This is a genomic window from Massilia sp. S19_KUP03_FR1 (genome assembly GCF_036688685.1).
GTDB lineage: Bacteria > Pseudomonadota > Gammaproteobacteria > Burkholderiales > Burkholderiaceae_D > JALYUM01.
Genome location: NZ_JAQQPS010000002.1, coordinates 1 through 55102 on the forward strand (window position 1 = coordinate 1; position 55102 = coordinate 55102).

General features: G+C 64.5%; 52 protein-coding genes, 1 tRNA gene and 3 pseudogenes. 30 read left to right on the forward strand and 26 right to left on the reverse strand.

Annotation, left to right across the window (positions count from 1 at the left end; all coding sequences use genetic code 11):
* Window positions 1-153, forward strand: a pseudogene (locus V6M87_RS01670) (IS481 family transposase); the annotation flags it as partial.
* A 19-nt stretch (window positions 154-172) separates the two neighbouring features.
* A complete protein-coding gene (locus V6M87_RS01675) occupies window positions 173-979 on the forward strand; it encodes a nucleotide-binding protein (RefSeq protein ID WP_332847992.1) in 807 nt (268 codons plus the stop codon).
* Between the two features lie 431 nt (window positions 980-1410).
* Here V6M87_RS01675 and V6M87_RS01680 read toward each other — a convergent pair whose 3' ends face one another.
* Window positions 1411-2070 carry a hypothetical protein gene (locus tag V6M87_RS01680; protein ID WP_332847993.1) on the reverse strand — a complete coding sequence of 220 codons (660 nt, stop codon included), beginning with the start codon at window positions 2068-2070 and terminating at the stop codon, window positions 1411-1413.
* 211 nt (window positions 2071-2281) lie between these two features.
* On the opposite strand from V6M87_RS01680, the gene V6M87_RS01685 reads away from it, so the two are divergent.
* A complete protein-coding gene (locus tag V6M87_RS01685; protein WP_332847994.1) occupies window positions 2282-2848 on the forward strand; it encodes a recombinase family protein in 567 nt (188 codons plus the stop codon).
* A 292-nt stretch (window positions 2849-3140) separates the two neighbouring features.
* Window positions 3141-3977, forward strand: a complete 837-nt coding sequence (locus V6M87_RS01690; protein WP_332847995.1) for a hypothetical protein — start codon at window positions 3141-3143, stop codon at window positions 3975-3977.
* A 231-nt stretch (window positions 3978-4208) separates the two neighbouring features.
* Here V6M87_RS01690 and V6M87_RS01695 read toward each other — a convergent pair.
* Window positions 4209-4298: transfer RNA gene (locus tag V6M87_RS01695), tRNA-Ser, on the reverse strand.
* 361 nt (window positions 4299-4659) lie between these two features.
* On the opposite strand from V6M87_RS01695, the gene V6M87_RS01700 reads away from it, so the two are divergent.
* The gene (locus tag V6M87_RS01700) at window positions 4660-4872 is read left to right on the forward strand and encodes a hypothetical protein (RefSeq protein WP_332847996.1); all 213 of its coding nucleotides are present in this window, start codon (window positions 4660-4662) and stop codon (window positions 4870-4872) included.
* On the opposite strand, the pseudogene V6M87_RS01705 reads toward V6M87_RS01700, so the two are convergent.
* Together V6M87_RS01705 and V6M87_RS01710 are read right to left on the reverse strand one after the other, a co-directional pair.
* A pseudogene (locus V6M87_RS01705) lies at window positions 4809-4952 on the reverse strand (MFS transporter); the annotation flags it as partial. The gene V6M87_RS01700 and the pseudogene V6M87_RS01705 sit on opposite strands and share 64 nt — an antisense overlap.
* A gap of 13 nt (window positions 4953-4965) precedes the next feature.
* A pseudogene (locus tag V6M87_RS01710) lies at window positions 4966-5168 on the reverse strand (serine--glyoxylate aminotransferase); the annotation flags it as partial.
* A 170-nt stretch (window positions 5169-5338) separates the two neighbouring features.
* On the opposite strand from V6M87_RS01710, the gene V6M87_RS01715 reads away from it, so the two are divergent.
* Window positions 5339-6034 carry an SDR family NAD(P)-dependent oxidoreductase gene (locus V6M87_RS01715; protein WP_332848315.1) on the forward strand — a complete coding sequence of 232 codons (696 nt, stop codon included), beginning with the start codon at window positions 5339-5341 and terminating at the stop codon, window positions 6032-6034.
* Between the two features lie 15 nt (window positions 6035-6049).
* On the opposite strand, the gene V6M87_RS01720 is transcribed toward V6M87_RS01715, so the two are convergent.
* Window positions 6050-7420 (reverse strand): glucoamylase family protein, encoded by a 1371-nt coding sequence (locus V6M87_RS01720; RefSeq protein ID WP_332847997.1) that lies wholly within the window; start codon window positions 7418-7420, stop codon window positions 6050-6052.
* A 64-nt stretch (window positions 7421-7484) separates the two neighbouring features.
* The gene (locus V6M87_RS01725) at window positions 7485-8180 is read right to left on the reverse strand and encodes a phytanoyl-CoA dioxygenase family protein (protein WP_332847998.1); all 696 of its coding nucleotides are present in this window, start codon (window positions 8178-8180) and stop codon (window positions 7485-7487) included.
* A 217-nt stretch (window positions 8181-8397) separates the two neighbouring features.
* On the opposite strand from V6M87_RS01725, the gene V6M87_RS01730 reads away from it, so the two are divergent.
* Window positions 8398-9246, forward strand: a complete 849-nt coding sequence (locus tag V6M87_RS01730; protein WP_332847999.1) for a PA4780 family RIO1-like protein kinase — start codon at window positions 8398-8400, stop codon at window positions 9244-9246.
* Here the strand turns inward: V6M87_RS01730 and V6M87_RS01735 are convergent.
* Window positions 9243-11030, reverse strand: coding sequence for a hypothetical protein (locus V6M87_RS01735; protein ID WP_332848000.1), 1788 nt, complete (start codon window positions 11028-11030; stop codon window positions 9243-9245). The two genes, V6M87_RS01730 and V6M87_RS01735, sit on opposite strands and share 4 nt — an antisense overlap.
* A 284-nt stretch (window positions 11031-11314) precedes the next feature.
* Here V6M87_RS01735 and V6M87_RS01740 point away from each other — a divergent pair, with 284 nt between their 5' ends.
* Entirely contained in the window at window positions 11315-12919 is a 1605-nt protein-coding gene (locus V6M87_RS01740) for a DUF3500 domain-containing protein (protein WP_332848001.1), read from the forward strand.
* A 4-nt stretch (window positions 12920-12923) separates the two neighbouring features.
* A complete protein-coding gene (locus tag V6M87_RS01745) occupies window positions 12924-14141 on the forward strand; it encodes a HupE/UreJ family protein (protein WP_332848002.1) in 1218 nt (405 codons plus the stop codon).
* A gap of 21 nt (window positions 14142-14162) precedes the next feature.
* Here V6M87_RS01745 and V6M87_RS01750 read toward each other — a convergent pair whose 3' ends face one another.
* Window positions 14163-14978, reverse strand: a complete 816-nt coding sequence (locus V6M87_RS01750) for an SDR family NAD(P)-dependent oxidoreductase (RefSeq protein ID WP_332848003.1) — start codon at window positions 14976-14978, stop codon at window positions 14163-14165.
* 95 nt (window positions 14979-15073) lie between these two features.
* Between V6M87_RS01750 and V6M87_RS01755 the strand changes: the two genes are divergently transcribed.
* Window positions 15074-15952 (forward strand): LysR family transcriptional regulator, encoded by an 879-nt coding sequence (locus V6M87_RS01755; RefSeq protein ID WP_332848004.1) that lies wholly within the window; start codon window positions 15074-15076, stop codon window positions 15950-15952.
* Between the two features lie 51 nt (window positions 15953-16003).
* Here the strand turns inward: V6M87_RS01755 and V6M87_RS01760 are convergent, their stop codons facing one another.
* Complete coding sequence (locus tag V6M87_RS01760) at window positions 16004-17320, reverse strand: amidohydrolase (RefSeq protein WP_332848005.1); 1317 nt, start codon at window positions 17318-17320, stop codon at window positions 16004-16006.
* On the opposite strand from V6M87_RS01760, the gene V6M87_RS01765 reads away from it, so the two are divergent.
* The 5 genes from V6M87_RS01765 (at window position 17315) to V6M87_RS01785 (ending at window position 20668) form a co-directional block, all read left to right on the forward strand.
* Window positions 17315-17542: a hypothetical protein gene (locus V6M87_RS01765; RefSeq protein ID WP_332848006.1), complete on the forward strand. Its 228-nt coding sequence runs from the start codon at window positions 17315-17317 to the stop codon at window positions 17540-17542. The two genes, V6M87_RS01760 and V6M87_RS01765, sit on opposite strands and share 6 nt — an antisense overlap.
* A 92-nt stretch (window positions 17543-17634) precedes the next feature.
* Window positions 17635-18624 (forward strand): alpha/beta fold hydrolase, encoded by a 990-nt coding sequence (locus tag V6M87_RS01770; RefSeq protein WP_332848007.1) that lies wholly within the window; start codon window positions 17635-17637, stop codon window positions 18622-18624.
* Window positions 18621-19022 (forward strand): hypothetical protein, encoded by a 402-nt coding sequence (locus tag V6M87_RS01775; RefSeq protein ID WP_332848008.1) that lies wholly within the window; start codon window positions 18621-18623, stop codon window positions 19020-19022. The genes V6M87_RS01770 and V6M87_RS01775 overlap by 4 nt, the downstream gene beginning before the upstream one ends.
* Window positions 19023-19191: 169 nt before the next feature.
* Complete coding sequence (locus tag V6M87_RS01780; protein ID WP_332848009.1) at window positions 19192-19884, forward strand: PEP-CTERM sorting domain-containing protein; 693 nt, start codon at window positions 19192-19194, stop codon at window positions 19882-19884.
* Window positions 19885-19993: 109 nt separating this feature from the next.
* On the forward strand, window positions 19994-20668 hold the full coding sequence (locus V6M87_RS01785; RefSeq protein WP_332848010.1) for a hypothetical protein: 675 nt from the start codon (window positions 19994-19996) through the stop codon (window positions 20666-20668).
* Here the strand turns inward: V6M87_RS01785 and V6M87_RS01790 are convergent.
* From V6M87_RS01790 to V6M87_RS01810, 5 genes are all read right to left on the reverse strand, one after another.
* Entirely contained in the window at window positions 20665-21387 is a 723-nt protein-coding gene (locus V6M87_RS01790; protein WP_332848011.1) for a glycosyltransferase, read from the reverse strand. The genes V6M87_RS01785 and V6M87_RS01790 overlap by 4 nt on opposite strands.
* Window positions 21388-21402: 15 nt before the next feature.
* On the reverse strand, window positions 21403-21987 hold the full coding sequence (locus V6M87_RS01795) for a class I SAM-dependent methyltransferase (RefSeq protein ID WP_332848012.1): 585 nt from the start codon (window positions 21985-21987) through the stop codon (window positions 21403-21405).
* Window positions 21984-22757, reverse strand: coding sequence for a PIG-L deacetylase family protein (locus tag V6M87_RS01800; RefSeq protein ID WP_332848013.1), 774 nt, complete (start codon window positions 22755-22757; stop codon window positions 21984-21986). Before V6M87_RS01800 ends, V6M87_RS01795 begins: the two co-directional genes overlap by 4 nt.
* Window positions 22745-23761 (reverse strand): acyl-CoA dehydrogenase family protein, encoded by a 1017-nt coding sequence (locus V6M87_RS01805; protein WP_332848014.1) that lies wholly within the window; start codon window positions 23759-23761, stop codon window positions 22745-22747. The genes V6M87_RS01800 and V6M87_RS01805 overlap by 13 nt, the downstream gene beginning before the upstream one ends.
* A gap of 87 nt (window positions 23762-23848) precedes the next feature.
* Window positions 23849-24304: a GNAT family N-acetyltransferase gene (locus V6M87_RS01810; RefSeq protein WP_332848015.1), complete on the reverse strand. Its 456-nt coding sequence runs from the start codon at window positions 24302-24304 to the stop codon at window positions 23849-23851.
* Between the two features lie 117 nt (window positions 24305-24421).
* Between V6M87_RS01810 and V6M87_RS01815 the strand changes: the two genes are divergently transcribed.
* On the forward strand, window positions 24422-26032 hold the full coding sequence (locus V6M87_RS01815; protein WP_332848016.1) for a sensor domain-containing diguanylate cyclase: 1611 nt from the start codon (window positions 24422-24424) through the stop codon (window positions 26030-26032).
* A gap of 72 nt (window positions 26033-26104) precedes the next feature.
* Window positions 26105-26446: a hypothetical protein gene (locus V6M87_RS01820; protein ID WP_332848017.1), complete on the forward strand. Its 342-nt coding sequence runs from the start codon at window positions 26105-26107 to the stop codon at window positions 26444-26446.
* Window positions 26447-26474: 28 nt separating this feature from the next.
* Here the strand turns inward: V6M87_RS01820 and V6M87_RS01825 are convergent, their stop codons facing one another.
* Window positions 26475-26993: a hypothetical protein gene (locus V6M87_RS01825; protein WP_332848018.1), complete on the reverse strand. Its 519-nt coding sequence runs from the start codon at window positions 26991-26993 to the stop codon at window positions 26475-26477.
* A gap of 112 nt (window positions 26994-27105) precedes the next feature.
* On the opposite strand from V6M87_RS01825, the gene V6M87_RS01830 reads away from it, so the two are divergent.
* The 3 genes from V6M87_RS01830 to V6M87_RS01840 all read left to right on the forward strand — a co-directional run bounded on the left by V6M87_RS01830 (window position 27106) and on the right by V6M87_RS01840 (window position 31456).
* Window positions 27106-28140, forward strand: a complete 1035-nt coding sequence (locus V6M87_RS01830) for a WD40/YVTN/BNR-like repeat-containing protein (protein WP_332848019.1) — start codon at window positions 27106-27108, stop codon at window positions 28138-28140.
* Between the two features lie 90 nt (window positions 28141-28230).
* Window positions 28231-29754, forward strand: a complete 1524-nt coding sequence (locus V6M87_RS01835) for an ATPase domain-containing protein (RefSeq protein WP_442920541.1) — start codon at window positions 28231-28233, stop codon at window positions 29752-29754.
* The gene (locus V6M87_RS01840; protein ID WP_332848021.1) at window positions 29741-31456 is read left to right on the forward strand and encodes an ATP-binding protein; all 1716 of its coding nucleotides are present in this window, start codon (window positions 29741-29743) and stop codon (window positions 31454-31456) included. Before V6M87_RS01835 ends, V6M87_RS01840 begins: the two co-directional genes overlap by 14 nt.
* 53 nt (window positions 31457-31509) lie before the next feature.
* On the opposite strand, the gene V6M87_RS01845 is transcribed toward V6M87_RS01840, so the two are convergent.
* Together V6M87_RS01845 and V6M87_RS01850 are read right to left on the reverse strand one after the other, a co-directional pair.
* A complete protein-coding gene (locus tag V6M87_RS01845) occupies window positions 31510-32100 on the reverse strand; it encodes a PEP-CTERM sorting domain-containing protein (RefSeq protein WP_332848022.1) in 591 nt (196 codons plus the stop codon).
* Between the two features lie 259 nt (window positions 32101-32359).
* Window positions 32360-32944 carry a PEP-CTERM sorting domain-containing protein gene (locus V6M87_RS01850; protein WP_332848023.1) on the reverse strand — a complete coding sequence of 195 codons (585 nt, stop codon included), beginning with the start codon at window positions 32942-32944 and terminating at the stop codon, window positions 32360-32362.
* A gap of 325 nt (window positions 32945-33269) precedes the next feature.
* Between V6M87_RS01850 and V6M87_RS01855 the strand changes: the two genes are divergently transcribed.
* From V6M87_RS01855 to V6M87_RS01870, 4 genes are all read left to right on the forward strand, one after another.
* The gene (locus V6M87_RS01855) at window positions 33270-33512 is read left to right on the forward strand and encodes a hypothetical protein (protein ID WP_332848024.1); all 243 of its coding nucleotides are present in this window, start codon (window positions 33270-33272) and stop codon (window positions 33510-33512) included.
* 72 nt (window positions 33513-33584) lie between these two features.
* Window positions 33585-34070 (forward strand): fumarylacetoacetate hydrolase family protein, encoded by a 486-nt coding sequence (locus tag V6M87_RS01860; protein ID WP_332848316.1) that lies wholly within the window; start codon window positions 33585-33587, stop codon window positions 34068-34070.
* A gap of 112 nt (window positions 34071-34182) precedes the next feature.
* Window positions 34183-34590, forward strand: coding sequence for a hypothetical protein (locus V6M87_RS01865; protein ID WP_332848025.1), 408 nt, complete (start codon window positions 34183-34185; stop codon window positions 34588-34590).
* Between the two features lie 87 nt (window positions 34591-34677).
* Window positions 34678-35496 (forward strand): hypothetical protein, encoded by an 819-nt coding sequence (locus V6M87_RS01870; RefSeq protein WP_332848026.1) that lies wholly within the window; start codon window positions 34678-34680, stop codon window positions 35494-35496.
* A gap of 7 nt (window positions 35497-35503) precedes the next feature.
* Here the strand turns inward: V6M87_RS01870 and V6M87_RS01875 are convergent, their stop codons facing one another.
* On the reverse strand, window positions 35504-36391 hold the full coding sequence (locus tag V6M87_RS01875; RefSeq protein WP_332848027.1) for a DJ-1/PfpI family protein: 888 nt from the start codon (window positions 36389-36391) through the stop codon (window positions 35504-35506).
* 148 nt (window positions 36392-36539) lie between these two features.
* Here V6M87_RS01875 and V6M87_RS01880 point away from each other — a divergent pair, with 148 nt between their 5' ends.
* Window positions 36540-37646 (forward strand): sensor histidine kinase, encoded by a 1107-nt coding sequence (locus tag V6M87_RS01880; protein ID WP_332848028.1) that lies wholly within the window; start codon window positions 36540-36542, stop codon window positions 37644-37646.
* Window positions 37634-38332, forward strand: coding sequence for a LytR/AlgR family response regulator transcription factor (locus tag V6M87_RS01885; RefSeq protein WP_332848029.1), 699 nt, complete (start codon window positions 37634-37636; stop codon window positions 38330-38332). The genes V6M87_RS01880 and V6M87_RS01885 overlap by 13 nt, the downstream gene beginning before the upstream one ends.
* Before the next feature lie 7 nt (window positions 38333-38339).
* Here V6M87_RS01885 and V6M87_RS01890 read toward each other — a convergent pair whose 3' ends face one another.
* The 5 genes from V6M87_RS01890 to V6M87_RS01910 form a co-directional block, all read right to left on the reverse strand.
* Window positions 38340-38843: a hypothetical protein gene (locus tag V6M87_RS01890; RefSeq protein WP_332848030.1), complete on the reverse strand. Its 504-nt coding sequence runs from the start codon at window positions 38841-38843 to the stop codon at window positions 38340-38342.
* Complete coding sequence (locus V6M87_RS01895; protein WP_332848031.1) at window positions 38840-42691, reverse strand: AMP-binding protein; 3852 nt, start codon at window positions 42689-42691, stop codon at window positions 38840-38842. Before V6M87_RS01895 ends, V6M87_RS01890 begins: the two co-directional genes overlap by 4 nt.
* The gene (locus tag V6M87_RS01900; protein WP_332848032.1) at window positions 42681-44096 is read right to left on the reverse strand and encodes an aminotransferase class I/II-fold pyridoxal phosphate-dependent enzyme; all 1416 of its coding nucleotides are present in this window, start codon (window positions 44094-44096) and stop codon (window positions 42681-42683) included. The genes V6M87_RS01895 and V6M87_RS01900 overlap by 11 nt, the downstream gene beginning before the upstream one ends.
* A 30-nt stretch (window positions 44097-44126) precedes the next feature.
* Entirely contained in the window at window positions 44127-46676 is a 2550-nt protein-coding gene (locus tag V6M87_RS01905) for a bifunctional diguanylate cyclase/phosphodiesterase (RefSeq protein ID WP_332848033.1), read from the reverse strand.
* Between the two features lie 594 nt (window positions 46677-47270).
* The gene (locus V6M87_RS01910; protein ID WP_332848034.1) at window positions 47271-48119 is read right to left on the reverse strand and encodes a pirin family protein; all 849 of its coding nucleotides are present in this window, start codon (window positions 48117-48119) and stop codon (window positions 47271-47273) included.
* A gap of 234 nt (window positions 48120-48353) precedes the next feature.
* Here V6M87_RS01910 and galT point away from each other — a divergent pair, with 234 nt between their 5' ends.
* Genes galT through V6M87_RS01930 form a run of 4 tightly spaced genes read left to right on the forward strand, consistent with a single transcriptional unit; the run spans window position 48354 to window position 53440 of the window.
* Window positions 48354-49406: a galactose-1-phosphate uridylyltransferase gene (gene galT / locus V6M87_RS01915; RefSeq protein WP_332848035.1), complete on the forward strand. Its 1053-nt coding sequence runs from the start codon at window positions 48354-48356 to the stop codon at window positions 49404-49406.
* Complete coding sequence (locus V6M87_RS01920) at window positions 49403-50515, forward strand: M24 family metallopeptidase (protein WP_332848036.1); 1113 nt, start codon at window positions 49403-49405, stop codon at window positions 50513-50515. The genes galT and V6M87_RS01920 overlap by 4 nt, the downstream gene beginning before the upstream one ends.
* Entirely contained in the window at window positions 50512-51615 is a 1104-nt protein-coding gene (gene galK / locus V6M87_RS01925; protein ID WP_332848037.1) for a galactokinase, read from the forward strand. The genes V6M87_RS01920 and galK overlap by 4 nt, the downstream gene beginning before the upstream one ends.
* Entirely contained in the window at window positions 51602-53440 is a 1839-nt protein-coding gene (locus tag V6M87_RS01930; RefSeq protein WP_332848038.1) for a glycoside hydrolase family 2 TIM barrel-domain containing protein, read from the forward strand. Before galK ends, V6M87_RS01930 begins: the two co-directional genes overlap by 14 nt.
* A 55-nt stretch (window positions 53441-53495) precedes the next feature.
* Here the strand turns inward: V6M87_RS01930 and V6M87_RS01935 are convergent, their stop codons facing one another.
* The 3 genes from V6M87_RS01935 to V6M87_RS01945 form a co-directional block, all read right to left on the reverse strand.
* Complete coding sequence (locus V6M87_RS01935; protein ID WP_332848039.1) at window positions 53496-54017, reverse strand: hypothetical protein; 522 nt, start codon at window positions 54015-54017, stop codon at window positions 53496-53498.
* A 141-nt stretch (window positions 54018-54158) separates the two neighbouring features.
* The gene (locus V6M87_RS01940; RefSeq protein ID WP_332848040.1) at window positions 54159-54554 is read right to left on the reverse strand and encodes a VanZ family protein; all 396 of its coding nucleotides are present in this window, start codon (window positions 54552-54554) and stop codon (window positions 54159-54161) included.
* Between the two features lie 83 nt (window positions 54555-54637).
* Window positions 54638-54952 carry a hypothetical protein gene (locus V6M87_RS01945; protein WP_332848041.1) on the reverse strand — a complete coding sequence of 105 codons (315 nt, stop codon included), beginning with the start codon at window positions 54950-54952 and terminating at the stop codon, window positions 54638-54640.
* Window positions 54953-55102 lie beyond the last annotated feature (150 nt).

Below are 55102 nucleotides of genomic sequence, written 5' to 3' on the forward strand. Positions count from 1 at the left end.
ACGTTGCGCAACTACCTAAAAATCTACAACAACAGCATCCCACAGCGCGCTCTCGATCACCAAACGCCTGTCCAGGCCCTGAAAAACTGGCACGATAAAAAGCCAGAATTATTCGTTAAACGCGTCTATAACCAAGCGGGTCTTGACATCTAACTAAGGTTATCGGAATGGTATGATCTATCAAGACGCGAAGCATGAGCTTGGCACACCCACAAATCAGCTTGTTAACCAATCATCGGACGGAACTTTGAACAATTCAAAAGTCTTTATAGCTTCTTCAACTGAAGGGTTAAACATAGCATATGATATACAGACCAATCTTGCGCATGATGCTGATTGTACAGCTTGGCCGCAGGGAATATTTGAGTTGTCGGTTCCGCCAATCGACTCGCTAATTAAGCAGTTAGACAACTCAGACTTTGCTATTTTTGTGTTTAGTCCTGACGACGAAATCAAGATGCGCGGTAATACTACCAATTCCGTGCGTGATAACGTCTTGTTTGAACTAGGGCTCTTTATTGGGCGTCTCGGAAAAAACCGTTGTTTCATCGTTGCCCCAGACGCCCATCCGATGCGTATCGCAAGTGATCTAGTAGGCGTTACACCCGCTACTTACTCCAGCAAACGGGACCCGGCTGAGATGGCAGCTAATTTGGGTCCTGCATGTCAATCAATCAGACGTGCAATCAGGACATTAGGACGTTTCAACCCTGATGTCGAGCCAGGGCACATACCAGTTACAGAGTCCGATAGCTACGATGACGTAGATAAGAAGCTTATTTTGCAGCAGTGGCTAAACACGAGTGCACAGGCAATCACAGCATATAAGTATGACGATTTGGATAATAAACTGAAGTTAGATCGCGGTACGGTTCGACGCTTTTTAAGCGAAGTATTAGATGAAACAAAATATTTTGAATTATTGAAGGAAGGTGGCAACTTCTTTATGCTGAAAGATCTCCCATTGCATTATGAATAGTATCATTCGATTTACCCGAACGCATCATCGACGTGAAAGCATATACAGTGGTTAGTGGCGGTGCGGGGGTACGAATGCAAGTAAGGGTAGTAAAGATGCGCGACAAGGGCGTAGAACACGACCGTAGAGCCTTGCGTGACCTCTTGGGCAGAGGAATGCTGCTCATCATGGACGTCTCTGATCAGGGTCTACGGCGTCCTGCGAAGGTCGCACGGCTGATGCAGGGGAACGATGTACGCCATAAGCTTACTGACGTTCCTATAGTATCGTGTAGCGAGGGAAGGTTTACGCTGGCCGGACTCGCATGGCACAGTAACAGAGACGTAAAAGCGGTTGATTGCGCACAAAGCTGGCTATTCTCCCTAGATGTCGAAACGAAAACCAACTTGTCTATGTCTGAGCATCGGAATGTGAGTGCACAAATTGAGTAGCTACGAAGGCACTTGGCCAAACAGATACGGACCGAACAGCCTACCCTCGCACCAGCACCACACACCCTGATCCAGAGCCATACAAACACCAAGCGACAGGGTGACTATGGCTTTCTGCTTTGCGCTACTAAGGGTTACTTTGTACGCAGATTCATCAACTGATTGCAAGCCAGAGAGTATCGACTGGTAAGCCATCCAAGCTGTGAATATTTGGGGGTAATCTCGATGAAATCGCTTTGCCGCAGCCAACGCAGTTGGGTCGCGCATGTCCGTTCCTGGAGGGAAACCAAATTCGTCAATAAGCCGGTACGCTACCGTCACACCGGCGGGGTCTTGCTTGCTACATATGCTATCTAACTTTCCAAGGTAGAAAGCAATATCGCCGTTTGCGGCCTGAATGTGGGCTTGGTCAAACATATGCTTCGTCGTCTGCTGCTGAAGCATAGACTGATAAGCCAATACCGCGAACGCCATGAGTGCTAACAGCGGCCCGTAGATTCCGGACATTGCGGAACCCATTTCCGCCCACCTTTGATGATTACGGCTTACTTCTGGTCCGAACGTATGGACATACAGCACAATTGGAGTAAGTAGTAACCCCCAAACTGCAAAATGCTTCAAAAATCTACCCATTGGCCGGAACCGATTGCGTAAGTTCATAGATTTCTTAAGTTGTTATTTTATAAAATACTAGCATACCTCGCTATAGTGAGCTACGCAAACGAAGCCATTTATCGAAGTCTCATCCCTTATCACATGGGCAGGGTCTAATGGATGAGCAGCGGGAACCCTCAGGAATCTATCAGAAGCCTTGTAAACACTAGAGTCTAGTGATAATATCACTGGATCTAAACTCTTTTGGTAAATCTCCATGACCACCTACGGCTACGCACGCACCTCAACAGTTGAACAAGTAGCCGGACTGGCCGATCAGGTTGCCAAGCTCAAAGAAGCCGGGTGTACCGACCAGTCGATTTACAAAGAGCAAATCAGCAGCGTAAAGATGGCTGACCGGGCGGAATTCGCAAAGGTACTCGCCAAGCTCACCAAAGGCGACGTACTGGTCTTTACGAGCCTTTCCCGTGTGGCCCGTTCAATGATCCACATGATCGAGATCGAAGCCGCTGTGGCCGCTGTAGGGGCATCAATGCGCATTCTGGATATGGCGGTGGATACCAGTACGCCCCAAGGTCGCCTGACGTTCAACCTGTTCAGCAGCATCGCGCAGTTTGAACGGGAGAACATGCTTGAGCGCCAGAAGGTCGGTATCGCCGCCGCGAAGGCTAAGGGCAAGTACACAGGGCGTGCGCCTACGGCTCAGAAGAAGACCGCACAGGTACTCGCCATGCACGCCAAGGGCAACACCAAGCAGGAGATCGCGGGGGCTTGTGGCATCGGAATCGCCAGCGTTTACCGCATCCTGAAAACAGCGTTTTAACCGGCTGGGCTTTGCCATCAAAGAGCGTAGAATCACACTTTCCCCGAACCTCACCGACCACTACCACCAGCACACAGAACCATGCGCATACGAACAGCAATGGCTTAGACCGTGCCGCACATTGAAGACTAGTTTATCCTTTGGCTATGCTATAGCCGGGGCGGTTGCACCCCCAAAGTTGCTTATATTGGGTGTCCAAATGTAGTCTCTTGTGAGGTCGCACGGCTTTCCCGTTCGCTGAATAAATCAACACTTTGGGTAACCCAAAGAAGCGCATGGAAAGTAGGATCACGTGGACAACTGGCTTGCATACAAACAAGAATTAGAGGTTAGGATCGCCAAAGGAACTTTTCCCCCTGGGCATCCATTAACCCTTCGCATTAATGAAATTATGATCGAAGACCGGGTATTTCAACACCGGTCGGGTAGTGAATGGGCAAGCGATTCCCACACTAAAGCTTTGCTCAAAAGTCTCAAGAACACCTCAGGGAAGCCGTTTGAACCGCTCACTGTATTTTGGGTTGGCGATGCTTGGGTCGTCATCGACGGCCACCATAGGCTCATGGCGTACAGCGAGTATCAGTTCGATGAACCTATTCCTGTAAAAGCGTTTGAGGGGTCATTAGACGAGGCTGTAGGCGAAGCACTTAGGGCGAACTCTCACGACAAGCTGACGATGTCAGCAAAGGAAAAGACGAACGCTGCATGGCGGCTGGTTATCGGGTCCACGTTGTCCATTAACGTCACAGCTGAAGTCTCCCTTGCATCGCGGGCGACTGTGGTCACGATGCGGAAGGTGCGGGATGTGCTGGTTGCGAAAACGAACCTTGGGCATGTGGGGTCTATGGACTGGCCCACTGCAAGGGCTAGGTTTGATGGGAATGATTCCGAGTTCGGCAACGGAAACGAATGGCTGGATAGGAAGGCACGGCACATTGCCGAGCAGCTGAAAAAGACGTTTGGAAGGGAATTGAGCAAGTACCCTAGGGCGCTGTGGATGGCACTTGAGGCATACGATCCCAACCTTGCAATTTCTTTCTGCGAGGAATACGGCATCGACCCTGAGGTGCTTGGGTATGACTACGGTGAGCCTGACGATACCGACGATGGAAGCGCGGCGGACTTCTAACGAGTAACGCAGGGACAACCCAAGGTAGGCTAAGGATAACAGCTAATTAGCCTACCTACACCCTCCAAGAGTGGCAAGGGATGCGAGTCATCAGAAAAGGAGGAGGGGGGGGCTATATGAATGCGAAATGAAAAAAGGGTTTTCTGGTACTCCAAAACACTACTCCAACTAGGGGAGATGCTTGGCCAGAAAACCCTTTGCATTCAACAGCTTACAGCTTGTTCCAAATCTTGGCGGAGAGAGGGGGATTCGAACCCCCGATAGGTTTGACCCTATACACGCTTTCCAGGCGTGCGACTTCAACCGCTCATCCACCTCTCCTGGTGTCCTGCCTTCGCTTTCACGAAGCCGCGTATTATAGCAAGGATTCCGCACGGCACAACAACAATCGCCGCCATCAGCGAATGTCGAAGGAGACAGGTGGCAGGCCGGCGATCTGGCCGGTGAGTTTACCCGGTTATTTCGCGAAGTAGATCCCGTGTAAGAGCCCGCCTTGACGACCGTGCCAGCCGGAAGCGCGATGTTCTGGGCGTTGCAGTGCTTGACCAGCCAGTGCAGCAAGCGGCGCGGGTCGCCGGCCGGGTTGGCGGCGGGGCCGCTGAAAATGTCGCGGCCATCGAGTTGCAAATACGCCGCCGGGTTGATGAAATCGACATCGTCGCGGTAGTAGATGAACTCGCCAATGACCAGTGCGCCGTGGTTCTGCAAGTCCGCCAGCTGCGTCAGCTTCGACCCGTCGGGCCAGCCGGCCAGCCTGCTCGAGACGATTTCGATGGCGGCGCCCATGCCCCCAATGCTCGAGAGTACCTCGGCCTCGGTGGCCGCTGGCGTGCCCGGCAGGACGATGCTGACGATGAAGTGCAGTTGCCAGTTGCCGGTCTGGTCGATGATGTAGCCCGATACCACCGGCGACAGGATGGCCGCCATGGCCGAGCCGGTTTTCATCATGCCGCTGGCGGTGCCGCTGCACTCAGGCGTTGTCGATCGCGCGGCGCAGGCGCGTTTCGATGGCGTCCGTATCGACGCCGTGGTGCCAGCCTTGGATGCCGGGCAAGTCCAGGAACGCGGGCTTCCCGCCCAGCGCTTCGGCCATTTTTTTCACAGCGTGGCGAAGTGGCTGGTTTCGTACATCAGCACGTGATCGCCGGCGCTCAGGGTATTGATCAGCGCCGCTTCCCAGGCCCCGGTGCCGCACTGGCTGCGGCTTGCCCGGTCTGAAAAGCCAGCGCAACAGCAGGCCGCCCGCCCGACACCTGGTTGACGCGCTTATTTTTCCGATTCTGGTCTGGCGGCAGACAACACCAGCCGCCAGGCGTGCATCATGCAGATTCGAACCAATGCGCGAACGGAACCCGATCATGATGTCCAGCCTGCCCGACCAATTCCACGCCCTGATCATCGGCGCCTCCGGCACCATCGGCGCTGCCTTCGTCGACCTGCTGCAAGCCTCGCCCCGCTGCGCCAGCGTCACCGGCCTGCACCGCCATTCCCAGCCGCCCATCGACTTCGCCGACGAAGACAGCATTGCCCGTGCCGCCAGCGCGCTGTCTGCCGGCCCGCGTTTCCACCTGATCATCAACGCCGCCGGCTTGCTGCACAGTGAAGATTTCATGCCGGAAAAGCGCCTGGCCGACCTCAGTTACGCGCAGATGCAGGCCACCTTCCAGGCCAACACCTTCGGCCCGGCGCTGCTGCTGCGCCACTTCGTGCCGCTGCTCGACCGTGAACGCGCCATCATGGCCATGCTGTCGGCCAAGGTGGGCAGCATCGGCGACAACCGGCTCGGGGGCTGGTACAGCTACCGCGCCTCGAAATCGGCACTGAACATGATGGTCAAGACCGCCGCCATCGAAGTGGCGCGCACGCAGCAGAACAGCGTCCTGGTCGCGTTGCACCCAGGTACCGTCAATTCGCGACTGTCGCGCCCGTTTCGCGGCGAAACCATTGGCCGCGCGGCAGACCTTGCCGCCACGGAGATGCTGCATGTGCTTGACGGCTTGGTGCCTGACGACAGCGGCGCTTTTCGATCCTACGACGGTACCCAGCTGCCATGGTGAGTAGGGCAATCCGCTTCAAGACTGATGCGTTCGATGGGGCGGTTGGTCCAGCCAGCCGCCGCGAAATCCTGCGCGCTTCAAACCGTCGCGCAGGTACCGGTTCGAGCGCATCAGCTTCCAGGTGAAGTCGTGTAGGTGGTTGTCGATCATGATCACCGTCGGGCCCTCGTTGATGCCGAAGTGGTAGGGCGAGACCCAGCCAGGATGGTCCATGCCCGGCGCCTTGTACGCGGCCGAAAACGAGGCCTTGAAGCCGTACGGGTCGACTTCGCACAAGGGCAGCTTGTGGAAAAATTCGATCGTCGGCACCACGATCTCGGGCGCGAACGGCAAGCTGGCGGCGGCCACCCAGGGCGCGACGGTGCCGTCGTCCGGGCCGTACGGCGCGCCGCGGGCGGTGTAGTTGTAGAAGCGGCGCTTGACGCCGTCCACCGTCAGCACCTTGTTGCCGGGGCCGTCGCTGGCGGTGAAGCCCCAGCACAGCGCGCTGTAGTGAGCGAAATCGTTTGGGTTGTGGATGGCGTATTGTTGCTGGACGTGCGTGGCGCGCCGGCTGTTTTCGAAGTAGTCGCTGTCGTGCGCGTGCATGAAGTCGTCGCGCAGGCCGCGAAAATCGATCCACAGGTGCGACATCTGGTGGATGAACAAGGGGCCGGCATACAGGTAGTCGATGCCGTATTCCGTCTTCCATTCGTACGATGCGGCCTGGGCGGCGTAGCTGTCGGCGCCGATGGGAAAGGTGGGCGAGCCGAGCGCCAGTATGTACAGGATCAGCGCCTCGCTATAACCCTCCCAGCGCCACTTCAAAAAGCCCGCCCTCGGCTTGTAGCCGTGAGAGAGCAGGGGCGACCCGGCCAGCATCCACTGCCAGTCCACGCGCCGGTACAGCATGTCGGCCAGTTCGCCGATGGCGCGTTCGTCGTCATCGGCGCCGTCGAAATACTGGGCGGCGGTCAGCATGCCGGCGATCAGCAAGGCTGTGTCGATGCTCGAGAGCTCGCAATTCCACACGCGGCGTCCGCTCTGCATGTCGAGGAAGTGGTAATAAAATCCCTTGTAGCCGGTGGCGTCGACGCCGGTACCTTGTTCGCTGCCGGCAAAAAAGCGCAGCGTCGCCAGCGTGATGGCGACCGCGTCGCGCCGCGTCATGAAGCCGCGCTCGACGCCGATCGGGTAGATCGTCAGCGCCATGCCCACGGCGGCGATGCTGGCCGGCGCGCTCTGGTCCGTTTTGTCGCGAATGAGGCCATTCGCCGGATTGACCTGGTGCACGAAGTAGGCGAACGATTCTTCCTGCAGGCTGCGCAGCAAGGCCAGCATGGATGGGGAAATGGCCGCCTGGGGTTGCGGGTTTGCTTTCAGCTTGCAGCGCAATGTGATTGCCATTGTTGTCCGATCTACAGCATTTGATGGCGTGACTGTAGCATCGGCATTCTGCGCCCGACGTTCGCTACCGTACCGAGCGCGGCGCGCTGCTGTCCGGTTCAGGACTTGCCCATTCCATACCAAATGGCAACACCGCCGGCCCGAAGACAAAGTGCAGCACCCGGCGGCGGCTGTCCCCGGTCGCCTTCGATGAAGCGTGTAACAGGAGTGGCCGCATCGCCATGCCGCCGCCCGGCGCGACCGGGCATACCACTTCGCCGCGCGTCGCCTTCAAGTGGGCCTTGTCCGCCTCCTGGATCCGGCCCGCCAGGTGCGAACCGGGAACGACTTTCAAGGCGCCGTCATGGGCCTGGCAAGCGTCGATGTGCAGGCGCAGGGCGACCAGTTGTGCGAGCACGGCCACTGGCGGCTGGACGAACAGCGTACCATCCTTGTCCGACCACCCGCTCAGTGCCGGATCGTCGACGCGGCGCGCCACCGGAATGCTCAGGTCCTGGTGCGGCGCGACCAGCCAGTTCTGGTCGCGCGACTTTTCGAAGGCCGTGCATTGCACACTGACGAAACCGGCAGGGAGCAGGCCGGCCGCGACCAGCTGGCCGCGCAGCTTGTCGGCCAGCGCAGCGCACCACGGCAAGGACAGCATCTCGCGCGGGCGCGCCATCGTCTGGGCCAGCATGGCCGCGATGGCCTGCAGTTCGGCCGCGTCGACCATCGCGGGCAGGGTGACATGGCCCGATTGCGTAAAGCTGTCTGCGTACATGGTAGGTTTCGTGGAATGGCGACCCGCTATGTTAGACGATTGCGCCTGTGCGCCGCACCGCAGGTGCCGTCTTGCAATGGAACTATCCCGGGTCGGTTAAAATGCTTGCCTGCGCACCCACATCCGTCCCGTTTGTCGCGGACGGCGCCCAACCAACCACCAGTAAAGCGCACCCTGGCCGCGCCGCATGCCGCACGCGCGCCGCCACGCAGAATCCATGAAACCTCCAAAGCGACTTGTTCCCCTGATCGACGAAGGCCTGATCGATGAAGTTTCGCGCCAGCTCATGAGCGGCAAGGAAGCCATCGTCTACGTGGTGCGCTGCGGCGACGACGTGCGCTGCGCCAAGGTGTACAAGGAAGCCAACCAGCGCAGCTTTCACCAGGCGGTCGCTTACCAGGAAGGCCGGCGCGTCAAAAACAGCCGCCAGGCGCGCGCGATGGAAAAGGGCACCAAGTTCGGGCGCAAGATGGCCGAGGAGACCTGGCAGAACGCCGAAGTCGATGCCCTGTACCGCCTGGCCGCCGCCGGCGTGCGCGTGCCGACACCCTACATCTGCTTCGAAGGCGTGCTGCTGATGGAACTCGTCGTCGACGCCGACGGCAACGCCGCCCCGCGCCTGAACGACGTGCCACTGACCGAGGCGCTGGCGCTGGAATACCACGCCGCGCTGTTGCACCAGGTGGTGCTGATGCTGTGCGCCGGCGTCATTCACGGCGACCTGTCCGAGTACAACATCCTGGTCGACGCGCAGGGCCCGGTGATCATCGACCTGCCGCAGGCAATCGATGCGGCCGGCAGCTCGGTGGCGCAAGGCATGCTCGAGCGCGACGTGACCAATCTCGCCGACTTCTTCGGCGCCGTCGTGCCGCAATTAATCGGCAGCCAGTATGGCCTGGAGATCTGGAACCTCTACGAGGCCGGCTTGCTGACGCCGGACGTGAAGCTGACCGGCTTCGTCGCGCTGCCGGACACGCCGACCGATGTCGGCGCCGTCATGCGCGAAATCGCGCTGGCGCGCGACGAGGAAGCGGAGCAGCGCTCGTACCAGGGCGCCGATAGCTAAAACCGCGTAACAAAAAACCGCAGGAAGCGCACCAGCGCTACCGCACCCAGGGTACACGCGACGATGCTCAGTTGGGATTCCGGCAGCGACATCAGCCAACCCAGCGACCCCAGCAGCGCGATCGGAAAAACAAAGAACAGGACCGGCAGCGCGATCCCGGATGCCCGTCCCAATTGCCGCGTGAGCCAGGTTTTCTCGACCTGGAACGGCGCCTTGTGCGTGTCCGGCAGCGTGCCATGCACGATGAAGCGGCCAATGTCGTCCCACGCGGCTTCCTGGTGGCCGGCGCCGTGGCCGCCCTCGATGAAGTTGGCCTGGGTGACCAGTGGATTGTGAAAGCCGTCGTGGCCGGCGCTGCCGATATCGAACGCCGTCATTTTTTGCAAGCCGCTGCCGAATACGGCAACCACCCAGTCGGCGGTCGACACGTAATTGAGCACCTGGCCCACGCGGCGCGACTGGATCAGGCTCTGCCAGTCGTAGTCGCGCCGCACCACGCTGCCCGCAAACACGATCCGGGAAAACGCCGCGGCCGGATAATCGCACAGCGCTTTGGCGGCGAGATAGGTCCCGTTCGCGTGCCCGACATAGTGAAACGCGGCGTTCGGATAACGCGCGCGCGCTTCGCAGTAGCGGTCCATCAGCCACTCCACCTTGCGCTGGCGGACGCTTTTCAACAGGAAGGGCAGCATCGCAAAGTAGCCGTAGCCTTCGGTCCAGGATTCGAAGCGCTGGCCCGCGCTGGCCGCTTCTTCCTTGATGGTGCGGGCAATTTTCTTGGTCCAGAAGCCTTTGTCACGGATGCCGTGCACGACGAACACCATGTTCCTGACGGCCGGGTCGGGTGGCGGCGGCAGCGTGTCTTCCATCTGCTCGCGGTTGATGCGGCAGGCGGCCAGTTGCAGCGGCGTCGCGCGCAAGGCTGCCAGGAATTGTTCGCGCCGCGCCTTGCGCGCCAGCTCCGTGGCTTTCGAGCCGGTGGGCGCCATGCAAACGATGTCATGGTGTCCCGAATGGCGCACTTCCAGGTAGTTATAGGTGGCGGCGTGGCCGGCATTGTTGATGCCGTCGATGGCGAAGTCGATGCTGTCGTTCGGCGCCACCGCCTCGTCCACGGTGCCGAGCAGCTGGACGATGGTGATGGCAGGCCGGCCGCCGTAATCGGTATTCATCAACGCCAGCCATTGCAAACGCGTTTGCACCAGGAAGGGGGCGCCGCGGCGGATCGAAAAGATGGTGAAGTTACCGCCCAACAGTTCGCCGACGAACTGGCCCAGCCCGAACCTGAAACTGGTCAGCGTATTGCGGCCCGACTCGGTGCTCCAGCCGCGGTTCATGCCGGCCAGCAGCACCACCCGGCGGATACGCCGGGCCCACGCGCGCGCTTGTCTGAACCGTGTCAGCGGCGCCTCGAACGGTGCCGGCACGGCGCCGTTGGCGTCGATCTGTTCGCCGTAAGCGACGATCGCCATTTTGCGCGCAAAAACTGCCCCGACGCTGTGGCCGACGAGCGTAATGCTCTTGTAGCCGTTCAGCTGCGGCCGTGCAGCCACGATGAAATCGATGGCGTCGGTGAGGTCGGCGACCAGCTCGGCGGCCGGAATGCGGCATGACAGGTGCCGGATCGGCATGGCCGGGGCGTACAGGTCGGCGCCCGGCTGATGCTGGCGGATCACGGCGCGCACGTCACGCAGGCGGTCGCTGCGGTTGCGCAAACCGTGCAGCAGCACGACCAGTTCGGTGCTGCCGGGGCGCCGTTCTAGAAACGGTATGTCTGCGTACATGGCAGCTCCTGGTCAAATCGCACCTGCGGGCCGGCGCTCTGGAAATGCCCATGCACGAACCGTGCCGATGAGGAAATCCTGAACAGTTTCAGATACTTGAAGAAAAATGACCGGATCGGCGCCGGGCAACTGTAAATAAGCTCGACAAAACCGTCAGGGCAACTGCGCCGGCGTGCGGCCGAGCGGCGCGTACTTACACCGTTTTACATGCATTTACTCCGCATGCAGTATCACTGCCTGCACTGGCCTCCTACAATCGGTGCACGATCGCAGAAGGCTTTTTCATGTTAAACCGTTTATATTCCATCGCGCTGCTGACAGCGTGCCTGTTGCTATCGAGCTGCGGCAGCAACAGCGCTGACAGCGCGATCGACAGCATCACGATCACCACCATCGTGGCCGCGCCGGCCATCGCCACCCAGCCCGCGGCCTCGATTGTGACGGCCGGGCAGGCGGCCACGCTGACGGTCAGCGCCAGCGGCGGCGGCACCCTCGTTTACCAGTGGCGCCGTGGCGGCGTCGCGATTGTTGGCGCCACGGCGGCCACCTATACCCTTGCGGCGGCGGCCAGCGCGGATGCCGGCAGCTACGACGTCGTCGTCAGCAACAGCGCCGGCAGCGTGACCAGCACCACGGCAACGCTGACGCTGGCGTCCAGCAGCGGCGTGCCGGTCATCGTGGCGCAGCCGGCCTCGCAGTCGGTGGCGCTGGGCGCCAGCGTGACGCTGACCGTCGCGGTGCGCGGCAGTGGGACCATGGCGTACCAGTGGCGCAAGAACGGCGTCACGCTGGCCGGCGCCAGCGCGGTCAGCTACACCATCGCGATCGCCAGGGCCAGCGACGCCGGCAGCTACGACGTGGTCATCACGAATGCCAGCGGCAGCAGCACCAGCGCGGCGGCGGCGCTCGACGTTACCGCCGCCGCCAGCACCACGCCGCACAGCCTGGCTACCTATATGGCAGCGATGGCGTTCTACGGCACGCTGACGGCGGCCCAGCAAGCCACGGTGCAGCTGCCCTGGAGCCTCGACACGGCGCGCAAATGGTCGAATTTGCCAGCCGGCTTGGTCGCCAGGAATGGCATTGCACTGGGCACGCTCAGCACGGCCCAGCTGGCGGCGGCGACGGCGCTGGTGAAGGTCGCGCTGGGCGACACCGGCAGCTCGCTGCAGTCGGGCATGCAGGCGGCCGACGACTATCTCGCGGCAATTGGTGGCGGCGCCGGCGATGGTAACGGCAATTACCATGTCGCTTTCCTCGGCGCGCCGTCGTCGACCGGCTTCTGGATGCTGCAAATGAGCGGCCACCACCTGACCTGGAACCTGGCGTACAACGGCAGCTACAACGGGCCCACGCCGCTGTTCCTCGGCATCGAGCCGAAGGCGTCGTTCGTGGTGGGCGGCGTGACCTACGATCCGTTGCTGGCCCAGCGCAGCAGCATGGCCGACCTGGGCGCCGCGCTGGTCAACTACCCGGCCGCGCAACTGGCCGGCACCTACGCCGACCTGCTGTTCGGGGCCGACGGCGTCGACGCCAGCTGCCCGCGCGCGTACGAGGGCGTGACCAGCCACGGCGCGCTGTATTCGAGCCTGTCGGCCACCGACCAGGCACTGGCGCAGGCGGCGATCCGGTCCTACGTCAACATGCAGGCGCTGGATAACGCGAACACCTTGTTGGGTGCATATCTGAGCAGCGAAGCGCTGGCGCAGACCTGGGTGGCGTATGCCGGCACCGGCTCGCTGACGGTCAACGGGAATTACCTGCGCATCGAAGGACCGCGCGTGTGGATCGAATTTTCGGTGCAACGCGGCGTTGTCGTCAGCAACGACATTCACTACCACACGATCTGGCGCGACAAGTTCGCCGATTACGGGGGCAAGTGTGGCTAAGTATTTGTTCGCGTGCTTGCTGTGCCTGTGGTGCAGCGCGGCCGGCGCGCACCCGACGCCGCAAAGCCTGGTCTGGATCGACACCACGCCAACTGGCTTGCAGATTACCGCCCAGCTGCCCTTGAGCCGGCTGGGTTTTGTGTTCGGCCAGGATGCGCTCGGCCAGCAGACCATCCTGGCACAGGGTGGCGATGCGCTGTCTGGCTACCTGCTGCAGCATATCGGGGTGCGCAGCGGCGGCGCCAGCTGGCAGGTACTGCGCCCGCGCCTGGCGCTGACGGGCAGCGGCCCGGCGGCCGGGCTGGAAGCCGTGTTCGAGGTGCGCGCGCCGCCCGGCGTCTTGCTCCTGCGCCGGCCCGAACTGGTCTACGACATCATCACCCACGAAGTGCGCACCCACCGCGTGCTGGTGTTCCTGCGTAATGACTGGCAGGGCGGCTTCTCCGGGCAGGCGCCGCTGCTGCTGGGCGAACTGCGCTACGGCCGCACGACGCTGCCGCTGGTACTCGATGCGCCAGGCAGCAGTGTGACGCGCCTGTTCGTCAGCGGCATCGCGCATAGCGCGACCGGTGTCGACCACCTTGTGTTCCTGCTGATGCTGGTGCTGGCCGCGCCGCTGACGGCCAGCGGCCGCCGCTGGCGCGCGCTGCGGCCGCTGGCCGTCGTCATCACGGCGTTCACGCTGGGGCACACCATCACGCTGGTGGCGGGCAGCGCCGGATCGATCGCGGTGCCGGCTGGCGCGATGGACGTGGCGGTGGCGCTGACCATCGCGCTGGCGGCCTGGCACGCCTGGCGGCCCCTGTTTGCGCGGGCCGAGGCGTGGATGGCGCTCGGCTTCGGCGCGGTCCACGGGCTGGCGTTTTCCGCCAGCCTGGCGGGCGCCGGCCTGACGCCCTGGCAGCACGCGCAGGCGCTGCTGGCATTCAACCTCGGGATCGAGGCGATGCAGTTGCTGGCGCTGGCGCTGGTGCTGCCGCCGCTGCTTCTGCTGGCCCGCGCGCGGCCAGTGGCGCTGGCGCGGCTGCGCTGCGTTCTGGCAGGCGCAGCGAGCGTTCTGGCCATTTTGTCGATAGCGCATAGGCTGGAAATCGCGCTGCCCGCTGGCGTCGATAGCGAGACTGGATCGCTGCTGGTGATGGCGCTTTTGTGGCTGGTGTTCCTGGGCGGGCTGGGTGCGGCGCGCTGGCGCGCGCGCGCCAGGGACAGCGCCCCAACCTGAGGATTGCTCGTTACACCGTCTTCAAGTATGTGCCGCCACGAAATCGCGGAACCAGGGACGTAGCCCGCCCAGCGTGAAGCCGCCGTCGATCAGCAGGCTTTGCCCCGTGACGAAGCGCGCCTCGTCCGAGAGCAGCCAGACAACAGCGTCGGCGACTTCTTCCGGCTGCCCGATGCGCTGCAACGGGGTGTGCTGGCGGAACGGCAGCGCCGCCGTTTCGGTGGCGAGGACGCCGCTTGCCATGGGTGTTGCGATGATGCCGGGACTGACGTTGTTGATGCGAATTTGCTGCGCCCCGAGTTCCACCGCCGCCGTGCGGGTCATCGCATCGAGCGCCGCTTTTGCGCCGGCATAGGCCGCCAGACCCGGCATCGCGCCATGCGCCGTCCACGATGACGTGTTGACGATGGCGCCGCCCACACCTGCTTCGAGCATCGCGCCGATTTCGCATTTCAGGCACGCGAACACGCCGCGCAGGTTGGTGGCCATCACGTCGTCGAATTCGGCCATTTCCATGTCCTGTATCGGTGCGAAGGCGCCCAGCACGCCGGCGTTATTCCACGCCATATGCAAGGCGCCGAACGTGGCGACGGTCTGCCGCACCAGCGCGGCAACTTGCTCCGGGTCGGCGACATCGGCCGGAATGGCCAGCGCGCTACCGCCTGCCGCTGCAATGCTTGCCGCAACGTCCTGCAGTGGTCCAGCGCGCCGTCCGGCAATGACGACATTGGCGCCTTCGCGCCCGAAGCGCAGCGCGGCGGCCTTGCCCATGCCGGTGCCGCCGCCGGTGATCAGGACCGTGCGACCGGCAAAGCGCAGGGATGGTGTTTGAGGCATGACGTTCTCCATGGTTGAGGAGCGACCAGTCTTATTTAAAAAGGAATTGAGATAAACTGCGATTCACTTGATCGATCTGACAGTGAGGCTTGTAAATGGATTTGCTGGACAGCATGAAGGTGTACGTGGCAGCGGTCGACAAGGGCAGCCTCAGCGCGGCCGCGCTGGTGTGCGGCATGTCGGCCACCATGGCCGGCAACCACGTGCGCGCGCTCGAGCAGCAGTTGGGCATGCAGCTGCTGCAGCGCACCACGCGGCGGCAGCATGTGACGGCATTCGGGACAGATTACTATGCGCGCTGCAAGGAAATCCTGCGGCTGGTGGCAGAGACCCATGCACAGGCGCAGGACCTGCAGGCGACACCGGCCGGCAAGCTGCGCGTCACCGCGCCCGTCAGTTTCGGCACCGACGCGCTGATGCCGGCACTGGCCGATTATCTGTCGCGCTACCCCGACGTGAGCGTCGACGTGGTCCTGAACGACCGCGTGGCCGATCTGGTTGAAGAGGGTTTTGATGTGGCCATCCGGATCGGCAACTTGCCCGACTCGGCCCTGGTTGCGCGGGCACTGGCGCCGTACCGGTTGATGATCTGCGCGGCGCCGGCCTACCTGGCGCGCAGGGGCACGCCGCTGCACCCCGAAGATCTGGCTGCGCACGAATGCCTGTCGTTTTCCCCTGCTGCGGTAACGCAGTGGCGCATGAGTGACGGCGACGGCGCGCATCTTGTTGCGGTATCCGGGCGCCTGCAGGTCAACCTGGGCCAGGCGCTGCGCGTAGCCGCGCTGCACGGCTTGGGCATCGTGCTGCAGCCGGCGATATTGCTGGAAGGAGATGTGCGTGCCGGCCGGCTGGTTCAGCTGTTGCCGGCCTTCGTGCTGCCGAGCCGGCCGATGAACCTGGTCTACCTGCCGGACCGGTACCGCTCGACCAGGCTGCGCAGTTTCGTGGCGTTTTTGGTGGAGCGGTTTGGGTGATGATGGTGACGACGGCGCATGAACAGGATCAGCGCCGCCTGCGACGGGCGCTTAGCCCTTCGGCGGCATCAGGTCCAGCAAGATTGCCGTTTCCGCCTTGATGGTATTGGTCACGGTCGGCTTGAAGTCCGGCGCCCATTGCGGCGAATGGGTGCCCGGCAGCGGCTGGCCGGCCTTGCGTGATGCATCCAGGCGCGCTGCGTCGACTGCGCCCACGTGCAGCAGGATCGCCTTCACGCCCGGCTGCAGCCCGAACTGCGAAAAGTCTTCCGACGTCATCTTGGACGGCATCTCTTTCACGAAGTCCGGCCCGACCGCGCCCTGCAGCGTGGTGACCATTCGGGCCATCAGGGCCGGATCGTTGTAGACCGAATCGGTGCCCGGCTTGACTTCGACCAGCGGCTCCTTCGGCGCGCCGGCGGCCATCGCTTCGCCCTTGGCTTCGCGCGCGATGCTGGCCAGGATGCGCTGGCGCACTTCCGGCTTGAAGGTGCGCACCGACAGCTGCAGCGTGACCTGATCGGGAATGATGTTGGCGACCGTGCCGCCGTGGATGCTGCCGACCGTGATCACGGCCGGATCGAGCGGATTGTTTTCGCGCGAGACCAGCGTTTGCAGGGCCAGCACGATGCGCGACGCCATCACGATCGGGTCGCGCGTTTCCTGCGGTACGGCGCCGTGGCCGCCCTGGCCGTAGACGGTGATGTTGACCACGTCCGACGATGCGCGGAACGCGCCCGCGTGGTACATGATCACGCCCGACGCGCCGCTGGCGTCGTCATGCATCGACAGCGCGTAGTCCGGCTTCGGGAAGCGCGTGAACAGGCCATCCTTGAGCATGGCGGCTGCGCCGGAGACCGTTTCTTCGGACGGCTGGCCGACCAGCATCAGGGTGCCGCTCCAGGCCTTGCGGTTGTCCGCCATCAGTTTCGCCGTGCCGTACCAGGCCGACATGTGCAGGTCGTGGCCGCATGCGTGCGCCACCGACACGGTTTCGCCGGCGCCGGTTTTGGTGGTGACCTTGCTGGCAAACTCCAGGCCGGTTTTTTCCAGCAGCGGCAAGGCATCCATCTCGGTGCGCAGCATCACGGTGGGGCCGGGGCCGTTGCGCAGGATCGCGACCACGCCGGTGCCGCCGACGCCGGTGGTGACTTCGTAGCCCAGCGATTTGGCAAGCTTGGCCAGGTTGGCAGCAGTCTTGTGTTCGGCGAAACCGAGTTCCGGGTTGCGGTGCAGTTGCTGGTACAGCGACTCGACGGCGGGATAGTTGGCAGCCAGCTGCGCGGCGAATGGCGCCGGCAATTCGGCCGCGGTGGCGGCGCCGGACAACAACAGGCTGGCGAGGAGGCAGGAAGGCTTGATTTGCATGAGGTTCTCATTAACGAAGTGATGGGGACGCCTGGTGACGTCCATTTCGAGATTAACATATCCGTACGGCAACGCCAACGCGACAACACGCCGCGCGCCCAGTCGGCAATGCGCCTGGATTCCCGGCGCAGCGTGCTGATCCCGTTCCCGTCGAGCTTTTTCAACAACAATGTTCGCAGGGAGGCCGGTCCGGGAATGGCGAGCCCCGTGCCGCTGCTGTAATGAATGAATTGTGCCTTTTGGTTGTAGTTATTCAACCAGTATGTGCCTGCTGGGCTACACTGCAGAGCATCCCAAACCTCTCCGTTTATCACATGAAAACATGCCTGTTTCTGGTACTGGCCAGCGCCTCCATGTTGGCTTCGGCAGCACCTGTCGACGCGTTCGCCAAGGCGCAGCGCCTGGTCGATATCGGCGGCCGCAAGCTGAACCTGGTCTGTAGCGGGACCGGTGCGCCGACGGTCGTGTTCGAGGCGCAGTCCGGCTCAGCGGGACGGGTCTGGTGGGATGTGCAGCCAAAGGTGGCCGCGCGCACGCGCGCCTGCGCCTACGACCGGGCCGGTTTCGGCTTCAGCGATGCCGCGCCGCGCCAGGCCGATCTGGCCAGCTCGGTCGACGATTTGCACGCGCTGCTGCGCGCCGCCGGCGAGAAGGGGCCGTACGTCATGGTCGGCAATTCACTCGGTGGCGGCATCGCCCTGCTGTACCGCTGGCGCTATCCGGACGAGGTCAGCGGGCTGGTCCTGATCGAGCCGATGCACGAGGAGGACAGTGCGCGCGCGAATGCAGCCAGCCAGGGGAAAATGGCCGCGATGGAAGCGCAGAACGACGCCATGATGGTCGCCTGCACCGACCAGGGCGCCAAAGGCTTCGTGGCCGGGACCGAACTGTACGACGCCTGTATCGGCGGCGTGATGCCGTCCTTTCCCAAAGCGCTCGGCAGCGTGGACCTGCAACAGCGGCGCACGCCGGCGTACTGGAAAGCGATGCGCGCCGAGCAGCAAGCCCTGCCGGCAGACTTCGCCCAGTTGCGCGCCGCGCGCACATCGCTCGGCAACCTGCCACTCATTGTGCTGGCGCGCGGCGTGAGCCCGTATGCGGTGCCCGGGCAGCCGCAGAGCGACTTGAACAAGGCCACCGAACTGGCGAATTTCAGCTTGCAGGCCGAGACCGCGGCATTGTCGAAACAAGGCAATGTGGTCGTCGTCGCGGGGGCTGGCCACGTCGTGCAGGAAACCCATCCGCAGGCCGTGGTGGCGGCCGTCGACGACGTCGTCGAGCGCGTGCGGCAGGGCGCCAAATGAGCTTGCAGCAACTTGATTTTGCCACGCTGCTGCGCCTGGCGCAGGCGTCGAACGCCGTCACCGTCGCGTGCAGCTGCATCGCCGTGCCGCTGGCGGCGTGGCAGGCGCTGCCGCTGTCGCTGGAGCTGGCCCGCTTTGAGGATGTCGGCACGCTGGTGGACGATCCTTATGACGAGCCGACCTTCGCCGAGTACCACCCGGCACGCACGCACTACGACGACGCCGCCGCACCCATCGCGCCGCGCTACTATCCCTTCAACCGCTGCAGCGTGGCGCGCTGCATGCAGTGCGGCCGCATCTACCTGCGCTATAACGAGGCGGGCGGCTACTTCACGGAACTGCGCATCCGGGCCTTGCAAGCGTGGCTGCTGGTGGACGCGGCGCTGCCGGACGCGTAAGGCCAGCGCTGGGTTGTGTGGAAAAGTTGCCACGAAGTCTATCTATATGATCAACTTTGCGTGACGAAATTGACGCGCCCTGCCTATACTGGGTGCGGAAATACGCGCACGAATCAGTTTCAGACTGTCTGATTCTCCCAACAAAATCCCGAACGTTCCCGGAGCTCCCATGACTTCGATTAAATCTTTCCTGGTTTCGCTTTTGCTGGCTACAGCTGCACTTGCCGGCGCGCCTGCGCTCGCCGTCCCCACAGTTATTACGTTCGACTCGGGCGACCCGATCGGCGGCTTGGGCGAGGGCGCGGTCCTGGCCAACCAGTACGCCGGCTACGGCGTGACGTTTGCGCCGAACGCCTTTACGGGGCCCGGCGTATCCGGCGCAAACTGGGCCACGAACACGAACATGAGCATCGCCAACAGCAGCGGCGGCAATGTGGGCGGGCTGGGCAACCCGGCGCTGGTCAGCGGAAACCTGCTGCACAGCTTCAGCGGCTGGCTTGGCGAAGATGGTCACCCGAGTTTCTCGGCTTTTTTCAGCACCGGCATCAACTTCTTCAGCGCCGACTTTGCCGGCGTGTCGGTGGCTGCAAATGTCCGCATCCTCGCTTACCAGGGGGCGACCTTGCTGGGCACGGTGGTCGGCGCGACGAGCGGCCAATTTAACCTTGCCTTCGCCAGCAGCGTCCTGTTCGACCGTATTGTCATTCTCCCCGGCGGCTTCGACGACTGGGTCGGCGTCGATAACATCACGTTCAACCAGGCTGCGCTCCCGCCGGCCGGCGTGCCCGAGCCGGCAACGATGGCGCTGTTGGCACTCGGCCTGGCCGGCGTGGCGTTCGCGCGCCGCCGCCACGGCAAGTAAAGCGGAGCAAGATCATTGTCGTTGAAGTGCGCGTGCGGCCCGGCTATACTCTTGGTATATGCCCAATCTCTCGCTGAGTCCTTTCCCGGTTGCACCCTTGGATCGCCGCGTGGCCGGCGTTGCCGTCACGCTCGTGGTCCATCTGCTGCTGCTCCTTGGCTGGACCATGGCGCGCCGTCCGCCGGCGTTGGAAGATGGCCCGCGCACTGCCATTACCTGGATCGACCTGCCGGCGCCCGTGGCGCTGCCGGCGCCGCGCCGCGTCGCGTCGCCGGCAGCGCCTTCTGCAGCGCCGGCCGCAGCGCAGCGGCGCCCTGTACTGGTCGCGCCCACGATCTCCGCCCCGGCCCCGGCCATCACGGTGGCGCCGCCGGCGTCCCTGTCGGCCGATGCACCCGCGCCGCCTGGCGCGGAAACCATCATGGAACGTGCGCGGCGCAGCGCCGGCGCGGTCGACCGCGCCCTGCGCAAGGAAAACCGGCCGTACATCGTCGCGCCGCTCGACAGCCCGCAGATCCGCATGCAAAACGGCATGGCGAAGGCGCATGACATGGCGCCGCCCAAATTGTGGGAAGCGCCCAAGGTCGAGGAGATGGTCAACCAGACCGGCGATGGCATGCGCCGCACCCGTGTCATCACGGGCAACGGCACCTACTGCATCTCGGAGCGCGCGACCAATGCCAGCGTCGAGACGATCGAACGGCACGGCAAGCTGAGACTCACCAATTGTGCCCAGCACGAAGACACGGCCACGCAGCAGGAATGGCGCACGGCGCGCGACTAGGGATCGGTGGCAACCTGCAAGGCGCCGGTCGCCGCCGCCACCACGGCCAGGATGGTGTCGCCAAAGCCGCCACGCGCGCGCGCGTCCGTACGCGCGCTGGTCACCACGCGCGGCGCGGCGCTCCAGGCGAAGCGGGCGCCAATGCGTTCCAGTGCCGCCACCAGGTACACGTCTTCGTGGCATGACACCGGCTGAAAACCGCCCGCCTTGCGGTAGGCCACGGCGCACACGCCCAGGTTGGCGCCGTGGATGTGGCGGTGGCCGTCGCGGTCGTTGTAGGTCTGGCTGAAGTGCGTGCGCAGCATCGCGGCCTGGCCTGCGTGGGGCGACCAGTCGTCCACCGCCACCGAGCCGCAGACCACGTCCACGCCCAGCGCCAGTTGCTGCTCCAGCCACTCGGGCGAGACCTGGGTGTCGGCATCGGTGAAGGCGAGCCAGCGCACGCCGCGCGCCAGCAGGCGGTCGGCGCCGGCAGCGCGGGCCGCACCGACCTTGCGCTTGTCGATCTGCGACCAGCTCAGCGCCACGTGGGCCGACTGGCGGCGCTGCTGCCAGCGTTTGAGTACATCTTCGGTGCCGTCGTCGCAGTCGTCCAGGACCACGTGGATCAGGACTGTTTCGCCGTGCAGGGCCGGGTGGCCGGCGGCCACGTACAGCGCGGCCAGGCAGCCGGGCAGGCACGCTTCTTCATTATGGGCAGGAATGACAATGCCGAGCATCCAGGTTCTCCAGTTTCAGGCGCGCAGCCAGCCATCAATTAAAAAGTCGGTTTCCACGTGCTGCACGCACGCGGTCAGTTGCGGCGCGGCGTGGGCCGCGCCGTGCACGAAATCGGCGCTGGTCAGGTAGTCGTCGTACGGGTGGCGGCAGTGGCACATCAACAGCAAGCCGCCCGGCGCCAGCGTGGCCACGATGCGCGCCATCATTGCGTGCCAGTCGTCGGCCGGAAAGTAGTAGGCCAGTTCGCTGACCACGACCAGGTCGAAGGCGCCAAGGTCGTCGGGCCAGTCTTGGGGCAAGCGGCGCTGCTCGATCGCGGCATTCGCATGGCAGGCGACGCGCGCGCGCCCGGCCGCCACCGCGCTGGCCGAACCGTCGCACGCAAGGATGCGCTCGCAGCGCGGCGCCAGCGCAGCAGTCAATTCACCATTGCCGCAGCCTGGCTCGAACGCGTTGGCGTAGCGCGCCTGCGGCAGGGACGCCAGCAGCAGCGCGCGCTTGCGCTGCTCGTACCACGCGTCACGCACGTGCCAAGGGTCGGGCGACTGTGCGTACAGCGCTTCGAAATGGGCGGCCTGCTGCGCCGTCAGGGCGCTCATGTGAAGTACATTTCAAAAGGGTTCAACAGGCGTTCGAGTGTATTGCGCGTGAGGATGGCGTCGTGGCCGGACGCGTCGTCGGACACCAGCTGGCTTTCGAAGCATGCCAGCGCGGCGCGCTTGCGCGCCAGGGTGGCGTCGTCGAGCATCAGCCGGCGCGCATCGTCGAGCGGCATGGCGGCATCGCCTGGACGGCTCCAGTGCCAGCCCCAGATGGGCGCTTCGACCAGCGCGGCGCCGCACGCGCTGGCCGCCGCCGCGCAGGCGCGCGCAGTCGCTTCGTGGTCCGGGTGGCCATCGTGGCGCCAGGTGGTGAGCAACAGGTCGCCCGCTGCGATCAGGGATGCCAGCGTGCGCGCCAGCTCCGCTTCGCGCGCGGCCACGCTACCGTCGGGCAGCGCCAGGCGCGTCACGGGCACGTCGTCGATGCCGAGCACGGCCAGCGCGGCCATGGTTTCGTCCGGGCGCGCAGCCTGCAGGCGGCTGCGCGTCCAGGTAGAGGAACCCGGGTGGCTCGCTTCGCCGTCGGTGACCGCGACGATCAGCAGCGGCATGCGCATGGCGGCCAGCTGCTGCAGCAAGCCGCCGCAGGCCAGCACTTCGTCGTCGGGATGGGGCGCGACGATCACCACGCGGGTCGCGCTGCCCACCAGTTGCGCGCAATCGGTGAGTGCGACCGCGGCCAGCGCGGCATCGGTTCGCCAGGCGTCAGCGCTGGTGCCGGCGCCGACGATCAGGCGGTTTTCGAGCGCCGGGTTCAGAGTTGCCATGGTGCGGCCTCCAGTGTAATGGCGCGGCCCAGCGCTTCCAGGTCGCGCTCGGCGTGGCTCTGGCGCAGGAACACCGGCAGGTCGGCAAACAGGCGCGCCAGCTGCGCGTCCTTGCACAGCGGGCCGGCGCCGAGCGCGCGGCCGACGGCATGCAGCACCGTGTTGGCGCACTGTTCGACCGCCAGACGCACGCGCATGGCGCGGGCAAAGCCGTCGGCGCGGGGGGCGGCGTCGATCTGCGCCGCGGCCTCGCGCAGCAGCGCGCCAGTCGCCTGCAGGGCGACGTCGACCTCGCCCAGTTGGGTCAGGCGATGCACGTCGACCGGCTGGCCGGCGGCCAGGCGCTGCGCCAGCGCCGCGTGCAGCGCGCCGCCCAGCGCCTGGGCGGCGCCGAACCAGCACGCGGCCACGCCGGCGCCGCCATGCCAGAAGCCGGGGCGCGCGACGTAAAAATCCGCCTCGCCAACCAGCGTGACCGCCGCGCCGACGAACACCACGTCGACGCTACGCGAGCCGGCCATGCCGACTGCATGCCAGCCTTCGTCGGTGACGCTGACGCCGGCCTGGTTCAGCGCGACCGCCGCGAGGCAGGCTTTGCCGGCCTCGTTCCAGCAGCTCACCAGCGCGTGCGTCACATGGGCCGCACCGGAACACCAGGCTTTGCGTCCGGATACGGTGAAGCCGGCCACGTCGTGGCGCAGCACCAGGCGGGCAGCGGGCGCTTCGGCGCACCAGGTCGCCCACAGGCCAGCTGCGGCGTCCATGCCCGCTTCGGCCAGAATGGCGATGGCGTCGGTGTGCCCCTCATACAGTTTGGCCAGGGTCAGGTCATGGGCGCCGACGGCAGCGAGCATTTGCCAGCGCGCCAGGGTGGCACCGGCGCCGGCGCCGGGTAAGGGCGGGCGGTCGAGGCCACGCTGCTGCAGGCGATGCAGGGTATTGATGGGCTCGCAGTCGCGCTGCTCTGCCAGCACGCTGTCGATCGAAGGTAGGGAGGTACGCATCTGGTAGTAACAAAAATGGAATAACCAGATGATCCGCTTGCGCTGCACGCAGAACTGTACGCTCACGCACCGAGCAACGGTTTCAGGTCAGAGCGCCAGCGTGTAGAAGCGGCTGAACGGGTCTTCCTGGTAATCGCCGAACGGGCCAGTCTCGACGAACCCGGCGCCCAGGTACAGGGCGTGGGCCGCGGCGAAGCCGGCGGGGGCGCCGGTTTCCAGGCTCAGGCGCTGGTAGCCGCGCGCGCGCGCCACGCCGATGATGTGCTGCAGGATGGCCTTGCCGGCGCCGCGCCGGCGCAATGCGTTCGGGGTGCGCATCGACTTGATTTCGCCGTGCCCGGCATCGAGTTCGCGCAACGCGCCGCAGCCAGTGAGCGTGTCGCCGTCCCACGCGGACCAGAAACTGATGGATGGATGGCGCAGCTTGTCGAGGTCGAGCGCGAACACGCATTCCGGCGGCGACAGGGCGCGCATCCCTGCCATGTGTTCTTCCAGCAAGGCGTGAATCGCCGGGTGGGTCAGATCGTCGAGCCGGATATCCATGTTTTTTTCTCCATTGACACGAAAGCATCATCATGCCACCAACGATGCCGCTGGGAAAGCCCCGGCTGCGCTGGATGCGTGTGTTACATTAGCGCCCCGGCATTCCGATCTCTCTCCATGCGGTTCCATTTTCGCAGCGGCACCCTCAAATCTCGCGTCACCGCCTTGTTGATCCTGCTGGTTTTCCTGGCAGCAGGGCTGGTGGCGCTGGCATCGCTGGCCATCGCCGAGCGCAAGATGCGGGTGGTGGTGGGTGACCAGGAGCAGGCGCTGTTGACCAGTGTGGCCGCCTATATCGACAAGGACCTGGAAGCGAAACGCCTGCTGTTGTCGAGCCTGGCCGAAGCGCTGGACGAGGACACCCTGCACGACCCGCGCCGGCTGCAGTCGCTGCTGGAGCGCCGCACCACCTTGCGCGCCATGTTCTTTAATGTGGTCGCGTTCGACCCGAGCGGCAAACTGATCGCGAGCCTGGCCGACCCGCGCACCATCGGCACCATCAACGTGGCCGAGCGCGACTATTTTCGCGCCTCGATCGCCGCCCATCAAGGCCTTTTGTCGGCACCGTTCAAGAGCAGGATCTCGGGCAAGCCGACCGTGCTGGTGACCGAGCCGGTGTATGACCAGGCTGGCAATTTCGTGTTCCTGCTGGCCGGGGCCATCGATTTACAGCAGCCAAGTTTTCTCAGCCAGATCAATGCCCTGAAACCGGGCACGACCGGCTATCTGTTCATTGTCACCACCGACGGGCTGATTGTGCAGCATCCCGAATCCGGGCGCTTGCTGGGCAACGTCCGCGACCATGGTGCGGCCTCGCCGTCGATGCTGGACGCCTTGCGCGGTGTGGATGGCTGGGCCATCGGCGCCAGCCGTACCGGCGCGCCGGCGCTGCTGAGCTACAAGCGGCTGCGCACGGCCGACTGGATCGTCGGCTCGGTCTATCCGCTGGGGGAAGCGTTCGCGCCGCTGATCGACATGCGCTTCAATTCGCTGGTGGCGTCGGCGGGGGTGGCGGCGGTCGCTGGCCTGATTGGCTGGCTGACGGTGCTGCGCCTGTTGCGCCCGTTCGGCGCGCTGCGTCAGCACGTAGCGCGGCTTTCCGGCGGCGGCAGCGACATCAGCGTGTTCAATGTCGGCCGGCAGGATGAATTCGGCGACCTTTCACGCGCTTTCTATGGCCTGTCGCAGCAGCGCGCCAGGGCCGAGGCGGCGCTTGAAGCGCAGGCGCGCACCGATCCGCTGACCGGCCTGCATAACCGGCGCATGTTCGAAGAAACCTTCGACGCCGCCATCGCGCGCGCGCGGCGCACCCGCACGGCGCTGGCGCTGGCCTATCTCGACATCGACCATTTCAAGCGCATCAACGACACGCTTGGCCATGGCGTGGGCGACCGGGTGCTGATCGAATTCGCGCGCCGGCTGAACCAGGCGGTGCGCGCCACCGACACCGTGGCGCGTCTGGCCGGCGATGAATTCGTGGTCATTTTCGAGAACCTGGCCGACCCGGCGCTGCCGCAAGCGATGGGGCAGAAAATTCTGGCTGCGATGCAGGGCGACTTTGCGGTGGGCGACCAATTTGTCAGCGTCAGTTGCAGTGTCGGTATCGCCACGGGCAGCGCCCAAAATGCGACAATGGAGCAATTCCTGGGCAGCGCCGACGCTGCCCTGTACGCCGCCAAGGACGCCGGGCGCGGGCGCGTTTCCCTGCGGGCGGTCGCGCCGGCTTGAAAAAAGAGCAAACGCCCCCATCATTGGCAGCCTTGGCAAGCGTTGCCTCACCCACCGAGAAGCGAGAAGCATTTGCAAGGCAAGTTGAACCAGGATGAGATGGATGTGTTGCTGGCCCTGGAGCAGGGTCAATGGCGCGGTGCGCTCGAAAAGGAAGCGCCGATGCCGCGCCGCCTGTTCGAATTCGGCCTCGTCGCGCGCCAGCCGGACGGCGAGCTGAGCTTATCGAAGCAGGGCGAGCGGGCGCTGTTCCAGCACAAGTGCGTGAGCGTGCTGGGTCAGCTCGAAGACGGCGGCGCGCTCGATGGCAGTGTGGAGCGGTGGCTGCTGTCGAGCGGGTTTATCGCGGGGGCGCCGGCCAAGATGACGAAGCGTGGGCAGCTTTGGCTGGACTCGGTGGCGGGCGAAGGCTAGCGCTGTTGCTGTCCCGTTCGGTCCGGTATCAATGCACCTTCGCCGAGATCGCGTAATTGCTGACGCCCGTTTCCTCGTCATGCCGCAAGAACGTGGCCCCGACATGAAACCACGCCTCCGCTGACAGCAGGTGGCAGGCCAGCGGCAGCAAGCGCGTTTCCTCGCATTCGAGCCGCAACGCCAGGTTGCCGCAATACGCTTTCAGGAACGCCGGCAGCGACACTGCCCCTGGATAACGCAGGCATTCGTGCAGGCCGGGTAGCATCTCGCTGCCCATGCGCGCCAGCTGTTCAATTTCCCGCACCGAACTGCGCTCCGCCTCGCTGCCGCCGTCACCGAGCGCCGCGGCCGTGCGCAGGGCCGGCAGCAGGCAATTGTCGAGGCGTACCCGCTGGCGCGTTTCGGCGAATTCGATCAGGCGCTCGGCGCGCTCGCGGACCTGGGCCGGTGCGAAGGCCTGGATGCTGAGCTGCAGTTGCTGGATATACCGGCGCGCGCAAGCGCGCTCGCTGTCGATGATCGCCAGTGCGTAGCGCGCCAGCAGCATGATGCTCTCCCATTTTTCAAGGCAGTTGCCAGCCTAGTCGCAGCGTGTGACAGGGGCATGACCTGCGCGCTGTTGTAAAATCGTCAGCATTGCCCACCACCCGAGACCGTTCATGCACCTGCGCACCTTGCCCTTGTTTCTGTTGCCTTGCCTTGCAGCATTTGCCGCCGAACCGGCCTGGCAAGCGCAGGATAGCGGCGTCACCGTCGAGCTGCGCGGCCTGTCCGTGGTCAGCGCCAAGGTGGCCTGGGCCAGCGGCGCGAACGGCACGGTGATCCGCACCGTCGACGGCGCGCACTGGGCGGCGGTGAATGTGCCGGACGCTGGCGCGATCGACCTGCGCGACATCCACGCGCTCGATGCCGACACCGCAATCGCAATGGGCGCCGGTACTGGCGCCGCCTCGCGCATTTACCGCACCACCGATGGCGGCGCTTCCTGGAAGTCGACGGCGATCAACGCCGTGGCGGCCGGCTTCTGGGACGCGCTGGCGTTCTGGGACGCGCGCCGTGGCCTGTTGTTGGGCGACCCGGTCGACGGCGTGTTTCAGGTGTATACCACCGGCGACGGCGGCCTGAGCTGGCAGGCCAGGGCAACGCGGGGACTGGAAGCGCTGGCAGGGGAGGGCGCCTTTGCCGCCAGCGGCACCTGCCTGTCGGTGGCCGGCAGCAACGACGCCTGGATCGTCTCGGGCAGCGCCGCGCAGGCGCGCGCGTTTCACTCGGCCGATGGCGGCATCAGCTGGCAAGCGGCGCTGCTGCCGATCGCCGCCGCGGCGCCCAGCCGCGGCGCCTTCTCGGTGGCATTCCTCGACCGCCGCACCGGCATGGCCGCCGGGGGCGATTACCGCGCGCCAAAACTGGACACCGGCAATGGCGCCCGCAGTACCGATGGCGGCGCCACCTGGCAGGCGGCGTCGATCTTGCCGTCCGGCTTCATGTCGGTGCTGGCCACGGTGCCGGGTGCGCCCAGGGCCATCGTCGCGGCGGGGCTGGCCGGCAGCGGCTATTCGCTCGATGCCGGCCTGACCTGGACAGAACTGGGCAGCGTGCCGATGAATACGGTCGGTTTTGCCTCCGGCACGGCGGGCTGGGCAGTGGGGCCGAAAGGACTGGTCATGGCGTATCGGGGGCCGGTCTTGCGCTGAGGTGCAGCACCTTGACGTGGCGTGGCGTGCGCCATCGTGCCGTGGGTTTGGATAAAGTACGGTCGAGCCTCGTTGCATAATGTTGAAAACATGTCCATGACCGAATCATCCAGCACCCATCAGCCCTCCGCCACGCCGCGCATGTCGACCGGTATTGCCGGCCTCGATACCATCCTCGGCGGCGGCCTGACGCCGCAGCGTATTTACCTGGTGGAGGGCACGCCGGGCACCGGCAAAACCACCGTCGGCCTGCAATTCCTGCTCGAAGGCGTGGCGCTGGGCGAGCGCGGGCTGTACATCACGCTGTCCGAAACGCAGGACGAGCTGGAGGCGGTGGCCGCCAGCCATGGCTGGTCGATCGCTGCCTTTTCGATTGTCGAACTGGCCAGCGAGACCGAGCTCGACGCCAATTCGCAGCAATCGATTTTTCACTCGTCCGAAGTGGAGCTGGGTGAAACCGCGCGCAAGGTGATGACGCGGGTGGACGACTACAAGCCGGCGCGGGTGGTCTTCGACAGCCTGTCCGAGCTGCGCCTGCTGGCGCAAAATCCGCTGCGTTACCGGCGCCAGATTCTGGCCTTGAAACAGTTCTTTTCCACGCGCGCGTGCACCGTGCTGCTGCTCGACGACCGCTCGGCCACGACGTCCGACCAACAACTGCACAGCATTGCGCACGGGGTCATCCGCCTCGAGCAGCTGCCGCAGGAATTCGGCAAGGAGCGACGGCGCGTGTCGATCGTCAAAATGCGTGGCATCAAATTTCGCGGCGGCTTCCACGACTACATCCTTGACACCGGCGGCATCGTCATGTTCCCGCGCCTGGTGGCGGCAGATCACAGCGGCGCGTTTCAGCCGATGATTCACTCGACCGGCATGCCCGGCATCGACGCCATGCTGGGCGGCGGCCTGGCGGCCGGTACCAATACGCTGGTGGTGGGGCCGTCCGGGATCGGCAAGACCACCTTGTCGGCCCAGTGCCTGCTGGCGGCGCTGCAGCGCGGCGAGGCGGCGTCGCTGTATCTGTTCGATGAGGGCCTGGGTACCTTTTTTGCCCGTACCGCGGCGCTGGCCATGGACTTGTCCGGCTACATCGCCAGCGGCCAGTTGAAAGTCCAGCACGTCGACCCGGCCGAACTGGCGCCGGGCGAGTTTGCCCACATGTTGCGCGGCGACGTGGAAAACATGGGGGCGCGTTTCATCGTCATCGACAGCCTGAACGCCTACCTGCAAGCGATGCCCGGCGAGCAATACCTCACCTTGCAGATGCATGAATTGCTGACGTATCTGAACGGGCAGGGCGTGACCACCGTGCTGATTCTGGGCCAGCACGGCCTGATCGGCGACATCCGCGCCGACATTGACATGAGCTACCTCTCCGACGCCACCCTGATGCTGCGCTTTTTCGAGTCGAACGGCAGGCTGCACCGCGCGGTCACCGCCATCAAGAGCCGCATCAGCGACCATGCGCTGACCATCCACGAATTGCGTATCGGCGCGGCCGGCATTGAAGTGGGCGCGGCGCTGGAAGGGTTCGAAGGCGTGCTGTCCGGCCTGCCCACCTACCGCGGCAAGACGCCGATGCTGCGCGACGACAGTGCCCATGCTGCGCCATAAGGTGAGCGCCAGTTTCGAGGAGCGCTTGCTGGTGCTGGCGCCGCGCGGGCGCGACCAGGACGTGATCCTGCGCGTGCTGCAGGCCCAGGGCATTGTGTGCGAAGGGATCGACACCCTGGCCGCACTGGTGGACGCGATGGCGGCCGGCGCCGGCGCGGCCCTGCTGGCCGAGGAGGCGCTGCGCAGCGCCGACATCGCCAGCCTGATCGGCGCGCTCGAGGCGCAGGAAGCCTGGTCCGATTTTCCGTTCGTGATCCTGGTGTCGTCGGAAAATGTGAAGGCGCGCCAGGAATCGAATGTGCTGCTGGCGCGGCTCGGCAACGTTATCATGCTGGAGCGGCCCCTGAACACCGAAACCTTGCACAGCGCCACCCTGGCCGCACTGCGCGGGCGGCGCCGCCAGTATGCGGCGCGCGACGTGCTGCTCGACCTGTCGCGCACGGCCGACAGCCTGCATGGCAGCAAGGCCGAACTGGTGCGCCTGAACGAAACGCTCGAATCGCGCATCGACGAGCGCACGCGCGCGCTGGCGCTGGCCAACGACCGCCTGATGACCGAAGCGTTCGAGCGCGAACGGGTCCAGCAGGCGCTGATGCAGTTCCAGAAAATGGAGGCGGTGGGCCAACTCACCGGCGGCATCGCCCACGATTTCAACAACCTGCTCAATGTTGTGCAGGGCAGCATGGACCTGATCCTGATGATGTCGCAGGACGCCACCACCCGGCGCCGCGCCGAAGTGGCGCGCAAGGCGTGTCAGCAGGGGGCCAAACTGACCAGCCAGCTGCTGGCGTTTTCGCGCAACCAGCGCCTCGACCTGAAACCGACAGCGGTGCCAGCGATGCTGGCCGGTGTGCGCGAACTGCTGGCCACCTCGCTCGGCTCCAGCGTGCAGTTTTCCATTGACGTCGAGGACAGCGCCCATTGGGTCATGGCCGACACCAACCAGATGGAAATGGCCTTGATTAACCTGGCCATCAATGCGCGCGACGCCATGCCGGGCGGCGGCCAACTGCGCATTCATGCGGCCCGTGCCGTGCCGCCGGTGGAACTGAACGCCGGAGAATATGTCCGGATTGCCGTCACCGACACCGGCGAAGGGATGAGCCCGGCCGTCATGGCCAAGGTGTTCGAGCCGTTCTTCACCACCAAGGGCGTGGGCAAGGGAACCGGTTTGGGTTTGTCGCAAGTGTATGGCATGGCGCAGCAATCGGGCGGCAGCGCGCGTGTTACCAGTACGCAGGGCGAGGGCACGACGGTCGAAATCTGGCTGCGCGTGGCTGCCGCGCCGGCGCGTGCTGTGCAGGTGGAAGCGCGCAGCGGCCCGCGCCGGTCGCAAACCGGCGCGCGCATCCTGGTGGTGGAAGACGACAGCCTGGTGCGCCAGTCGATGGTGGAATCGCTCGAGGCGCTGGGCTACCTGGTCACGCCGGCCGGCGACGGCGAAGCGGGCTTGCGCGAACTGCAGCGCGAGCGCCCGCACCTGATGATCACCGACTACCTGATGCCCGGCATGACCGGCGCCGAGCTGGTGCAGCGTGCCAGTGTCGATTATCCCGGCCTGCCGATGATTATCTCGACCGGGTACGCCGACATGGAGGCGGTGGACAAGGTCATCGGCAGTAATTATGTGCTGCGCAAACCGTTCGAGCTGTCGGAGCTGGCCAACAGCGTCGACAAGGCGCTGCACAGGATGCACACGTAAAAATGGCCCGGGGTGCAGCCCGGGCCATCCTGCCGCAGTACGGAATCGATCGCTTACGCGGCCGCTTGCATGCCGGCCCGGCGGCGGCGGCCGCAATAGCCCATCATGGCCAGGCCAGCGCCGAGCAGCAGCGCGCTGCCTGGCTCGGGGACGTCGCTTGCAGGAACCGGGTCGCCGGCGAAGTAGAACGTGACGCTGCCGAAGTTCCAGATGCCGTCCGGGGTCACCTTTTCATCATCGAAAAATTCGCTAAACTCCAGGCGCAGGATGCCATCGGCGCCGACACTGAAGCTCAGGTTCTGGGCAAGCAGGTTCACCAGGCGCGAGTACATTCCCGTCGCCGATGCGTCCACGTTGAATGCCGGGGCGAGGTTCCCGCCGACCGACCTGATCGAATCGGTGTAGGTCAGGGTGACTTCGGAAAGCCAGCTGGGATCGAACGCCGTAAGGTTGACGTTGTAAGCAATGCCGGTAACCGTCGCGTTCGCGCCCACGTCGAGCAGGAAGACCGGATTTTGCGGCGCACCGAGTTGGCCGTAGCTCTGGATGCCGCGCACGTCGAACGTGATCGGTGTCGCAAACACGGATGTGCAAGCAAAAACGGACAAACCGATCAGCAGTTTATGTAGTGAACGCAGCAACATGACCATCTCCGAAAGTGTAGGCATATTAGTTATGCAAAAAGCATGCCAGTCAAGATGATTATGCCATGTGGTTGATTTATATAGATAAATTAAATTCAGTCGATTGATCGGCTTGTGAAATGTAAGTTTTATCGACAGTAAAATTATTTGAACAATAAACTTGTTTTCATAAGTCTATAAAAACCGTTCATTATTAATTCTGCATATAAAAAGCAGCTTGCCCGGGCCTGTATGCAGGGGCCGCGCTGCTCTTGCCCTGTCAAGCAGCATCTTTCGCGTGACGGCGGCGCGCCGAATAGGCCATCAGCGCCAGGCCAGCGCCCATCAGCAGTCCGCTGGCAGGCTCGGGGACGTTGCCGGGCGGCGTATCGACAGCGTCGGTGGTGAAGGTGATGGTGCCGAAATTCCACATGCCGTCAGGCGACACTGACGCATCGTTGAAGTCTTCATAGAACTCGAGGCGGAGCAGGCCGTCGGCGCCCACCTGGAAGTCCAGGCCCAGATCGACCAGACTGGCCGAGCCTGCGTAACTAGCGGTGCCTGGATGGTCATCCTCAAAGCCTGGTGTAAAGAACACGCCGGTCGACTGGTCCGTGTCGCCAAAATACAAGCTCAGTTCGGACAGGTAGCTTGGCCTAAATGCGGTGACGTTGACGTTGTACGAGACGTCGGTAATGGTAGCGAAGGCACCCACATTAAAGGAGAGAACCGTATTCGCGCTACTGCCCTCTGCGGCATAGCTGCGGATGCCGGCAACATTCACGACCAGCGGTGCTGCAAACACGGAAGTGCAGGCCAGTAAGGACAAGCTGACGATTAATTTGCTCAGGGATCGCATGGTCATGGGATTCTCCGGTTCAGGTGAAATTATCCAGCGAGCAGAAAGCGTGCCAGTGATTTATTTTATTCTAACTACTTGATTTCTATAAAATAAAAACACGACGATCGATATGCGTTTCATTAGCTGTAAATTTTCTCGACAGCCGGCGCTTATTCGAAGAACGATGTATTGAATTAATGAAAGTTAACTTCTATTTATTGAAATATTGCTGAGATATATTGTTGTATTGCGCGTATGTTCTCTTGGCATTTCAAGGTTCAAGCCGATGACATGATTTGCTCGACACTGGCTGGCAGTCCCAGCACAACAATATCAACGGAGCAAACCCATGACAAACCGCCGCAACCTGCTCAAGGCAGGCACTTCCACCCTCATCGGCGGTCTGATCGCCAGCGCCGGCCGCGCCGTCTCGGCCCAGGACACCGTGCCTGCTGCTGCTGCTGTGAACGTGCGGTCGGTGCCGCCGCTGGCCGCCAGCCTCGGCATGCGCGCCTGGCGACCTGTGCCCTGGGTGCGAGCGCTACCCCCGGCCTGGTGGTGGTGCTCGATGACGGGGCCATGGTCGACGTGAAAGCCGGCCGGCCTTGAACAACTGCGTCTGCTGGTCGAGCGGGCGGCGCAACGCAAGACCGGCTTGCTGCCGGTGGCGCAGGCGCGCTTTCTGTCGCCGATTCCGCGCCCGGACCGCAACATCTATTGCGTCGTCTGGAATTATCTGGACCATTTCGAAGAAGGCAAAAACGCGCGCGTCGACAAGGTCGTCGACAAGCTGCCCGATCACCTGGTGTTCTTCACCAAGGGCAAAAGCCTCGATGGCCACGGCCCGATGGGTCCGTGGATTGTCAGCGCGGCCGGTGTGAAACTCGATGACGTGCGCGTGATCTGCCGCGTCAACGGCGTGGAAAAGCAGAATGGCAGCTACCAGCAGATGTACTTCAAGATCCCGCGCATCATCGCCGAACTGTCGCGCGGGATGACGCTGGAACCGGGCGACATCATCGCCACCGGCACGCCGTCGGGTGTCGGCTTTGCGCGCAAGCCGCAGGAGTTCCTCAAGGACGGCGATGTGATGGAGACCGAGATTACCGGGGTGGGCGTGATCCGCAACACGATTCGCGCGAAGACGTAAGCCTTGAGGGTGTTTGTCGTCGATCACGGCCTGGTCCGCATCGTCGGCCAGTGCGCCGCGGCTTCCGTTACACTGGGGCACTTCCGACCAACTTGCCAGCAGGAGCCACGCCATGCACGACCTCACCCTCCCCGAAAAAATCTGGCAGCGCGCCTGCGGCAATGGACCGGCATCGCCAGGCACGGGCGACATCGCGCTGATGGCATTGCTGACGTTTCACGGCCTGGTGATGAACATGGGCGCGCTGCATGCCATCAAATGCCTGAGCGCCGACCAGGTGGCCGCGTCGCGCGCCGCGTATCGCTATTTTGGCTTCGGGAATATTGCCGGCATTATCGGGGCAGGGCAGCATGCCATCGCCCAGGAACTCGATGCGTGCGAGCTGGAAGAGACGCTCGAAGAAGCCTACGGCGCCATCATCGATAACGACGCTGTGCTGTTGAAGGCTTTCGAGGACCATTACGCGCATGCACCAGCGGACTACGCAGCGCTCGCGGACGGCGCGGCAGGGCAGTTGTAGACCCCGTTCTATTCGGTTCGCATGAAATAAAAAGAAGTTGATTTGTGGTTATTATTTGTTTTTATAATAATTTCTGGAGATCACTTCATGCAAACCAAACTGGCAGTTCCCGCACTTTCGCTAGTGATGGCAACCCTGCTCGCTGCATGCGGCGGCGGTGGTGGCGACAGCGCCTCGCCTGCAGCGGCCGCGCCCACCACGCCAGCCACCACCACGCCCGTCGTCACCACCCCCGCACCGGTTCTGGCCAGTGCGCAGGACACGTATATCGGCACGCTCTCGGACGGGCGCGAGCACCAGACCATCGTGCTGGAAAACGACCAGTTCTATACGATGTACGGGCGCACCGCTGGCGGCGCTTTCGGGATCGAAGGCTTCTTGCAGGGCAACGGCAAATCGAATAACGGCAGTTTCAGCGCCACCGACGTGGTCGATTCCACCACCACCACGCTGCGGACGGGTGCGACGGTCACTGCGACGTATGCGCCGGGCGTCAGTTTGAACGGCAGCGTGGTGGAAGCCGGCAGCAGCGTGAGCTTTACCAGCGCGCCGATCAGCACCGCTGTCTTCAATTACAACGCCACGCCCAAGCTGACCGACCTGGCCGGTTCGTGGAGCCTGACTTCCCTGCGTGGCACCTCGAACATCTTCACGGTGACCTCGACCGGCGCCTTCACCGCCACCTCGGGTGCGTGCACCTTCAGTGGTGCATTCGTGCCACGCGCCTCCGGCAAAAACATTTTCGATGTCAACATGACGTTCGGCGCGGCGCCGTGCGTGCTGGCCGGGCAAACCATCAAGGGCATCGCTGTCAGCTATGTGCTCACCAACGGCAAGCGCCAGCTGATCATCGCCGGCCTCGATGCCGGTCGCACCAACAGCGCAGCGTTTGTCGGCGTGCGCTAACAACCTTCTAAGCCAGGAAAGGCATGGGCGCGGCGTCGAAACTGTTTTTGTGCGCGTCCATGCAAAAGTAATAGGTCCGGCGCCTGAAGATCGACGATGGCGCCGTCGCCTTCTCGACGGCCATGTCGCACACCGGGCACAGCGGATGCGCGGCGGTCCCGCGCGGCCGTTTTGCATACGCCTGGTTCGAGCGCGGATCGAGCCAGCCCAGGCCCTGGTACTCGAGCGTGTAAGCAGTGTTGCGTGCTACCGCGCGGCCGAAATACCGCTCCACCACGCGCAACGCCAGATCGATGCCCGACGACAGTCCGCCGGAGGTGGCGAACTTGCCGTCTTCCACGAAGCGCGCGCCTCGCTGCAAGGCGATGTCGGGGAACTGCATGGCAAATTCCGTGAAGTTGCCATGGTGGGTCGTCGCCGCTTTGCCGGACAACAGTCCCGTTTTGGCCAGGATAAAAGCGCCGGCGCAGACCGACATCGTCAGGTCGGCGCCGACGCTCGCATCGCGTATCCAGGCCAGCACGGTGTCGCTGTGGTTGCCCTGGGCCGGGATCACGATCAAGTTCGGCGGCGGCGCGGTGGCGAAGGTGTAGTCGGGAGTGATGGTCATGCCACCGGTGGCCTTGATCGGGTCGCGCGTCGCGCCGACTGTGTACAGCTGAAAGGCATTCTGCTGCGGCTGGCCCGGTATGCCCACGGCGGTGAACACTTCCCATGGACCGGCAAAGTCGATGACTTGGGCATTCCTGGACAACAAAAACGCCACCGTGATGGGCCCTGCGGCCGGTGGCCGCAGGGGGCTGGCCGGCGCCGCCCGGGCGCCTGCTGCCGCGATTGGCAAGCCCGCCGTCAACGCGGCTGCCGTCGACAAACGAAAGAGGGAACGTCGGTTCATGCTGGATCCTTTTGATTGAAACACCCTGCCGGGCAAGGCTTGCAGTGTCCCATCGCGCCGCTGTTTGCACGATGCGTCCGGCTGCAGCTGGCCGTGGCTTGGCTGCAAAATGCGCCCGGCGCTGCGCCATCTTCCTTATGATGGTGCCATGAACCAACGCTCTTCTTCCTTTACGCAAATCTGGCGCTACGCCAGTGGCGCCTGGCTCGCGCTCGGCCTGTTCGACGCCACCCAAACGTTGATTTCCATGCGCGCCATGGACATGCACCACGCCTGGACGACGCTCTTCATCGTGTCGGTGCTGTCGTGGGCCGTGTGGGCGGTATTTACGCCCATCCCGCTGATGCTGCAGCGGCGCTTTCCCTTGCCGTCGCGCGCGCCGCAAGCGTGGCTGGTCCACGCGGCTGCGTGCCTGGCGATCGGCGTGGCATGGGCCGCATGGACGTCCATGCTCGAGCATGTCACCAATCCGTTCGCGTACCACCATGGCCCGGATCCTTTTCTGCCCCTGCTGCGCTCGAAATTCCTCGGCAACCTGGTCGGCGACGTGGTGTTCTATGGCGCGATTCTGGTGTTTTCCGCCAGCGTCGACGCGCGCGCGCGGCTGTTGCAGGAGCAGGCCGCCGGGGCGCGCCTGGCGGCGCTGCTGGCCCAGTCGCAACTGGCCGCCCTGCGCCTGCAGCTCGAACCGCACTTCATCTTCAATGCGCTCAACGCCATCACGGCGCTGATTCGGGAGAAACGCGAAACCGAGGCCATCGCCATGACCGCCGGCCTGGGCGACCTGCTGCGCCGCGTGACCGACCAGTCCGCGCGCCAGTTCGTGAGCGTCGCAGAAGAGTGCGATTTCCTGCACAAATACCTCGACATCCAGTCCATGCGTTTTGGCGAGCGGCTGCGCTATCGGATCGACGTCCCCGCCCACCTGATGCACGCGCAGGTGCCGGATTTTATCGTCCAGCCGTTGGTGGAGAACGCCATCAAGCACGGTATTGCCAGGCGCGCCAGGGGTGGCGCTTTGCGGGTGACGGTCGCCAGCGATCACGCGCGGCTCACGGTCAGCGTGGCCAACGATGGCCCCCTGTTGCCGGAGCAGATCGTGGAAAGCGTCGGCCTCGGCAACACGCGCCAGCGCCTGCGCGCGCTGTTCGGTGACGAGCAGGCGTTGACGCTGCAAAACGATGGCGCGTCCGGGGTCGTGGCCACCATCTCGCTGCCGCTGGACGCAGAGAACTGGCCAGTATGCGCGTCCTGATCGTAGACGACGAACCGCTGGCGCGGCGCAACCTGGCCGTCCTGCTGGCGCGCGATCCGGCGCTGCTGGTGGTGGGCGAATGCGGATCGGCCGAATCAGCGTTGGCCGCCATTGCAACGCTGGCGCCCGACCTGGTGTTCCTCGATATCGACATGCCCGAATGCGACGGCTTCGAGCTGCTCGAGCGATCTGGCCCGGCGCCGAGGTTCGCGCTGGTGTTCGTCACCGCGCACCATCAATTCGCGTTGCGGGCTTTCGAAGTCGGGGCGCTCGACTACATCCTGAAACCGTTCGACGACGCGCGCTTCGAGCGCGTGCTGGCGCGGGCGAAAGAGCAGCTGCGCCTGCCCGGTGCCAGCGCGCGCTTCCTGATCAGGAACGGTGCCACGCTCGAGGTGGTGAAGTTTTGCGACATCGACTGGATCGAAGCGAGCGACTATTACGTGACCTTGCATGCGGGCGGCAGGGCCCACATGCTGCGCCGCAGCCTGGCGGAACTCGATGGGCTGCTGGCCACGCACGGCTTCCAGCGCATCCATCGTTCCGCGATCGTCAACCTGGACCGGGTCGGCGCGCTGGGCATCGGCGCCGACGGCGAATACGACGTGGTGCTGGCAAGCGGCGCGCGCCTGCGCATGAGCCGACGCTATCGCCAGGCGGTGCGCGACCGGATGGCAGGGATGTAATGCAGGCTTAGCGCGTGTCCTCGCGAAAGCACAAGGCCACCACTGTCACCAGCACCAGTAAACCGAGTTGCCCCGCCAGCGCCAGCGCCTCGGCGTCCCTGACCGGGTGCGGCACCAGCGGGCCGACAAACCGGCTCCACAGGAACAGCACGGCATACGCCTTGAACACCAGCGCGGCCCACACCACGGCCGGGCGCGCACCACCGAGCAGCGCCGCCACCAGGGGGCACAGTACGAACCACGCCGTGCTCACCGCACCCAGGCCGCCGAGGTGGCAGGCCAGCCAGACCTTCAACCCGAACAGTCCGGAAAGGAAGACGTTCGAGGCCAGTTCCAGGCTGGCGCCCGCGCGCAGCAGCAGCGGCGCGGCGACCATCGCGGTGCCGAAGCCCAGCACCGCGAGGGCCGCCGCATCGAACCCCAGCCAGTGATACAGCAGCATCATGACGGGCACGCTGGCGGCGGTGATGCCCGCCAACAGTGCAAGGTGACGGGCAGGACCCTGCGTCACGCAGCTTGCGGCACCGCGAGGCGCGTTTCGATGTAGGCGGAGAGTGTGTACACAGTCTGGTAATCGTACAGCAGCTCCGGCACGATCGCCAGCCCGGTGCGGTTTTCGATGTCGACCGCAATCGAGACGGTGGCCAGCGAATCCATGCCGATCGAGGTGAACGGCGTGTCGAAATCGATGTCGTGCTGCGTCCGTCGCTTTTCGCTGCGCAGCCAGGTCATGACGGCATCGTGGACGATGGCCTGGATCGGCGTCGGCGCATCGATGCCGCCCTCGCTGCGCGGCGCCGCCAGCGGTTTTTTCTCGACACCCACCGGGGCGGCGGCGACTGGCACCAGCAGCGGCGCGGCGCGCAGCATGGCGTCGAGCTGGTGGCCTTCGCCGGGCGCGGCCTGGTCGACGTCGCCGATTTCCACGCCATACTGCGCGACCATGCCCAGCAGCGCGCCACTGGTGGTGTACGGCGCCGGCACCGCCAGCTCGGCCTGGATCTGCTGCCCGAGCGCGACGAAGCGGCGGCGTGCCCAGGCCACGGCATGGAGGGACGGCTGGCCCGGCGCGCGGCTTTCAGCTGCCGCCAGCAGGAACACGCTGGCTGCCAGTTCGCCGAGCCGGTAGTCGAGCCACTGGTGCAGGGCCGCCGTCGCCGCAAACAGCTGCTGGCCGGCAGCGGCGGCCTGGATCGCCGTCACGGTGCTTGCCAGCTGGTCGGCCAGCGCCTGGCCGCGCAAGGCGCCGCCGATGAAGGCGAGGGCGCCGCTGCCGGCTTGCGCCAGCGTGGCGCCCAGGTGCGCATACAGCGTTTCGGTCGGACCCTCGAGGATGCGCAGCACGCGCGCGTCGCGCAGAATTTGCGGCGCCGCGTTGGTCTCGATGTAGCCGCGCCCGCCCAGCATCTGCACCAGGTCGTCGGCGGCCTGGCCGAACAGTTCGGTGGCGGCGGTTTTACAGGCCAGATAGGCTTCGGCGGCCACCGCATTGCCGGCGTCGAGCTGCGCCGCGATGGCTTGCACCAGTGCTTCGGTGGCGAACACAGCCGCGCCCAGGTCCTGCAAGCGCGCCACCGTGACCGGGTGATCGAGCAGGCGTCCGCTGGCGATCTCGCGCCGTTCGGCATAGCGCGCCATCAACTGGGCGCAGCGCTTCATGCCGCCGATGCACATGGCGCCGATGCCCAGGCGCGAAAACAGCATGGCATCACGCGCCACGTCCATGCCTTCGCCGGGCGTGCGCAGCACGGCCGCATCGGGCAGGAAGGCATTCGTGAGGAACACCGTGTTCTGGACCATGCCGCGCATGCCCATGGTCAGCGCTTCCGGCCCTTGCGACAGGCCGGGCGTGTCTTCCGCGACGATCAGCGCGATGGTGCCGAGCGGATGGCCGGCGGCGTCCACCGCCTTGGCGAACACGGTAATCACGCCGGCCCAGGCCGCGAGGCCGATCCACTGCTTTTCCGCATTCACGACCCAGCCGCCTGGCACTTGCACGGCGCTGGCGCGCATGGCGACCGGGTTCGAGCCGGCCGCGGGTTCGGTCAGCGCGAAGGCGGCCAGCTGGCGCCCCGTGGCCAGCTGCGGCAGCAGGCGCTGTTGCAGCTCAGGCGAACCGGCCTGCAGGATCGGGCGCACGCCCAGGCCATTGTGCACCCCGACCATGGTGGCAATGGTGAGATCGACCGCCGCCAGTTGTTCCATCACGCGCAGCAGATCGGACGTCATCAAGCCGGCGCCACCCAGCGCGCGCGGCACTTGCAGGCCGAAGAAGCCCTGGTTGCCCAGGTCCAGCACGACGTAGGGCGCAATGGTGCGGCGCTCGTCGCCCAGGCGCGATTGCAGGCGCCGCGCCGCGTACTGGCGCAACCACGCGATCATTGCATCGGCGCGCACGCGGCTGTCGGCAGCTTCCGGGTTGGCCGGGACGCTGGCCGCAGGCGCTTCTTCAGGCCTGGCGCCGGCCCGGTAATCGCGGTCGGCCTGGCGGCGCTTGCCGCGCCGGTCGAAGATACTGCCCGGCATGACGTACACCAGTTCCAGCTGGCCGGTCAGCGCCAGTTCCTTGCAGCGCGACCTTTGCACCTTGCCGCTGGTCGTGCGCGGAAACGTGCCCGGTTTGACGAAGACCAGCGACGACACCGACACGTCGAACTGCTGGCCGATCAGCGTGCAGATAATGCGCGCGTTGGCTTCGATTTTCACCAGCACATCGTCTTTCGGACCCGCCTGGTCTTCGCTGCGCGACGCGCCGGCGCGGCTGCGCTGCTGCACCGCGCGCACCAGCGTGCGGTTCGCCTCTGCGACGATGGCGAGCCGCTCCTGGCCCTCGATCTCGACCGAGAACGCGGCGCACATATTCGGCTCGATGAAGTCGATGGTCGCTTCGATCACTTCCTCGATGTCCTGCGGGTAGACGTTGCGGCCGTTGACGATGACCAGGTCTTTCAGGCGCCCGGTGATGAACAGCTCGCCGTCCTGCATGAAGCCCAGGTCGCCGGTACGCAGCCAGGGGCCCTGGCCATCGGTCAGGTAATTGTCGAACGCCGCCTCGGTGGCCGCGGGCCGCTGCCAGTAGCCGCGCGCCACGCTCGGGCCGCTGACCCACACTTCGCCGACACGCTGGCGGCCGGCCGGGCGCATCGACTCGGGGTCGACGATGACGACCTGGTTCATGGCGGCGACAACGCCGGCGCTGACCACTTCGCGCGCATCGTCCACGCCCGGTTCGGCATCGCGCACCTGGTTCCCTTCCAACATCGACTTGCTGATGGTACGCACCAGCGGGGCGCGCTCGATCGGCCCGCCCGAGATAAATAGCGTGGTTTCGGCCATGCCGTAGCACGGGAACAGGGCTTCGGCGCGCATGCCGCAAGGGGCGAACGCGTCGACGAAGGCGCGCAGCGTGCTGGCGCGCACGGGTTCCGAGCCGTTGTAGGCCACGTCAAGGCTGGACAGGTCGAGCGTGGCGCGGGCGGCGGCGTCGATTTTGCGGGCGCAATAATCCCAGCCGAAGTTGGGCGCACCGGCACAGGTGCCGCGATAGTGTGTGATGGCTTCGAGCCACATCACCGGGGTTTTCAGGAATGCGGCCGGCGCCATCAGGACCGCGTGAAAACCCACGTACATCGGCGCGATCACGCTGCCGATCAGTCCCATGTCGTGGAACAGCGGCAGCCAGCTGACCATCACGCTGGCTGGCACGAAACCGAAACCGACGCGGATCGCTTCGGCGTTGCTGGCGATATTCGCGTGCGTGACTTCCACGCCTTTCGGCTGCGCCGTCGAGCCGGACGTGTATTGCAGGAATGCGGTCATCGACGATGAGATGGCCGGCAGTGCCGTGGCGTCGTCGTCGGCGGGCAGCTCCAGCGTGTCGGTGGCCAGGCAGGTTTTGTCGCCCGCATCGACCAGCGCCAGGCTGGCCTTGACCGAGGTGGCGCTGTCGGCGCGCGTGAGGATCAGCGCCGGGTCGGCGTCGGCCAGCAGCGCCTGCAGGCGGCGCGATGCGCGCAGCCGGTGCGGGATGGTGGCCGGCACCGCGATCATGCCGCCCAGCAGACAGGCAAAATAAGCAGTGATGAATTCCAGCCCCGCCGGATACAGCAGCAGCATGCGCGCACCCTGTGGCGCCTGACTGGCCAGGTAGCGCGCCAGGCCGCTGGCGCGCTGCGCCAGTTGGCCGTAGGTCAGTTCGTCGACCTTGCCGTCGGTGCGCAGGAAGGTGTAGGCGACCTGCCCGGGCATGTTGCGGGCGTGCTCCAGCAGCCGCGTGGTGATCGGTGCCATTGCGCCGGCCTCGTGGGTGACGTCGTGGCGGGCCATGTCGCGCAGGACCATGTCGGGATTACGTTCCATGGCGTACCGCCTTTCTGTTTGGGTTGAGGGCCGCGCTGGCGCGCGCGATGGATTGGTCGATGACGCTGGCGGCGCGCTTGATTTGCTGGCTGTTGTGATTGGCCATGAGTTGCAGGCGCAGGCGCGAGGCGCCCAGCGGCACGCCGGGGAACTCGACCTGGTTGGCGAACACCGACTGGCGGAACAGCAGTTTGCCGACCAGGCGCGAGACCGGCTCACTGCCAATGAGTACCGGTACGATGGCCGACGGGATGCCCATGCAGGTGTGGCCGGCGTCGCCCAGCAGCTGGCGCATCAGCAGCACATTGCGCATCAGGTCTGCGCGCAGCTGGTCGCCTTCGTCGCTGCGCACGATCTCGATGCAGGCCAGGATGACGGCGCACTGCACCGGCGAGAGTGCGTTGGAAAACATGTGCGTGCCCGCATACAGCTGCAGGTGGCGCTTGGCGGCGCGCGTTGCGACCGCCACGAAGCCGCCGTTCGATGCGAAGGTTTTGGAGAAGGCGCCCATGACGATGTCGATCTTGCCCAGCATGCCCTGGGCGGCGATGCTGCCGCCACCGCCTGGCCCGAGCGCACCCAGGTCGTGCGCGACGTCGACCAGCAGCGTGGCGCGGTAGGCGTGGCAGATCGCCTGCAGCGTGGCGATGTCGGGTGCGTCCGAGTCCATGCTGAACAGGCCTTCGGTGACGACCAGGATGCCGTTGGCGCTGTCGCGTGCGCGAATACCGGCCAGCAGCTCGCGCACGTGGCCGCAATCGAGGTGGCGGTTGATGGTGATGTTGCCGGTGGCGGCGCTGGCGCCCTGGCGCAGCGAGGCATGCGCAAACTGGTCGATGACGATATGGTCGCCGGCCTGCACGAAGGCCGTGATGGCACCGAATGCGGCGCCCCAGCCGGTGGGGAACAGCGTCACGTGCGGCGTCTGCACCAGCTCGGCGATGGCCTGTTCGAGCCGCAGCGAGGTTTTGGTGTTGCCCAGTAAAACCGCGGAACCGGCGCTGTGCGGGCCGGCGTCGCGCAGGGCCTGGGCGGCCGCATCGAAAATGGCAGGGTGGGAGGCCAGCGACAAATAATCCTGCGAGGCGAAATTGACGCCGCGCGCGCCCAGACCCGCTTCATCCTGGATGCTGGCGATCGGGTGCGGCGCCCCGTTCAGCGCGCGCGCATATTGCCAGACGCCGTGGGCGGCGCGCGCCGCGTGCCAGGCTTCCAGCGGCGCGGTGCGCGCCAGCAGGTCGGGACCGCGCGGCTGGGCGAACTGGGCGGCATTGCCGGCCAGTGCGCCATCTGCCACCATGGTGTCGACTTCGTGCTGCCAGGCCGGATCGAAGCCAGTGTTTGCAGCATCGTTTTGCGCATCCGCCAGCGTGGCGGTAGCATGCGGTGAGGTAGGGTGCGTCATGTCGTTCCTGTCAGCTGCTGCGTTACGTCGTCATGCCGCTGCCGCGGCGTCCTTGTTCAATTGCGTCCGGGGCCAGGCCTGCCGCGCCAGCAGTACGGCGACCTGGTCCGGATGAAGTGCCCGGTTAAAAAAATAGCCCTGCGCCTCGTCGCACTGCATGCGGTCGAGGTCGCTCAGTTGCTCGGCCGTTTCAACGGCTTCGGCAATGACTTTCAGATTCAGACGGTGGGCCATCTCGATGATCGATTCGGCGATCACGTAGGGGCGCGCGCGCGCGAGTGGCTGGCCCAGGCGACGCACAAACGAGCCATCCATTTTCAGGATATCGGCCGGCAGTTCGCTGAGGTAATTCAGGCTCGAGTAGCCGGTGCCGAAATCATCGATCGAAATTTTCAGCCCGGCTGCGCGCAGGGCCGCCATGGTGCCGCGGTTGGCCTCGAGGTTGTCGATCAGGATGCCTTCGGTCAGTTCCAGGTCGAGGTCGCCGGCGGCAATGCCGGTCTCGGCGACGATGCGCAGCACCCGCGCCACCAGGCCAGCGTCTTTCAGCTGGCGCGCCGACAGGTTGACGGCCATCTTGATGCTGGGCAGGCCGGCGGCAACCCAGCGGCGGTTCTGTTCGCAGGCGGTGCGCAGCACCCAGTCGCCGATCGGCACGATCATGCCGGTCTCCTCGGCCAGCGGCACAAATCGGACCGGCTCGATGCGCCCGTAGATCGGGTGCTGCCAGCGGATCAGCGCTTCGACGCCGACGATGGTGCGCGTGGCCAGGTCCACCTGCGGCTGGTATTCGAGGAATAACTGGCCGCCGCCAAGCGCTTCGCGCAAGCCGTTTTTCAGGGCCAGGCGCTCGTTTGGCGGCATCACCGCGTCGCTCGAATAGACTTGCGCGATATTGTCGCCCCACGACTTGGCGCGCGTCATGGCGATATCGGCGCACTTTAGCAGGAAATCCATGTCGCCCTCGGTCGCCGGGAAGACGGCAATACCGACGCTGAGCGTGACGAACGATTCGCGCGCGCCGACGGCAAATGGCTCGGCAAACTGGTCGAGGATTTTTTCGGCCACCTGGTCGGCGTCGCTGGCCTGGTTCAGGTCTTCCAGCAGGACGATGAATTCGTCGCCGCCCCAGCGTGCGATGGTGTCCGATTCGCGCAGCGCGCGGCGGATGCGCTGGCCGCTCTGGGACAGGATGGCGTCGCCCGCTTCATAGCCGAGCGCGTCGTTGATTTCCTTGAACTTGTTCAGGTTCAGCAGCATCAGCGCCACCGTGGTCTGGTTGCGGGCGGCGCGTTCGATCGCGTGATTCAGGCGGTCGCGCAGCATGCGCCGGTTCAGCAGGCCGGTGAGCGGGTCGCACTGCGAGGCATCGAAGCGGGCCACCATCCTGGTGCCGGCAGGGTCCGGCATGCAGGGCGGCGTGGCGCGCTCGGCCCCCTCCAGTGCGGCCAGCGCGGCCGCGTCGTTGTAGTCGACCACGCGGTTGCGCCCGCCCGATTTGGCCAAATACAGCGCTTCGTCGGCGCGCGCGACCGTCTGCGCGATGGATTCGCCGAGGCGAAATTGCGCCACGCCGATGGAGACGGTGGTGACCAGATCTGGCATGGCGCCAAAGCCCATTTTTTCGATGTTCACGCGCACGCGCTCGGCCAGCGTGAGCGCCTCGTCGATGCTCGTCTCGGGCAGCATCAGCAGGAACTCTTCGCCGCCGTAGCGCCCGAAGGAGTCGATGTCGCGGATCTGGCGCTGCACTGTCTGGGCGAATTCGCGCAGGACCATGTCGCCGGTGGAGTGGCCGTAGGTATCGTTGATGCGCTTGAAAAAATCGATGTCGAGCAGGCACAGGCAGAACAGGTGGCCGAGCCGGACCGTGCGTTCCTTTTCCGTTTCGATCAGCTTGATCAGGTGGCGCCGGTTGTGGGTGCCGGTCAATTCGTCGCGGATGGCCAGTTCGTTGATGATCTGCAGCGCCTGTTCAAGCTTGATGAAGCCCTGGTTCTTGGTCAGCTCGAACAGCAGCATGAACACCACCATGACCAGAAACAGGCCGATGTGACAGACCAGGTACAGCACTTCCATGCGCTGCACCGGATGGCTGGGCAGGGGCACGCCGGCCTGGGCCAGCACATACAGCAGGCTCACTGCGGCGCAACTCATGCACATCCAGAACAGGGCACAGCCGGCGCCGCCCAAAAACATCGCGATCACGGGCCCGGTGATGAGCCAGCCGGCGGTTGGTGCGGTCAGCCCGCCCAGGTGATAGCTGAGCCAGCTGAAGTTGAAGAACAAGGTACTCAGGAAAACTTCGCGCGCGACGAACATGCTATTCGTCCAGCGCAGCAGGAGCGGCGTGATGGCCATGACCAGGCACGACAGCAAAATCACCTGCGCCGCGCTGCTGAAGCCAAGCAGGTAGTAGGCCATTGCATACAACGGCCCGGCCAGCGCGGCCAGCAGGACCGCATTGACGAAGGTCTGAACGCGCGTCAGTTGCGTCGGATCGGTATGCTCATTCGCTGGAATGAACCATTGAATGGCTGAAATGTAGCGCTCGATCCACTGTTCACCAATAGTTCTCAAGGAAAATCCAGTCGTATCAATGCCGCATGGGGTGAGCCGCCCCACGTTGCCATCTCGTCACCAGTACTGCGTGAACTTATGATTGTTGGTTATTACTTGATAGTAACATGCACCTCAGCAAATACGAACCTCTGGTTACAAGATTATTCCTACCAATGTGGGAATATTCCTATAGAAATTCAGGGCATTCAGAGAGGCGTTACGCCATTGTTTTTGTTTTTATTTGGAAAATTCTGTCATTTATCATCGAAAAGCGCGCTTGAACGCGATTTTCTGTGAATAAACGGTTCATTGACGCAGCAACATGGCCGTGTTGTTTTCAACTGACATGCATAGCGGTACATGACGTATTGGCCATCGGTTTCCATGCGGCGAATGATGTTTTTGCTAATTTATGCGCAACAGGTCAGCGCGTACACTTGTCACCCGCGCATGCAATGAGGGTAATCTGTGTTGCTTATATGAAATAAATGGCGGGGGGGAGGAGGCTGTGCTGCGCATGCGCACGCAAAGGCACGCAACGCACAGAAAGTTTGGCTGGTATCAGACGGGCGGCGTGCCGGCCGCGCGGCACGCTTGCTTCAGAACACCGGCTCAGCCGAACAGGCCGGCCTGGTAGTCGGTGATGGCCTGGTTAATCTCAGCGCGCGAATTCATGACGAACGGGCCGTGCGCCACCAGCGGCGCACGGGTTGGCTCGGCATGGCCCAGCAGGATCAGTGCGTCGGCCGTGGCCGAGAGGTCGATCGACTCGCCGTCGTCGTTGAATTCGGCCAGGTGCATGGCGCCCACCTGGTCGGGACCGATCTCGACAGTACCGCGCACGACGTACAGGAACACATTGCGCTCGGCCAGGCCGGCGAGGTGCAGCTTGCCGCCGGCCTTGAACGCGATCGTGCTCATGAACACGCCGGTGAGCGAATGCACCGGGCCGGTGACGCCCTCGAATGTGCCTGCCACCAGGTTGACGGTGACGCGGCCGTCGTCGACCGGGACGGCGGGAATGTCGGCTCGCTGCAGGCCGACGTAAGCCGGGCTGGTCATTTTCAGCTGCGGCGGCAGGTTCACCCACAGTTGCAGGATCTCGAGCGGACCGCCGTCGCGCAGGAATTCGGGTGGCGAAATTTCAGCGTGCACCAGGCCGCTGCCGGCCGTCATCCATTGCACGCCGCCGGCGCGGATGATGCTCTCGTGGCCGGCGCTGTCCTGGTGGGTCAGCATGCCGTCGAGGATGAAAGTGACGGTTTCGAAGCCGCGGTGCGGATGAGGGCCGAACGGCAAGCCGTGATTGTGCGGCGGGTAGACCTGCGGGCCGTGGTGGTTCAGAAACAGAAAGGGGTCGATCTGTTCGAGGTGCTGCGCGGGCAGGGGCCGTTGCGTGATCAGGTCGCCGATGTCGTCGCGTAGCGCGGGCTGCAGGCGTTTCAGGGTTTTTGTATGCATGGTGGCGCTGTTCCTTGGCACATGTCGATATCACCACACCATACCTGATTGGCGCACATCATGCCGTTCACGGTCGGCGCGTACCTCTGTTTTCTAGCGAGACTTACGTGCTGCGCGGCAATGAACCACTATTGGCAAACTATCGTGCTAGCATTCTTGAATCACCTCAAACATCGTCCCAGCCAAGTCCCAGCCATGCATATTCAGGAGTTGACCAAGCCCGACGGGCGTCGGATGACGCTCTACAGCACCCGGCCGATCCCTGCCGGACTGACGGCGCCGAGTCCGTTCGCAGACAAGCTGCAAGCCAATCCCCATCTGCGCTGGCACGCTTTGCGCGGTGAGTGGGTCACCTACGCGGCATTCCGCCAGAACCGTACGTTCCTGCCGCCACCCGAATACAATCCGCTGGCCGTCACGGTCGACCCGGCCAACCCCACCGAGATGCCGCAGGGCGATTACGACATCGCCGTGTTCGACAACCGGTTTCCGTCGCTCTCGCTCGATGCCCACGATCCGCCGGAACTGACGGTGGCCACCGCGCCGGCCCACGGCCATTGCGAAGTGGTGGTGTTCACCCAGGACCCGAAGGCGGCGCTGGCGACCTTGCCAATCAGCCGCATCGAATTGCTGCTGGAAGTGTGGGGCGACCGCACGCGCCGCATCGGCGCGCTGCCGCACATCGAATATGTGCTGCCGTTCGAAAACCGCGGCGCAGAAGTCGGCGTCACCCTGCACCACCCGCATGGCCAGATGTACGCGTATCCCTTCGTGCCGCCGCTGCCGGCGCGCATGCTGGCGCAGGAGCAGGCCCACTTCGCACAGCACGGCACCAATCTGCTGTGCGACATGGCGCAGAAGGACGCCGCGGATGGTCGGCGCGTGCTGTACCACGGCGAACACGCCATCGCCTTCGTGCCGGCGTGCGCCCGTTATCCGTACGAAGTGTGGGTCATGCCGACCGCGCCGACGCCCGATTTTGCATCGCTGGCGCCGGCGCAACGGCACGACCTGGCGCGCGCGCTGGCCACCGTCCTGCGCAAATTCGACGGGCTGTGGGAGCGGCCGTTCCCCTACCTGATGGCGTGGTACCAGGCGCCCACCGACGGCGCCGCGCACCCTGAAACGCAGCTGCACGCCGAATTCCTGCCGCCGTACCGCAACCGCGACCGGCTGAAATACCTGGCCGGCACCGAACTGGGCGCCGGCATGTTCGCCATGGACACGCTGCCGGAGAACACGGCCGCGCAGTTGCAGCAAGTGGTCGTCAATCTGGAGGATGCATGACCGAGAACGTCCCGACCCGCGCAGACGAGGTGCAAGCCAAGCTGGTGCTGCTGCGCGCCACCATGCTGGACGCGGGCGCGCGCGCCGTGCGCCTGCGCGGCAGCGACTGGTTTGCCTGGGCCACCGCCGGCGGCTCGAACGTGGTCCTGCTCACGGCCGAGACCGGCGTCGCTGAAGTGCTGGTGACGGCCGACGAAGCGTGCATCCTGACCGACGACATCGAGCTCGAGCGCCTGCGCAATGAAGAAGTGCCGCCGGGGTTCACCTTTCACGCGGCGCCGTGGGACCAGGTCGAGATGCGCGAGACCTATGTGCGCAGCCTGGCCGATGACGCCGCCGTGCTGTCGGACCGGCCGCATCATGCCGAACAAGCCTTGCCGGCCGCGCTGCGGGCGCAACGCCTGGTGCTGGGCGCGGGCGAGCAGCAGCGCTATCGCCAGCTGGGCCGGGAAGCGGCCGAAGCGATGACCGAGGCGCTCAAGCAGGCCAGGCCCGACTGGACCGAGTTCGAACTGGCCGGTGCCGGCGCCGAGGCGCTGCTGCGGCGCGGCATCGATCCGGCATTGGTGCTGGCCGCCGGCGCCGAACGCCTGCCGCGCTACCGCCACGCCACGCCCTCGCACGCGCTGTTGGGCGAGCGCGCCATGCTGGTGTTCTGTGCGCGCCGGCACGGCCTGTTTGCCAACCTGACGCGGTTCGTCAGTTTCGGCCAGGCCCCGTCCGCAGTCGTGCAGCAGGCCTTGCTGACGGTCGAAGCGACCGGGCTGGCCGCAATCAAGCCGGGCGGGTCGCTCTCTGCGGTGTATCACGCGCTGGGCCAGGCTTACCAGCACGCGGACCGGGGCGACGCCATGCGCGAGCATCACCAGGGCGGCATCACCGGTTACGCGGCGCGTGAAATCGTCGCTACCGCCACCACCGCCACCGAATTGCTGGAGGGGATGGCGTTCGCGTTCAATCCCAGCTTCCAGGGTAGTAAAGTCGAGGATACCTTCCTGCTCGGCCCGAATGGACTGGAGAACCTGACGGTCGATCCAGCCTGGCCGACGCTCGATGTGCAAGGGCGCGCGCGCCCGCAGTGGCTCGACGTCGCGGGAGATGCAGCATGAACGCCGAACTGTTTTTTGGCGGCGCGCCCGAGGCCAGCGCGTCGGCGCCGGGGCGGGTCAACCTGCTCGGTGAACACACCGACTACAACGATGGCTACATGCTGCCGGTGGCCACGCCGCAGTGCACCCAAGTGGCGCTCAGCCGCAGCAACGATGGCCATTTTCACTTCTATTCGACCACCCTCGACAGCCACGTCACGTTTGCCCATGACGGCTCGGCGCCTGCGGGCTTCGGCAGCTACATCGAGGGCTGCATTCGGCTGGTCCAGGCGCGCGGTGTCGAGGTCCCGCCGCTGCGCGTGTTTTGCCAGACCAACCTGGCGGTGGGTTCCGGCCTGTCGTCGAGCGCGGCATTGGAAGTGGCGACGCTGCGCGCCCTGCGCAATCTGCTCGGCTTCGATTTCGACGACGTGGTGCTGGCCCAGATTGCCCAGCGCGCGGAAATCGAATTTGCGCACGTCCACTGCGGCATCATGGACCAGATGGCGTCCAGCCTGGCCGATCCCGACACCATGCTGTTCATCGACGCACGCACCCTCGAACACCGGCTGGTACCGCTGCCGGCTGGGACCAGCCTGATCGTCATCGATACGGGCGTCGCGCGCAAGCTTGCCGGCAGCAAGTACAACGAGCGTCGCAGCGAGTGCCAGGAAGCGGCGCGTCTGCTTGGCGTCAAGGCACTGCGCGACGTGACCGACCTGGACGCCGTCGAAGCGTTGCCCGAACCCATGCGGCGCCGGGCCCGTCACGTCGTTTCGGATGACCTGCGCGTGCTTGAGGCCATCGAGGGGATCGACGGTGTGCGCTTTGGCGAATTGATGAATCAGTGCCACTTCAGCCTGCGCGACGATTACGAAGTCTCGATCCCGGAGCTCGATGTCCTGGCGCAAGCGCTGCGCGACCAGGAAGGCGTGCTGGGTGCGCGCATGACGGGGGCGGGCTTCGGTGGCGCCTGCGTCGCCTTGTGCCGCACCGAATTCGCAGACCAGGCCGCCACGGCGGCACTGGCGGTCTATGAGCAGCAGTCGCAGGACGGAATCAAAGGGCGCATCCTGATTCCGGTTCCGAGCGAAGAAAAGGGAAACCATGAGTATCACTGACCTGAGCCAGTTTGCCTATCCGCGCCCGCAACTGGTGCGTGACCAGTGGATGAACCTGAACGGCAAGTGGCGCTTCCGTTTCGACGACGACATGCGCTGCCGCGTGCAGGACGGCATTACCGACTGGACACACGAAATCAATGTGCCGTTTGCGCCGGAGACGGCCATGTCCGGCATCGGCGACACCGGCTTTCACCGCGCCTGCTGGTATGAACGCGAATTCACGCTGCTGCCGGGCGCCGGGCGCACCATCCTGCATTTCGGCGCCATCGATTACTCGGCCCGGGTCTGGGTGAATGGTCACCTTGTGGCCGAGCACGAGGGCGGGCACACGCCCTTCAAGGCCGACATCACGGGTGTCATGAAGGCCGACGGTGCCCAGCTGGTCACGGTGTTTGCCGAAGACGATCCGGCCGATCTTGCCAAGCCGCGCGGCAAGCAGGACTGGCTGCTGGAGCCGCATTCGATCTGGTATCCGCGCACCACCGGCATCTGGCAAACGGTGTGGGTTGAGCAGGTGGCGTCCACCTATATTCGTGGCTTGCGCTGGACGCCCATTTTCGAAACCTATGAAATCGGCTGCGAGGTGCTGGCCACCGGCGACGTGCAGGAAGACTTGTTTGTCGAAGTCAAGATCTGGCACGGCGACCAGTTGCTGGCCGACGACCACTACAAGCTGCTGGGCGGCGAGGCGAGCCGCAAAATTGCGCTGTCGGACCCGGGCATCGATGACTCGCGCAATGAATTGCTGTGGAGTCCGGAGCGGCCGACCCTGCTCGATGCCGAGATCACGCTGCGCCGCAACGGTGAAGTGCTGGACCGGGTCACCTCGTACACTGCGCTGCGCTCGGTCGCGATCAACCGCGACCGCTTCATGCTCAATGGCCGCGCCTATCCCTTGAAAATGGTGCTGGACCAGGGCTACTGGCCCGAATCGTTCCTGACGGCGCCAAGCGATGCGGCGCTGCGCCGCGACGTCGAGCTGGCCAAGGCGATGGGCTTCAACGGCGTGCGCAAGCACCAGAAAATCGAGGACCCGCGCTATCTGTACTGGGCCGACCGCCTTGGTTTGCTGGTGTGGGAAGAAATGCCGTCGGCGTATCGCTTCAGCCCGAAAGCCATCACACGCATGGTGCGCGAGTGGACCGAGGCAATCGAGCGCGATTACAGCCATCCTTGCATCATCGTCTGGGTGGCCTTCAATGAATCGTGGGGCGTGCCGAACCTGACGCTGACGCAGGCGCACCGGAATGCCGTGGAGGCGCTGTACCACCTGACGCGCACGCTCGACGCCACCCGGCCGGTGATCGGCAACGATGGCTGGGAAGCGTCCGCCACCGACATCCTCGGCATCCACGATTACGACAGCGACCCCGAAAAACTGCAGGCGCGCTATGCCGTGTCCGACCCGGTGCGCACCTTGTTCGACCAGCGCCGTCCGGGCGGACGCATCCTGACATTGGACGGTTTTCCGCACCGCGGCCAGCCCATCGTGCTGACCGAATTTGGCGGCATCGCGTACGACAAGGCGGGCGCGCAGCGGGGCGCCGGCCAGGCTGAACACACGTGGGGCTATTCACGGCGCCAGAGCGACGAAAGTTTTCACGACCTGTACCGCCGTTTGCTGGCCGTGGTCAACACCACCTTCATGTTCAGCGGCTTTTGCTACACGCAGTTTGCCGACACCTTCCAGGAAGCGAACGGCTTGCTGTGCGCCGACCGCACGCCCAAGCTGCCGCTGGACGTGATTTCAGCGGCGACGCGTAACGTGCCACTCCAACAGGGTGGCGACGACCTGCACGAACACGAGTTCGTGCCCACCTGAGCAGGCGTCCCCCGCGCGCTGCCACGCTGCAAGGCGGGCAGCAATGATGGCGGCATCAGCGCGAAATGACCCCGTTGCCGAGGTGGACCCGGTCGCCGCTGCGGTAAGTGGGTGTGGACGACTGGCTGACGACCTGGGTGCTGCCATCGTCCATGCGCAGCGTAATCCGATAAGCCGGGTCGCTGCTGGTCGCACTGCTGGTGCCGCTGGCTTGGCTGGTACCGCTGGTACTCGAACCGGCACTCGATGCCATCGGCTCGATCGAGATGACGGTGCTGTTTGGCATGGTGCTGGCGGTGGGCGGCGTGCCTGCTTGCTGCATCGCTGGCTGCTGGCCGGTGGCAGTGCTACCTGCCGCACCGCTGGCGCCGGTGGCCGCACTGGGGTCGCCGGGATTGCCCATGCTGGCGCTGCCGCTGTCTGGCGGCGAGGCATCTGCGCTGCGTGCGCTCTCGCTCGAACTGCTGGCGCCGCTGGCCGTGCTGCTGGTGTCGGCCGGCATGTTGCTGCAGGCAGACAAGCCCAGCGCCAGCGTCAGCAGGCCCGTCAAAACTACGTTGGGATACAGTTGTTTCATGGTCAACTCCTTCTGGTTGCTGTTCAGGGTGTGCGTGACGATGGAGCCTGCCACTGTGAGTAAGAGGCCATTTTCAGCACGACGTTCCAGCTGACTCAGCTTGCGCATGAGCCATATCAAACAAGGAGGTTTTTTGCGCGCTCAGGGCCGCAGCGAAGCCTTCGGCAACACAGCCCACAACACGGTAGACGCCACCACGGCGGCGACGCAGTCGACCAGCCAATCGCCCACGGCCGCGCCGCGGTAGGGGAAAAAGCTTTGCACGAGTTCGTCGCCGGCGCCCATCAGCGCGACGGCGAACACGGCTTTCAAGGCGCGCTGGGCGCCGTCGCCGGTGCTGCCGGTAAACCACAGGGTTGCCAGACCGGCATAGGCGATCGAGTGCAGTACCACGCCGGACGCAAAGGCGCCGATGGCGTGCCGCTCGCCAGGAATCGAGCCGATGATGAGGATGGCCAGGTACAGTGCAATGGCGAGGCCGAGCCGAAACTTGCGCACGGTGGGGTCGAGGACAAGCAGGTAGAAAAGAGCAAGCATGGCAGGATGGGCGGATAAACGTGAACCATACCATGCCTGCCGTTCATCTGTCGGCAGCATCGACGGCGACTTTCCGCGTCCGTTCAGATGCAGAGGGCAGGCGCGCCGTCAGGATATTGCGCGTCGTAACAGCTGGCGCAGTCGGCGCAGAACAGGTGGGCAATTCGTACCGAGGACTGGCGCAGTACCAGGTTCAGTCCGTGCCGCTGGCATTTGGGACACAGTTCGCGCAGGGTACCGAACGTGATCAGGTCGAGCGGCTGGCTGTCGTCGGTCATGCTATCGACGACCAGCAGCGGATTGAGTTCGGTCAGGATGAGCGGCGCAACGTTCTCGTCGCGGCGGCTGGCGCAGGGCAGGTCTGGCACAGCACGCGATTCGGGGGGATGGAATGGCATCGGTGTGGCTCCTTGAGATTGCCCGGTAAGAGTAAGCTCACAGGGAAACTTCATCTTAGTCAATAAGCAGTTATCGTCAAGTAATAGCGGCGTTTATTTCGCAGTGCGGAATAAGAACCTATCCCGGTAGTGCGGAGTCGCTGCTGGCGC

What these genes read in the sequence shown, in the direction of transcription:
- V6M87_RS01675 (WP_332847992.1), top strand. Translation starts at nt 173, where the DNA reads ATGATCTATCAAGACGCGAAGCATGAGCTTGGCACACCCACAAATCAG.
- V6M87_RS01680 (WP_332847993.1), bottom strand. Translation starts at nt 2,070, where the DNA reads ATGAACTTACGCAATCGGTTCCGGCCAATGGGTAGATTTTTGAAGCAT.
- V6M87_RS01685 (WP_332847994.1), top strand. Translation starts at nt 2,282, where the DNA reads ATGACCACCTACGGCTACGCACGCACCTCAACAGTTGAACAAGTAGCC.
- V6M87_RS01700 (WP_332847996.1), top strand. Translation starts at nt 4,660, where the DNA reads ATGACCAGTGCGCCGTGGTTCTGCAAGTCCGCCAGCTGCGTCAGCTTC.
- V6M87_RS01715 (WP_332848315.1), top strand. Translation starts at nt 5,339, where the DNA reads ATGTCCAGCCTGCCCGACCAATTCCACGCCCTGATCATCGGCGCCTCC.
- V6M87_RS01720 (WP_332847997.1), bottom strand. Translation starts at nt 7,420, where the DNA reads ATGGCAATCACATTGCGCTGCAAGCTGAAAGCAAACCCGCAACCCCAG.
- V6M87_RS01725 (WP_332847998.1), bottom strand. Translation starts at nt 8,180, where the DNA reads ATGTACGCAGACAGCTTTACGCAATCGGGCCATGTCACCCTGCCCGCG.
- V6M87_RS01730 (WP_332847999.1), top strand. Translation starts at nt 8,398, where the DNA reads ATGAAACCTCCAAAGCGACTTGTTCCCCTGATCGACGAAGGCCTGATC.
- V6M87_RS01735 (WP_332848000.1), bottom strand. Translation starts at nt 11,030, where the DNA reads ATGTACGCAGACATACCGTTTCTAGAACGGCGCCCCGGCAGCACCGAA.
- V6M87_RS01740 (WP_332848001.1), top strand. Translation starts at nt 11,315, where the DNA reads ATGTTAAACCGTTTATATTCCATCGCGCTGCTGACAGCGTGCCTGTTG.
- V6M87_RS01750 (WP_332848003.1), bottom strand. Translation starts at nt 14,978, where the DNA reads ATGCCTCAAACACCATCCCTGCGCTTTGCCGGTCGCACGGTCCTGATC.
- V6M87_RS01755 (WP_332848004.1), top strand. Translation starts at nt 15,074, where the DNA reads ATGGATTTGCTGGACAGCATGAAGGTGTACGTGGCAGCGGTCGACAAG.
- V6M87_RS01760 (WP_332848005.1), bottom strand. Translation starts at nt 17,320, where the DNA reads ATGCAAATCAAGCCTTCCTGCCTCCTCGCCAGCCTGTTGTTGTCCGGC.
- V6M87_RS01770 (WP_332848007.1), top strand. Translation starts at nt 17,635, where the DNA reads ATGAAAACATGCCTGTTTCTGGTACTGGCCAGCGCCTCCATGTTGGCT.
- V6M87_RS01775 (WP_332848008.1), top strand. Translation starts at nt 18,621, where the DNA reads ATGAGCTTGCAGCAACTTGATTTTGCCACGCTGCTGCGCCTGGCGCAG.
- V6M87_RS01780 (WP_332848009.1), top strand. Translation starts at nt 19,192, where the DNA reads ATGACTTCGATTAAATCTTTCCTGGTTTCGCTTTTGCTGGCTACAGCT.
- V6M87_RS01790 (WP_332848011.1), bottom strand. Translation starts at nt 21,387, where the DNA reads ATGCTCGGCATTGTCATTCCTGCCCATAATGAAGAAGCGTGCCTGCCC.
- V6M87_RS01795 (WP_332848012.1), bottom strand. Translation starts at nt 21,987, where the DNA reads ATGAGCGCCCTGACGGCGCAGCAGGCCGCCCATTTCGAAGCGCTGTAC.
- V6M87_RS01800 (WP_332848013.1), bottom strand. Translation starts at nt 22,757, where the DNA reads ATGGCAACTCTGAACCCGGCGCTCGAAAACCGCCTGATCGTCGGCGCC.
- V6M87_RS01805 (WP_332848014.1), bottom strand. Translation starts at nt 23,761, where the DNA reads ATGCGTACCTCCCTACCTTCGATCGACAGCGTGCTGGCAGAGCAGCGC.
- V6M87_RS01810 (WP_332848015.1), bottom strand. Translation starts at nt 24,304, where the DNA reads ATGGATATCCGGCTCGACGATCTGACCCACCCGGCGATTCACGCCTTG.
- V6M87_RS01815 (WP_332848016.1), top strand. Translation starts at nt 24,422, where the DNA reads ATGCGGTTCCATTTTCGCAGCGGCACCCTCAAATCTCGCGTCACCGCC.
- V6M87_RS01825 (WP_332848018.1), bottom strand. Translation starts at nt 26,993, where the DNA reads ATGCTGCTGGCGCGCTACGCACTGGCGATCATCGACAGCGAGCGCGCT.
- V6M87_RS01830 (WP_332848019.1), top strand. Translation starts at nt 27,106, where the DNA reads ATGCACCTGCGCACCTTGCCCTTGTTTCTGTTGCCTTGCCTTGCAGCA.
- V6M87_RS01835 (WP_442920541.1), top strand. Translation starts at nt 28,231, where the DNA reads ATGTCCATGACCGAATCATCCAGCACCCATCAGCCCTCCGCCACGCCG.
- V6M87_RS01840 (WP_332848021.1), top strand. Translation starts at nt 29,741, where the DNA reads ATGCTGCGCCATAAGGTGAGCGCCAGTTTCGAGGAGCGCTTGCTGGTG.
- V6M87_RS01845 (WP_332848022.1), bottom strand. Translation starts at nt 32,100, where the DNA reads ATGTTGCTGCGTTCACTACATAAACTGCTGATCGGTTTGTCCGTTTTT.
- V6M87_RS01850 (WP_332848023.1), bottom strand. Translation starts at nt 32,944, where the DNA reads ATGACCATGCGATCCCTGAGCAAATTAATCGTCAGCTTGTCCTTACTG.
- V6M87_RS01855 (WP_332848024.1), top strand. Translation starts at nt 33,270, where the DNA reads ATGACAAACCGCCGCAACCTGCTCAAGGCAGGCACTTCCACCCTCATC.
- V6M87_RS01865 (WP_332848025.1), top strand. Translation starts at nt 34,183, where the DNA reads ATGCACGACCTCACCCTCCCCGAAAAAATCTGGCAGCGCGCCTGCGGC.
- V6M87_RS01870 (WP_332848026.1), top strand. Translation starts at nt 34,678, where the DNA reads ATGCAAACCAAACTGGCAGTTCCCGCACTTTCGCTAGTGATGGCAACC.
- V6M87_RS01875 (WP_332848027.1), bottom strand. Translation starts at nt 36,391, where the DNA reads ATGAACCGACGTTCCCTCTTTCGTTTGTCGACGGCAGCCGCGTTGACG.
- V6M87_RS01880 (WP_332848028.1), top strand. Translation starts at nt 36,540, where the DNA reads ATGAACCAACGCTCTTCTTCCTTTACGCAAATCTGGCGCTACGCCAGT.
- V6M87_RS01885 (WP_332848029.1), top strand. Translation starts at nt 37,634, where the DNA reads ATGCGCGTCCTGATCGTAGACGACGAACCGCTGGCGCGGCGCAACCTG.
- V6M87_RS01895 (WP_332848031.1), bottom strand. Translation starts at nt 42,691, where the DNA reads ATGGAACGTAATCCCGACATGGTCCTGCGCGACATGGCCCGCCACGAC.
- V6M87_RS01900 (WP_332848032.1), bottom strand. Translation starts at nt 44,096, where the DNA reads ATGACGCACCCTACCTCACCGCATGCTACCGCCACGCTGGCGGATGCG.
- V6M87_RS01910 (WP_332848034.1), bottom strand. Translation starts at nt 48,119, where the DNA reads ATGCATACAAAAACCCTGAAACGCCTGCAGCCCGCGCTACGCGACGAC.
- galT (WP_332848035.1), top strand. Translation starts at nt 48,354, where the DNA reads ATGACGCTCTACAGCACCCGGCCGATCCCTGCCGGACTGACGGCGCCG.
- V6M87_RS01920 (WP_332848036.1), top strand. Translation starts at nt 49,403, where the DNA reads ATGACCGAGAACGTCCCGACCCGCGCAGACGAGGTGCAAGCCAAGCTG.
- galK (WP_332848037.1), top strand. Translation starts at nt 50,512, where the DNA reads ATGAACGCCGAACTGTTTTTTGGCGGCGCGCCCGAGGCCAGCGCGTCG.
- V6M87_RS01930 (WP_332848038.1), top strand. Translation starts at nt 51,602, where the DNA reads ATGAGTATCACTGACCTGAGCCAGTTTGCCTATCCGCGCCCGCAACTG.
- V6M87_RS01935 (WP_332848039.1), bottom strand. Translation starts at nt 54,017, where the DNA reads ATGAAACAACTGTATCCCAACGTAGTTTTGACGGGCCTGCTGACGCTG.
- V6M87_RS01940 (WP_332848040.1), bottom strand. Translation starts at nt 54,554, where the DNA reads ATGCTTGCTCTTTTCTACCTGCTTGTCCTCGACCCCACCGTGCGCAAG.
- V6M87_RS01945 (WP_332848041.1), bottom strand. Translation starts at nt 54,952, where the DNA reads ATGCCATTCCATCCCCCCGAATCGCGTGCTGTGCCAGACCTGCCCTGC.